The sequence below is a fragment of the Erythrobacter sp. AP23 genome (assembly GCF_001542855.1).
Taxonomy (GTDB): Bacteria; Pseudomonadota; Alphaproteobacteria; order Sphingomonadales; family Sphingomonadaceae; genus Qipengyuania.
Map to the genome: position 1 here is coordinate 223,280 of NZ_LNBY01000018.1, position 56,268 is coordinate 279,547.

Genomic DNA, 56,268 nt, shown 5'->3' on the forward strand with positions numbered 1-56,268 from the left:
TCGACATGGACACGCCCGGCGTCGAAGTCCGCCCGATCACCATGATCAGCGGGACCAGCCCGTTCTGCGAAACCTTTTTCACCGACGTGAAGGTCCCGAAGGAAAACCTCGTCGGCGAGGAAGGCCAGGGCTGGACCATCGGCAAGCGCCTTCTGCAGCACGAGCGCACCAACATCTCGGGCGGCGGCAGCCTCGCCCGACTCATGGGCCAGAGCCTTGGCGATATCGCCAAGAAGTACCAGCCGACGGGCGCCGACGGCGAACTCGCCGATGCGGTGCTGCGCGACAAGATCGCTGATTTCGAAATCCGCTGGAACAGCTTCCTGCTCACCGCGCGCCGCGCGATGGAAGAGAGCAAGGCAGCTGGCGGCGTCTCCGAAATCAGCTCTGTGCTCAAGAAGCTCGGCACCAAGCTGAGCCAGGAACGCAGCGAATTGCTGATCGAAATCCGCGGGTTGCAGGGCCTCGGCTGGGAAGGCGACGGCTTTTCGGACGGCGAGCTCGGGGCCGTGCGCGCGTGGCTCTTCGGAAAGGCCACGACGATCTATGGCGGCTCGACCGAAATCCAGAACAACATCATTGCCAAGCGCGTGCTCGGCATGCTCGACCACCAGTAAGAGAGGGGAGCAAGGACAATGGCCGTTCTCAACGAAGAACAGGAAATGCTGCGCGACATGGCGCGCGATTGGGCCGTCAACGAAAGCCCGGTCACCGAATTCCGCAAGGTCCGCGCCAGCGGCGAGCCCGAAGCCTTCAACCGCGACGCCTATGCGACGATGGCGCAGATGGGCTGGGCCGGGGTCATCATCCCCGAAGAGCATGGCGGGTCGGACTTCGGCTTCCTGTCCGCGGGCCTCGTCGTCGAGGAACTCGGCAAGACGCTCACCGCCAGCCCGCTGGTGATGAACACCGTCGCCGCCTCGGCGATCGTTCTTGGCGGCAGCGACGAGCAGAAGGCCAGGTGGCTGCCCAGGCTGGCGAGCGGCGAGGCCATCGCCACCCTCGCCGTCGACGAAGGGCCGAGCCACGATCCTGCGAAGATCGAGACCAGTGTGTCCGACGGCAAGCTGAGCGGCACCAAGGCCTTCGTCCATGAAGCGCATGGTGCGGACCTGTTCGTCGTCGCGGCGAAGGACGGGCTTTACCTGGTCGAGAAAGGCGACGGCGTCGCGCTCACCACCCGCAAGCTGACCGACCAGCGCAGCCATGCCGACGTCACCTTCGACGGCGCGGCGGCGGAGAAGCTCGCCAATGGCGGCGACAACCTGCTCGATGACGTGCTCGACCGCGCGCGCGTGCTCACCGCAGCCGAAATGCTCGGCATGGCGCAGCAAGTGTTCGACGACACGCTCGACTATCTGAAGCAGCGCGTGCAGTTCAACCAGGTGCTGGCGAGCTTCCAGGCGCTGCAACACCGCATGGCGGACCTCTTCGCCGATCTCGCCCAGATGCGCAGCGCGGTCGAGGCGGGCCTGCAAGCCGTCGATGCCGGCTTCGGCGTGGCGCGCGCGGCGACCATCGCCAAGGCGGAAGCCAACCGCGTTATGCACACCATGGCAAACGAGGGCATCCAGCTGCACGGCGGGATCGGCATGACCGATGAGTACGACGTCGGCTTCTATCTCAAGCGCGCCCGCGTGCTGGAGCAGAGCTTCGGTTCGTCGAGCTGGTTAAAGGACCGATTTTCCAAGCTTTCTGGCTACTAGAAACCTGCATGTAGTGACCTGCATGGCATTTTTGCCACATGCTTGTCGACAATGTGAAATAATCCGTCAATTCATCTACCAAGTCTTGAAATGAAACGCGCTTATCGGCATCGTTTCTAACATCGACTAGTGCCTAGGATGGGGCACATTCTTAGAGGAGAGGCACATGAAAAGATTTCCATCACGCCACCATTGCGCCCTTGGTGCATTGGCAGCGGCACTTGCCTTCACACCGACAGCCGCCTTCGCCCAGGATGTTGGCGAACCCGATGCGGATCTGGTTGAAGGGGCCGATGTCGAAGACCAAAACGTAATCATTGTTACCGCGCAAGGGCGATCGCAGGTCTTGGCGGATGTTCCAGTCGCCGTGTCAGCTGTTTCCGGAGAAACCCTCCAGAATTCGGGCGCCAGCGACATACGTGAGCTGAACCAGGTTGCACCGTCCCTGCTGGTGTCTTCCACCGGCAACGAAGCTAACGGTTCCGCGCGTATTCGCGGTATCGGCACGGTCGGCGACAACCCTGGTCTGGAAAGTTCGGTCGCGGTTTTTGTCGATGGAGTCTATCGCTCTCGTTCGGGAAGCGCCCTGAGTGAGCTCGGCCCTATCGACAGGGTCGAAATCCTTCGCGGTCCCCAAGGTACTCTGGGCGGGCGGAACTCATCGGCAGGCCTGATCAATATCTACACCGCACCGCCCGAGTTCGATTTCAGCGCATACGGGGCCTTCACTTATGGCAACTATGATGCGATCCGCGTCGAAGGTGGCATAAACGCTCCGCTTGGCGACACCGTAGCTGCGCGTGTGGACGGCGTGTATTTTGAGCGCGACGGCTTCTACAACGATATTACCAACGGCGGGACGATCAACAATCGCGATCGTTATCTGGTCCGCGGTCAGCTCCTGTTCGAACCCAATGACGACCTGTCCATTCGCCTTGTCGGGGATTATTCCAAAAAGGACGAAGCGTGCTGTGCCGCGACGTTCGTCCAGCCCGAGTTTGCTCCGCTTGCACGGATCAGCGCTGGATTTGATCCCTTTACGAGGCCATCGGATGGGGCCGCCCTGACGAGTACCGCAAATCCGATCGTTCCCGTGTTGCTTGCGCTTGGGCAGGATCCGCGTGCCCTCACCCAGGATACATTCAACCGCGACCTGTACCCTACGCCGGGCAGAAGCTATGAAGGCGAAACCGAAGACTACGGTATTTCGGCTGAGATCAATTGGGATTTCGGGAACGTCACGTTGACGTCTATCACGGGCTACCGTGAATATGCCAACAGCCAGGGATCTGACACCGATTACACTACTGTCGATATTCTCTACCGCGCTCCGACCGAGAATGCTCTTGCTCGAGACTTTGAAACATTCACTCAGGAACTGCGCCTTACCGGTGAGGCCTTCGATGGCAAACTCGATTGGTTGATCGGCGCGTATTACGCCAATGAAGAACTGCAGGTGCGTGACAATCTGCGGTTCGGCACCCAGTACGGCAATTTCGTAGCGTGCCGCATCGCTATCGCGATCAACCCGGCTTTGGTCAATCCGGGGGCTTCCAATTGCCTGGGTGCCAACGTGGCGGCATTGGACGGTACGCTGACCGGAAGCCCGGCATTCGGCGCTGCAACCCCGGCGATCCTCGCAGGTATCAACAACCTTGCAAGCATCAGCGATTTGGGAACGGTCAGCGAGGTCTACAATCAGACGAGTGAGAACTTCGCGTTCTTCACGCATAATATCTTTGCGATCACGGATACGCTCGATTTGACGCTGGGGCTTCGTTATACAAACGAAACCAAGGACTTCGACGCAACTTTCCGCAACGACAACACGGTTTGTCCGACAAACCGCAATCTGCTCGGAGGCTTTCTGGGTGTTCCGACTTTGGCACCTCTGGCCGGTGGTATCATCAGCCTTTCCTGCCAAGGCAATTCGACATCGGAGCTCGATGGAGTTTCTCTCGAAGACTCGCGCGAAGAAGAGGAGTTTACCGGCACGGCTATCCTGAGCTGGAAGCCAACTCCCGATCTGCTAGTCTACGGTTCGTATTCACGCGGCTACAAGGCGGGCGGTTTCAACCTCGACAGGTCTGCACTGTCAAATCCGCTTGCGTTCGATCCGGCCAATATCTCGGCAGCCGCGCTGCAGTTCGATGAAGAAACAGTCGATGCATATGAGATCGGCCTCAAATACTCGACACGCGAGTTCGGGGTTAGCATTGCAGGCTTCCGGCAAGAGTTCAGTAACTTCCAGTTGAACACGTTCAATGGGGCGTTCTACATTGTGCAGACGGTCAATAGTTGCGATAGCGATCTCGGCGGGGCCGACAGAGACGCAAGCGCGACAACCGGTGCATGCTCTTCCGATGAAGTTGCACCAGGTGTGATCGCTCAAGGTGTCGAGATCGAAACCTATCTACGGCCCGCTCGTGATTTGGATATTACCCTTGGCGTCACCTATTCTGATACGAGCTTTGAAGACAATCTTATCGGGGACGATACCGGGGCACCGCTCGACCCCGCACTACGCTTGCTGCCAGGCGACAACCTGTCGAATGCACCAGAGATCGTGGCAACATCGTCGCTTACGTGGACGCCGCCAATCGGCGACAGTGGGCTCGAAGGCCTGGTCTTCGTGAACGCTCGTATGGCTGGTGATTACAACACCGGCTCCGACCTGCTCTTCGGCAAGGAACAGGACAGCTTCGTCGTAGTGAACGGGCGTGTGGGTCTGACCAATATTGCGGATCGCTTCGCGATCGAGGGATGGGTCAATAATTTGTTTGACGTTGGGTATACGCAGGTGGCCTTCAACACGCCTTTCGTGGCTCCGCAACAAACGTTCTCCGCTTTTCTTGCGGAACCGCGGACTTACGGCATCACCGTGCGCGGCAAGTTTTAAACTTACTCGCTAATTGCAAGAGGGTTCGGCGCTTCGCTGTGTCGAGCCCTCTTTTTCGAACTTTTATTTGCTCACGACTAGGTGGCGTCCGAACAAAAGTTCCGTGTGCTCAATATCGTCGATGATGTGATAGGGAGAGGCCGGCAGCGGTGTTCGCTGCATGAATCCCTCTTCGCTGGGCTACCAGCCGCCGGCCCCACAAACAATCTTGCCTCGTCCTGCCATGCTGCCTTACGCTGCGCTCCAGGCCGCCCAGCAGGGCGACCCCAACCGCCGGAACTCTAACTTAACCGGTGGACCACCCTGATGGGGCAGATCAGGTGGAAGACTACAACCGAGAGAGACCGCCCTCATCCCTTGGCTACGCGACATCGGCGGCGTTCGCCGCCGAACTAGATAAGCAATGGCCTGCTTCGCCACGCCCTACGGGCTCCGCTGCGCAGCCCATTGCTTCAACCGCGCTCATACGCATCAACGCAGCTCGGCTCTAATCCCGGCTGGGGGGAAGATCAGGGGGTCACGTCACTCATTGGAAGGCGGCTATCGCGACGCAATTCGCTCTGAAAGTCGTGGGACTATTTTGCAGGTCTTCGAGGAACAGACCTGCTAATTTTCGCCCTGCAGTTAGTTCCATTAGGATAACGCTGTTAGCATACGTAGGCACCGCGGCCGCTAGCCAAAAGGTTGCCAGTAGGACCGTATACACGTGTTTCAGCGACCGAGATATTTTTACCGATCTTGATTATTTTGCCCGATGCTACGAGTGGTCCCGAGGTTGCCGGGCGGTGGTAGTCGACCCTCAGATCGGCGGTCGCCTTGGCCCCTGTACCTTGCGACAATAAGGTGTAGAGCCCGGTTAAATCGATCAGAGAGGCGAGCACGCCGCCATGCGCTGAACCGATTGCCGGGTTTGACACGATCTCGTCGCGCCAAGGCATCTCCAGTTCAAGCTGCTCGTTCGAGCATGACCGTAAAGTGAGGCCAAGCCACCGGTGAAACGGGGCAATCTGCAGGATCTCTTCGAGGCGCTTAGGATCGATCCTTGTCAGATTATCGGTCATGTAACGGCTCCCTGCGGACTGTGATTACGCTTGAGAAAATCGAGTATCGCTGCCGAAAAGGCATCGTTGGCATCGCCAACCACCATATGTGTTGCCTCTGCGATGTCGGTGTATTCAGCGTGTGGAACAAGTTCGAGCAATTGCGCGACCGCGTCTTCGGAAACCAGATCGCTCGATCCGCCGCGAATAATATGCAATGGCAGCGAAAGCCTGCTGGCTGCATCGTTCAGCGCATCAAACTGGCGTTCCTGATGAGCCGGATCGCTTCGCTTGGCTAGTGTGATGTTGCGGATAAAGGCCGGATCCCAATGCCAGTAGTAGCGGCCGTCTTCCTTCTCTCGCAGATAGCGCCGTAAGCCCTTGCCGGCTCCGCGCTTGCGGCGATGTGGCATGTAGCGCGCGATGACCTCTGCCGCTTCGTCCGGTGAAGAGAAACCGGTCTCCACGTGCTCCTCCATAAAGCCGACTACGCGCATAACGCCCCCCGTCTCCATACGCGGCGCGATGTCGACGAGAGTGAGCGACGCGAAGCGGCCCGGCGCAAGGTGTCCTTCGGCGATCAGTCCGGCCAACCCGCCAAGGGAGGCCCCGACGAGCGCTGGCTTGCGGTCCATTTTTGAAGCGATCGCAACGAGATCTGAAGCGAAGTCGCGCGTTTCGTAAGCGCCCTCGGCAGACCATTCGCTGTCGCCATGACCGCGCATATCAATTGCGATCGGACGAAATCCCGCATTGGCGAGATCGGCTGTGACACGTTTCCATGCGTGACGGGTCTGGCCGCCCCCATGCGCGAGCAAGACCGGTAAAGCATCGGCATTTCCGGTCGCTTCGGCTGCTATGGAGATGCCACCATCTCCCCCGATATGGAAAGTTTGCGACTGCATACCGCAACCTCATATTGTAAATCGATTTACAGTAAACGGCTTTATTTCCTGATCCGCTATGGTAGGTTGCCCTAGATGGCTGCCATGACGGGCTATGACGCGGATACAAAGGGGGGCAAGTTCCCTCACCGATACCGATCGGCTGTTCTTTCTTATGGAGGAAGTGACCCGGCGTTTGCGCAGGACCGCCGATTCTTCGGTTGAACAATTCGGGCTCACGCGGACGCAATGGAGTATATTGGCTTATCTTTCGGAGCCCAGGCATGACCCAGACAGAGCTGGCTCGGGAACTGAAGCTAGAGCGCGCTAGCATCGGCCAGACTATTGATCGCCTGGAAGAACTTGAGCTGGTGGAAAGACGCAGGCGCGAAGAACGACAGGCGCGTTTGGCGGGTTCATTTACGCCCTGCCGCAATCGAGCTACTTCCCAAGATGCGAGTAGAAGCTGATGCAATGTATGCTCGCTTGCTCGGGGGGATCCGTTTTGGGGAACTGGAGCGCTTACGCGGATCGCTGGCTAGGATGCATGACAATCTGGGCAGCGAGCCATAATCACTCGAAATCGAGCCCATGCCCCGCGTTCACGCCCGCGTTTGCCCTTCAGGGGGTCTGATGCTCAGATGAGGGACGCCGAGCGCATGCGATCATAACATCCCGGCAGTCGTGGCAGGCGAGGTGGCCGGAGCCCCCGCACTCACCCAGCGCCGTTCGGTTCCTTATCAGCTTGAGCGACCATCGGATTCAGTTTCTGCTGTAGCGTGAAATCAGCGAGTGTTTGCATGGCGGCACTGCTAGCGAATATGGTTGACGCTGAGCTTGAACACGCCAGGCATGCGCGAGCCTTCCAAGATAGCGCTATGGATAAGCATATGCCGAAAGATGAGATACGTGATTACGCCCCCAACGAAAAGGATGACATCCTTTATTTGCTAGAAGAGGTGAACAGGACCGCTCGGCGGACCTTCGACGCTCTGATCGTGGGGCTCGACCTCAATCAAACACAATGGCGGATCATCGCGTCCTTGTTGCGAGAACCTACGCTAACACAGACCGAGATTTCTCGCCTGCTCGAGCTTGAATCGGCGACGATAGGACAGGCTGTCGCAGTTTTGGTTGAAAAAGGTTTGATCGAGCGAGAGCGGGCGGCGCACGATCGAAGGGTTTGGAACCTCCACCTCACCGAGCAAGTAAGAACCATCTGGCCGGAACTGCGCGAAGCGGCTGATCGACTCCACGAAATTCTCTGGAAGGGAATGTCTGCGCCTCAAATCGACCTCCTGCGTACGATGCTTCGAAAAGTTGCGGAGAATCAGAAGCAGGCTGACACTTGCGAAGAAAGCCGATGAAGCATGATCTGGAAAACAGTGTCGGTGAACTGACGCGGCTAGCAGAACTCGGTCAGATTTTCGCCCGGCACGGTCTGAAAAATCTCGGAAGCTTGCTTGGCTTTATGCCGGTTTCGGAGAATGAGCCAGATACCGAGGACTTGCGTCCTGCATCGGTGGTGGCGCTGTTGCGCGATGTCGGCCCTGTCGGAATAAAGCTTGGCCAGCTCCTGGCGACCAGAAGCGATCTGTTTACACAACCCTGGATTTCCGCGTTCGGCACTCTCCACGACCAGGTGGAACCGCTGCCGTTCGATAAGATCGAACCGGTGATTGTATCGGCTTGGGGCAGCGACTGGGAACGTGAATTCGCCGCTTTCGAGAGAAACCCGATCGCCTCAGCCTCTATCGCGCAGACTTATGTCGCAACCCTGCTGGACGGAAGCGAGACTATCGTGAAAATCCGCCGACCCGGCATGGCGTCCAGGATCGAGGCGGACATGAGGCTGTTGACACGGCTCGCGGGCCTCGCCGAGCGTCGGTCAAGCGACATTGCTCGCTATCGACCCGTGGAATTCCTTCAGACATTCGCCAAGAATTTAGCGCGGGAGATGGACCTGGCGGCAGAAGCACGTGCCTGTGAAAGGATTGGCGGTTATCTGGAGATGCTTGGGGTGAAGACGCCCGCGATCCACTGGGAACTCACAGGCTTGACGATCAATGTGCAGGAAGCCCTGGGCGGAAAGCCCGCGTCGCGGCACCCGGCAACTGATCCGGCAGGGAATGCCCAGTTCGCGAAGCGCTATGCCGATGCAGTGCTACGGATGATCCTTCTCAATGGAGAGTTTCATGGCGACCCGCATCCCGGCAACGTCTTCTGGATGGAAGGGAACCAGGTAGGCTTCATCGATTTCGGCTCGGTCGGCTTTCTCAGCGGCGCGCGGCGTCAGGAAATCGTCCGACTGATTTTCGCTATCGCGAACGGACAGATAGACAAGGTGGCCGATCTGCTGCTCGACTGGGCAGGCAATCCACTCGTGGATCGCGCGCAATTGGTGATGGACCTGGATGAGCTGATCGCGGAATTTAGCGGCACAGCTCTTGCCGGGATAGAATTCGCGGCAATTTTCGATCGGGTTTTCGGATTGTTGCGCGATTATCGCCTCGTATTGCCGCCCGACCTCGCTATTTTGCTGCGCACCCTGCTGACCGCAGAGGGCTTCGTTCGCTCTTTGGCGCCGGACTACAATATCGCCGAAGAAACGAAGCCGATCGTGATGCAATTGTTTGCCGAGCGATTTTCGATCGGAGCCGCGCGGGATCATTTGGCCAAGGTCCGCAGTGGCCTGCTTGATTTCTCGGCATCGCTGCCCGAGCTAATCGATAACGTTGCCTCGGTCGCTCGATCAGGTACGATTCAGGTATCCATCGACCCAGCCAGTCTGAACCATCTGACGCGGGAAGAGGACCGCAGCACCCCCGTCAAGGGTCCGGTGGTGGCAGCGTTGATCATCTCTGCCGCATTGCTGGCCGACCAATCGTTGTTACTGGCAGGAATTGTTCTGGCTTTCGCGGGAATAGCACTCATTCCTAGATGGAACTGATAAGACCACACACAATGAACGCTTAGACCACGGCCGCCCGGCACCGATATTGGCTACATCAAGGGAGAAGAGTGGAAATGACCGAACAGAAACCTGCCGAAGCGGTGCCTGCCGCCACCATGCTGCTGACCTGCCCCATCAGGGTGGTCCACCGGTTAAGTTAGAGTTCCGGCGGTTGGGGTCGCCCTGCTGGGCGGCCTGGAGCGCAGCGTAAGGCAGCATGGCAGGACGAGGCAAGATCGTTTGTGGGGCCGGCGGCTGGTAGCCCAGCGAAGAGTGTGGCCGGACGGTGTTGTAGTGGATACGCCAGCGCTCGATCAGGATGATTGCCTCCTTCAGAGTGTAGAAGATCTCCCCGTTGAGAAGCTCATCCCTGAGCTTGCCGTTGAAGGATTCGTTGTAGCCATTCTCCCATGGTGATCCGGGTTCGATGTAGAGAGTCTTCACACCAATCCGCCAGAGCCAGTCGCGCACGGCATGAGAAGTGAACTCAGCGCCATTATCGCTACGGATGTGATCAGGCGGACCATGGCGTTGGAACAGCTCGGTCAGCACGGCCAGGACATCATCGCTCTTGAGCTTGCGCTGGACATGGATCGCCAGGCACTGGCGGCTGTACTCGTCGATCACGGTAAGCATGCGGAAGGCCTTGCCGTCATGGGTGCGATCCATGACGAAGTCGTAGCTCCACACATGGCCACTATATTGCGGACGCAGCCTCACGCATGATCCATCGTTGAACCACAGACGCCCGCGCTTTGGCTGTCTCTGCGGAACCTTGAGCCCTTCACGGCGCCAGATCCGCTCGACCCGCTTGGCGTTCACCAACCAACTTTCATTGCGCAGCAGCGCCGTGATCCGGCGATAGCCGTAGCGACCATATTGCTGGGCCAGCCGGATGATTGCAGCTGTCAGCGGCTTCTCGTCGGCTGGTGGTGCGGGCAGCTTGCGCTGGGTCGAGCGGTGCTGGGCAACGACCCGGCAGGCACGGCGCTGGCAGATATCCAATGCCTCCTGCACATGGTCGATGGCCAGCCGACGCCGTGAAGGGCTCAGTACTTTCCCTCGACAACCTCCTTCAGGATCAGCGCATCGAGCGTAAGATCAGACACCGCCTTCCTGAGCCGCTGGTTCTCCTTCTTGAGATCCTTCAATCGCCGAGCCTGGCTGACCTTCAGCCCACCGTACTCGCGTCGCCAGCGATAGTAACTCTGCTCCGAAATCCCCAGCGATCGGCTGATCTCCCCGATCTTCTCTCCGTGCGAGAGCCGAACTTCGGCCTCACGCAGTATCCCGATAATCTGTTCCGGCGTGTATCTCTTCCGTGCCATTCATCAGCCCCTTTCAAGCCGTAAATAGCCGAAATCCTAACTCTCAAAACGGACCACTTTTCGGGGGGAAGGTCACCTCTGGCCGATGGGAAGGACGCTGACAGGCTGGAAACCGCAGTTGGGCGGTTGGGGCTTGATCGAACTTAGAAACGCGCAATCGGTCGATCCGTTTTCCCTGGCCTCAGATGAACTCATTGAGGTTACCGACTGGGAACTACTTGATTTTGCAGTTCAAGTTGTCAAGCAATGGCTCCAAAGGAAGGGTTTCGAGATCATGTCCACTCACTCAAATCCCAACGTCGATCCGAACATCTGATTTGTCGGAGACAATGGACCCGAGTGGGTAATCGTACGAGCAGCGCGATATCCAGAAAAGGTGGCTCAGATCCCGAGCAACGTAGAGGCCATCGCTAAGCAATGCGAAGCTCTCAGTCACTTGGGGAATTTCGCATCTTTTGGCTTTGCGTTGGCGGAAAACGTTGAAAGGCCCATCTGGCGGGGACACGCTGCCGATGTCCAATTCGAAGGCATTAAGCCGATCTGATCCGGAAGCTCTCATTGCTCCACGCAGGTGTGCGATCTCTTGAAGAATCATGCGGCCATATTCGTGCTCGGCGGTCGCTTTTGGGGTGTAATATAGCCGCCGCTCTGCGCCAAAACACCAGACGTCCAGACCGGTAACGGCGTGGGCTGTAGACTGGAGTTCGTTCGACCTGAGGCCGGTCGGATTACGACTTCTTACCAGTCGTCGAAACTTTGAATTTTGCTCAGATTGGAAACCTCATTCAAGTGCGTTTCCAAGTGATGGCGTTCCTCATCCCAAACCGCAAACAGATGTTCTGCGCCAGAATTCTCAATGTTGTTTAATTCGAAATCGTACACATCGAGAAACAATTGCTCGTAGTACTTAAAGAGACGATTCTCCATGCTGGTGAATGTCACGTATAGCTGGGCATTCTTCGGCCATTTTTTTGACGTGGCTATCAACGCGAAGCTCAGCAAACCCTTTCCCGACATACACGCATAACATCGTGTAATTGCCATGGTCGTCGCAGGCGTCATAGTCTACCCACAGGTGATAGAGGCCTGTCTGACCACGGAGGAATTTAAGATAGAGCTTGTACGTTATGTTCCCAATACGAAGTTCGTCGTCGACCGGCAGTTCCGCACAAAATGCGCTCTCGTTCACCAACTCATGGGCAGAAATTGGCTGGCTTAGTTCTAAGAGCGCTATTTGATCGAACGCATCGTACTCTTGATTTTGACACGGGAAATCTTGTTCGATGCACTTTGTCATGATCGGCTCGACCTACTCAATATTGTATGTTCCTTAATAGGCGCCGGTGGCTTCCGAAATCAGCTCGGTTCTTGCAGCGACGAGCGCTCCCAATACTCGAGGGTATCGGGCCGACTGCTTCGATCCGGCGACCGCGCAAAGGATGCCTTTGACTGCCCCTGTCGATGGCACGTCCGCCTCCAACCAGTCAGCTCCAGACCAATAAGCGGTCACTTCAGGCGGTCCGAAATCCAGGCCTCCACTTCGTCTTCTGCCCATGCGACCGCATATCCACCCAGCTGCACGGGCTTCGGAAACTTGCCCTCGGCCATCCAGCGATAGATTGTCGAACGGCCAAGCCCGACGCGATGCTGAACTTCGGGCAGGCGAATGAGCCGCGTCACCCGCCGGGTTTCGGTCGCTCCTTTGTCTATCTCTTCACCCACGATGGCCTCCCTCGGCACCGGCAAAGACATCGCCAAGCAGCGCATCCTTGCGTTCGAGCTCGTCGATGTGGTCGGAGAGCAAGCGGGCGACGCGGTGCGCGGTCCCCTTGGCCCAGCGCGGCTTCACATCGTGAACCTGGTTGCCCAAGACACGCTCGAGCGCTGAAGGCAGTTCGCCGGAAAAGTCCTCGAAGAATTGCGCGAGGTCCGATTGCAGCCACGCAATCGCGTGATCGCCGCCGCTGACGAGGAACAGGAGCAGGTGTGCGTGCGGCGCGACGCCGCTCGCGGCAAGAATGCGCAAGGCTTCGCCGAGGCTGGCCGAGCGTTCGCCCGCAAGAACACGGCGCAGGGCATCCTTATGGATCTGCGCGTCGCGAGCGATGTCGCAGCGGGCACGGCCGCTGGCTTCGACGGCGGCCAAAAGCAGCCGGGCGAGGTCGGCGCGAACCTGTTGTTCGGCAAAGAGCGCCATGTTGGTCATCGACGAATCCTTATCTCCAGAGTGATCGACTCTCCGGCTAACCGCGAAGGAAGCCTGTAGGAAAACAAAAAGAACATTTAGAGAACATAGAGGAAGGAACGATCAGCTTCCTCCGACGATTCGCGCGAATTTCGGTCGCCTGCGCGCATATCGCGGCTCTCTTCGCTCAGATGCCGGCACAGTCAGCGCTGTTGCGCGATCAGCCTGCGCGAATCCCGTGCATCGCACCTCCCGATGTCGCTTTTTGCTTGGTCGAAAGCCCCAAAATCCAATTCCCGATTTCCTACAGCCCGGCTCCGGGGAGAGGAAAGAACATACAGCGAACGCATCGCTGGCTGATGTTCAATCCTCGGAGTTTCCATCCATGACCACCAAGACTGCCCTTCCGGTCCAGCAGCGCTCGCCCAACGGGGCTCGCGGCCGCGACTACATTCTTCCCGCCTGCGTGGCGCTGGCCTGCGCCGGTGCCGCCTTTGCCGGCGCCGACACCACCTTCGATCCCGCGTTGACCAAGTTCACCGACTTCCTCGAAGGTTCGGGCGGCAAGATCATCACTGTGCTCAGCCTTGCGGGCGGCCTGATCGGTCTCGCCTCCGGGCGTTTCTCGCTCGGCCAGGTCGCGGTGCCGGTCGGCGTCGGCATCGGTGTCGGCACCGGCGTTCCGATCGTCACCTCGGTCGTGACCGCGGTCATCTGATCAGCGGATCCGGTCACGACAGGAGGGCGGCATGGCCGACAGGTACCTCGTTCCACGGCGGCTCGACGACCCGGAGCTCATCGGCTTCTGGACCATCGACGAGTTTGCAGGGATCCTTATTCCCTTCGCCTGGGGCATTCTCTCGCAGCATATCTTCATCGGTATCGGCCTGGCCGCCGGGGCCTGGCTTGCCTTGCGGAAGGCAAAGGCACGCGGCGCCGGTTCGGCACTGGTGCATGCTGCGTACTGGTACCTGCCCGGGAGCTTTCTCGGGTTGAAGGCCACGCCGCCCTCCCACTGCCGCCTGTTGGCGGGCTGAGGGAGGCGAACCATGCGAGCAGAATTCGCGCACGAACAGGCGCAGACCTACCTGCGGCAACGCAACCGCTTTGCCGTGCTGGCAGGTGTCCTGGGCCTGACCACGCTGGTCAGCCTCGGCGCCGCGGTCACCCGCGACGAGCAGGTTGTGTTGGTGCCGATCACCTCAGAGCGGATCACCGTCTCGAGCGGCGGGATCGACGCGCCCTATCTCGAACTTGTCACCCGCGACACGGCACTGATGCTCCTCAACCGGGCGCCCGAAAGCCTCGATTACTGGATGACGAACATCCTGAAGCTCGCCGATCCCGCCGCGCACGGCCGCCTCAAGGCCGAGCTCGTCCAAATCGTCGAGGAACAGCGCGGCTCGGACATCAGCCAGGCCTTCGTGATCGCGGAAATGCACGTCGACCCCAAGGCCCTGACCTCGACCGTCACCGGCACGCTCAAGACCTTTGTCGGCGCGCAGGTGATCGCGAGCCAGCGCCGCTCCTTCCGTTTCCGCTGGTCGAAGCGTGGCCTCAGCCTTGCGCTCGCCGGCTTTGAGCAACTTCCCACCGACAAGGAGGAACCCGGCCAATGAGCCTTCTCCCATCTCCCCTCGCTGCTGCGCTTGCCGGAACCGGCCTTGCCTGTTTCGCGATCGGCGCGACAAGGCGCCCCGATCCCGGGCTCAAGCTGACCGGCCTCGCCGTGCTTGCCTTCGCGCTCGCGCCGGTCCCGGCGTATGCCGACCAATTCGTCGAAGCGGCCGACAACGCGACCATCGACTGCGAGCTCGCTCGCGGCGAACTCACCCGGATCGCGCTTATCGATGACGGCTTTGCCAATGTCTCGAAGATCGCGAGCGGTTTTCCCTACAATGATTTCCAGGTGACGCACGAGCCAGTGCGCGGAGACATCTATATCTCCGTGCCCCCGCAATTTGCCGCTGCCCGGGTCAGCTTCTTTGCGACCAGCAAGGCGGGCTACGTCTACAAGTTCGCCTGCCGTCTCGGCGGCGAGGAAGCGACCCAGCTCTTCATCACCAATCCCGCGCTCGCTAAAGCCGCGGCCACCGAATGGGAGACCGAGACCGGTCCCGAGGACGCCGCGATCCGCCTGATCGAGGCGATGGCGAGCGATGCCGTCCTGCCCGGATTCACTGCCCGCGCCGAACTGTCGGCTCCGCGCCGTACCGGCGGGATCGAGGTCCAGCTGGTCGCCGAATACCAGGGCGATGAACTTACCGGACAGCGCTTCCTCGTGCGCAACCTCGGCCAGGAAAGCCTTGCGCTTGGCTCCGAGCGCGAAGGTGCCGCAGGCGCGCTCGCTTTTGCCTATGGCCGCGATGCACTCGCTCCCGGTGAAGCGACCAGTGCCTTCCTAGTCTTTGCCAAGGGAGGACTCGACTGATGGCCGAGGCACCACAGAAGGACGCCGGAAAGAGGCCTCTGCCGGGCTCGCCGGAAGCGCGAGAAAGCGGACGGCGCAACCTCAATTCGCAGATCGCACAGCGCCAGAAGATGCTGCTCGCCGGGATCGGGGCCATCGCGCTCATCGGCGGCGGCATGTTCATTTTCGGCGGCGACGGCGACGAGGCTGGCACCGATGCCAATGGTGCGGCGACAATCGACACCGGCGGCCTCGTCAATCGCAACCTCTCGCAGCGCGAGTTCGTCGCGAGCTACGGTAACCGGCTCGATGCACAGGGCCGCGCGATCAAGGATCTCCAGCAGGCCCAGCTGCCGCGCCCCGAGATCGAACAGGAGCTCGAAGCCCTGCGCAGCGAGAACGCGCAGATGCGCTCCGACGGCCAGGCGGCGATCGACGCGATCTCGGCCGAGAATGCCAATCTGCGATCACAGCTGAGCGAAGCTGCGAAGGCACCTGCCGCCGCGCCGCCACTGCCACCGCCACCTGCCTATGGACCCGGCGTCGGCACCGGCGGAGCTGTCCAGCCACCGCAAGGAGCGCCGGAAACGCAAGGCGGACAGCTCAGCCTGATGAGCTTCAGCGCGGAGACGGGCAAGGACGGCAAGCCGCGTGCGGCAGAGACTGCGCCAGCCTTGTTGCTCGAAGCGAGCCGCGATTACCTTCCGCCCAACAGCTACGCACCGGCAACGGTCATCGTGGGTGTCGATGCCTCGACCGGCGTTGCCAGCCAGAGCGATCCGCTTCCCGTGGTGCTCCGGATCACCGGTCCGGCCCGCTCGGTGATGCGCGGCAACAAACTGCTCACCACCGATATCACCGGCTGCCTCGTCAATGGCGCGGCGCGCGGCGATCTCTCGGCGGAGAAGGTCTACGTCAAGCTGGTGCGCATGACCTGCGCGCAACCCGGTGGGCGCTTCGCGGTGAGCGAGGTCAAGGGGTTCATCTCCTTCGCCGGAAAGTCGGGCGTGCGCGGCCGCGTGGTCAGCCGCGAAGGCAGCCTTGTCAGCCAGGCGCTGCTCGCCGGGATTGTGGGCGGCTTCGGCCGCGGATTTTCCGCCAACGCCAACGGCATTTTTACCGGCCAGGTCGGCGCCAACGGTCAGCGCGAGGCGCTGTCGCCGACCGACATCCTCGCCGGTGGCTTTGGCCAGGGTGCCGGCGAAGCCGCCGACACCGTCAGCCGATACCTCATCGAACGCGCCGAACAATACCAACCCGTCGTCGAGATGCCGACCGGCATCGAGGTCGAGATCGTCTTTCTCGACGGCGTCCACGTCAGGAGCCCCTCCAAATGAACTACAATGACTCGCCGCCAAGCCTGAAGGCGCGCGCCGCCCACCTTGCCCTTGCCCTCTCGAGCGCCGCCGCCGTGCTGACGCTCGGCGTCTCTGCCGTCACTGCGATGCCTGCGAGCGCCGCGGGCATGGCGAGCGATGTCGCGCAGGCGCTGAAACTGCGGCTGCCCAAGACCCCGATCGATGCGATCAGCTGCGACACGCTCGGGCCCTGGTGCGAAGTCGTCTCGGGTGACACGCTGTTCTACATCGACGAGACCGCCCGCTACCTGTTCGTAGGCCGTCTCTACGACATGGAAGAACGGCGCGACGTCACTGCCGCCCGCCTGCTCGAACTCAATCCCGATCTGCTCGCGGCCGGTGCGGCGCGCGTAGCCAGTGACGCGCCGGCGGGACGCGACGAAACGCCTGTCCAGGCGGCCGCCAACCATGTCGACCTCTCGTCGCTTCCGGCTGCCGGCGCGATCCACTGGGGCAACCTCAAGGGCGAACGCCTGGTCGTCTTCTCGGATTTCCAGTGCGGGTATTGCCAGCGCCTGACCGCCGAACTCGCCAAGGCCAAGGTTCATGTCGAAGAGCGACCGATCTCGATCTTCGGCGCGGCAAGCCGCAAGATTTCCGAGGCGGTGCTGTGCGCTAAGGATCCGGCAAAGGCACTCCATGCGGCCTATTCCGGCCAGGCTCTGGCGACTGATAAGACCTGCAAGGAGGCCAAGGCACTCGATGCCAACGAAGCCTTCGCGAAGGCCAACGGGTTTGCCGGAACTCCGGTCATCGTGCGCGCCCGCGATGGGGCGGTGCTTCATGGCTACCGCGATGCCGCGGCGATCCGCCGCTTCGTCGCCGAAGGCAAGGGAGTGGCGCAATGAGCCGGCTTCCAATCCTTCGCGCCATGGTGCTCGCTGCGCCGCTCCTCCTGGCCAGTGGCTGCGCCAGCCTCGGCGGCAACGTCAAAGGCAGCTTTGCCTGCCGGGCTCCGGAAGGGACCTGCGCGCCGACTTCCGCGATCGATGCCGGGGCGACCGGCATTGAAAAGGCTGACACGGTTGACGCGCATCGGACGGTGACCCCGACCGGCGAAGCGGTTCGTCGCCTGCTGGTCGTGCTGACAGGCTACCGTGACGCGGCGGGCCGCGACCATGAGGCGCGCGTCGTTCACCTGACGCTGCCCGAACAGGCAGGGACAGGCTGGCGCACGCCGCAGGGCCGCCGCGAAGTCCTGCGCTCGCTGGCATCGACTATTGCCGCGACGCGCGAGAGCAACCCCGCAACCGATTTCCAACCGCCAAAAATCCAAGAGGCAGACACATTGCCGGAACAGCTGTTCATCCCCTCGCAGCCCGTTCCGGCGATGCCCGGCGCTGACGCGCCGGAACCCGGGGGACCTGGCTCGTTTTCCCCTCCCCGCGAGCCGGTCCCCCAACCTGACATGACCGAAGGAGAGAGCCAGTGACGCTATCCCTTGCTGCCGCGCGCGACGCACTCTCGCGGGGCCTGTTTGCCGACACGGCTCGGCCCGAAAAGCCGCGGGCGCATTTCGGGCTCGATATGCTCTCGGACTGGCTGCCCTACCGGGTCTATGACGAGGGGGCGAAGCTCTACCGCAACGCCCGCTCCAAAGGCTTCGTGCTCGAAGTCACCCCGCTGATCGGGGCCGACGAACGGACCGGCGAGATCCTCGGTCAGTTCTTCTCCGAAGGCCTGCCGCAGGGCGCCTGCCTCCAGGTCCTGAACTTCGCATCTCCGCGGATCGGCAGCGTGGTCGGCCCCTGGTTCGCTCCGCGCTACGAGCAGGGCGGGATCTACGAGGCCATCGCCAGAGCGCGCACCAGGCGCCTTTACGATCTCGTCTGGAGCTCGGGCTCGGCGCATGCGCCGTTCCATGCTCGCAACGTCCGGCTGATCGTCTCGCTCGGCGTGCCGGTGCCCGGAAGCGTGACCGACGCGGAACTTTCGGAATGCCGCGAAGGGCTGATGGGCATGCTCCACTCGCTCGGACTGCACGCGCAGGAGCTGCGTCCGGGCGGCCTCTTGGCGCTGATCGACGAGCTCACCTCGCCGACTACCGCGCACGAGACCGATATCCATGCGTGGAACCCGCACGATACGCTTCAGTCCCAAGCGATCCGCCGCGACATCGAGCTCGAGGTCGGCGACGATCGCCTGATCCTCAGGACCGAGCGCTTTCGCGAGACGGGCCGCGACGAGGAGGGCAATCCTGAAGTCGGCGAATGCTATCCCGACCATTTCGATGTGCGGCACTATGCCGTGCGCTCTACCCCTGAGCGCTGGGCACCTTGGGAATGCGCGCGGCTCATCGGCGACATGTTCACCGACAAGCTGCGTTTCCCCTGTCCGACGGCAACCATGCTGTGCCTGGTCTACCCCGACCAGGAAGCTGCTTCGGCGCGCGCGGGCTTCAAGTTCATGCGCACGACCAGTCTCAGCCAGACCAAGAGCGCGCGTTTCTTGCCCAAGCTTGCCGAACAGTCGGCCGAGTGGCGCCACGTCCAGGCCGAACTCCAGGCTGGCAAGAAGCTCGTGAAGCTGTTCTACGGGCTCACCAGCATCTCGCCGCTCGGCCAGGGCGACGCGCATGAACGCATCATCAAGGCGATCTACAAGGCGGCGGGCTGGGACCTTGCCGACGAGCGCTTCCTCCAGCTCCAAGGCCTCGTCGCTGCCTTTCCCCTGTGCCTCGCCGATGGCCTCGCCGACGACATGGCGCGGTTGAAGCGTCTCAAGACCATGCTCTCGACGACAGCGGCACATATCGCGCCGATGCAGGGCGAATATCTCGGCGGCGTAATCCCGCACCTCCTGCTCGTTGGCCGCCGCGGCCAGCCCTTCTGGTGGTCGCCATTCGAGAACGGTGCCGGCAACCACAATATCGCGATCTGCGGCAAGTCGGGTTCGGGCAAGTCGGTGCTGCTGCAGGAACTCTGCGCCGCCCTGCGCGGCGCCGGTGCCAAGGTCGTGGTGATCGACGACGGCCGCAGCTTCGAGCATTCGGTCAAACTGCAGGGCGGACGCTTCGTTGAGTTCACGCTCGCCTCGGGCTTTTCCCTGAACCCCTTCTCGATGGTCGACGATGCCCGCGCACACGAAGACGAGGACTACCGCCTCGACTGCTTCGCCATGATCAAGGCAATCATTGGCCAGATGGCGCGTCCCGGCACCGCGCCGAGCGATACCGAGCGCGGGCTCATCGATCGGGCCGTGACCGCGACCTGGGAGGCACTCGGCAGCGGCGCATCGGTCGACGATGTCGCGCATGCGCTCCATGGATCGGAAAGCGAGGCGGGCCGCGATCTCGCCACCGCGATCGCGCCCTTCTGCCGCGGCGGCAGCTACGGCGGGTTCTTTGCAGGCAAGGCGAGCTTCGCGCTCGACGATGATTTTACCGTCTTCGAGATGAGCGATCTCGCAAGCCGCGAGGAACTGCGCAGCGTCGTCCTTTCGGCGATCATGTTCATGACCAGCCAGGCGATGACCCGCTCGTCGCGAGCAACCAAGAAGCTGCTGCTGATCGACGAGGCCTGGGCCATGCTCAAGGGCGGGTCGATGGGCGAGTTCGTCGAAACCTATGCCCGCACTGCCCGCAAGTACGGCGGCGCGCTCGCCACCGCGACCCAGTCCCTCAATGATTATTACAAGTCCGACGGCGCGCGCGCCGCGCTCGAGAATAGCGACTGGATGCTGGTACTTCAGCAGAAGGCCGAGACGATCGCCGATTTCAGGGCGAACGCGCGGCTCGACATGGACGACCGCACCGAGACGCTGATCCGCAGCCTCAAGCGTTCGGGGACCGAGTACAGCGAGGTCTTCATCAAAGGCCCCGAGACCGAGGCGGTCGGTCGGCTCGTGCTCGATCCCTTCTCGGCGACGATCTACTCCTCCGATCCCGACACCTATGCGGCGATCCAGGACTGCGAGCGGCGCGGGCACAGCCTCGCCGATGCCATCCGGATCGTGGCGGGAGGCGGACAATGATGGTCTCGCATCTCGTCGACCGGACCCCTCCGGCCAATCTCCGCAGCCTGCTGCCGTTCCTGCAAGGGAGCTGTTTCGTCCTCATCGAGACCGCGCGCTTTGCCGCGACTTCACTGCTGATCGTGCTGGGATTGCCGCTCGCGCTGTTCCTGTTCGTTGCGGGCTGGGACCTTGGCGGCCTCTTCACCCAGCTCGCCAATCTGTCGGACCGATATCTCGAAGCCGACGGGCTGCGCCGCAGCCTGTTCAGCCAGGACCTCAAGGGCTGCTTCCTCGCCCTCGCTGGCGCTGTGACGCTGTTTCGCATGCCCCGCTTCCTGAGGCGGCTTGCGGCCGATCTCGACAACCATCCGGCCCGGGAGGCTAAACGTGACTGAGACGCGCAGACTACCATCCTTCAATCGCCCGCTGTTGCTGAGAATTCTCGGCGTGCTCGCGCTCGTGGTCGCATTACTCTGGGCAGCCTGGGTCAGCCGCGAACTGTCGGAGCCGCGCCAGCAGATCGTCACCGTCCGGCTTGCCGAGACCATCGCCGCATTCGTCGATGCCGAAGCGCGCGCAGAGCAGGATCCCGAAGCCAGCCAGGCGCGCGTGCTCGCCTTCCTTCAGGCGTCCGAGCGCGCTGTTGCGGAAATGGGGGCCGATGGCCGCGTGGTGCTGGTCGGCGAAGCAGTGCTCGCGGGCGATGCCCCCGATGCTACCGATGAACTGCGCGTGCGGATCGCTCGCCAGCTTGGGCAGGGAGGCGGCCAGTGACGCGCTTTGCCTCTCGTTTTGTCCGCACGCTCAAACGACCGCTCGTCCTGACCGGTCTGGTGCTGCTGCCACTTGGATGGGGCGCGGTCGACGCCTTCGCGAAAGACCATGCCTTCCTCATCAATGCCAGCCCGAGCCTGCCCAACTGGGCCTTCTGGCTCGACAAGCATGCGCGGATCGAGCGCGGCAGCCTGATCTTCTTCGAGCCGCCGGCGAGCAGACTCGTCGAAGCGCATTTCGGAGAAGGCGCGCAGCTCTTCGGCAAGCGGGTGTTGGGCGTGCCGGGCGATGTCGTGAGCCACCGTGGCCACGAGGTCTTCATCAACGGCCGCAAGATCGCCGCGCGGCTCGATGAGACCCGTCTCGGCATTGCGCTTCACAAGGGCCCCGAAGGCCCGATCCCCGACGGCTGCTTCTACACCGGGACCAGCCATCAGCGCGGCCTCGACAGCCGCTACGCCGAGATCGGCTTCGTCTGCCGCGGCCAGATCCTGGGCAGCGGGAGGGCGATCCTGTGAGCAAGCTCATCCTCCCTGCAGCGCTACTTGCAGTCCTGCTCTGCCCTGCCGAGGTGCTGGCGCGCGACTATGGCCAGCGCGGCACGGTGTTTCCCGTGATCGAGCGCGACCTCCTCGAGCAGATTCATTCGCGCCTGACCCAGATGGAACGTTCGGGGGAGACCGCGCGGCTCAATGAAGACCTGAAGCGCCGCACGATCGCGCGCGTGAACCGGCCCGACCCCGTCGCCGGAATCGTCCGGGCCAGCGAAGCCCGTCGCTGGCAATTTGATCCGACGATCACGCTCGCTGCCGATATCCGCGGGGCAAAAGGCGAGCTGATCCATGCCGCTGGCACGAGGGTCAATCCGCTCGACAGCGTGCAGCTACGCGCCGAACTTCTCTTCCTCGACGGCGACGATCCCGACCAGCTCGCCTGGGCGCTCAAGCAGGCCGCCAATGCCAAGCTGATCCTGGTGAAGGGTGCGCCGCTCGAGCTGATGAAGGCCCGCCAGCGCCGCTTCTATTTCGACCAGGGCGGCAAGCTCACGGAAAGGTTCGGGATCAGATCGGTGCCCGCACGCGTGCGCCAGCAGGGCCGCCTGCTCGAGATCAGCGAAATCGCGCTGCCACCGAAAAGGAGGACGGCCCAATGACGCACTTAAGAAAGCTGGCGCTCATGCTGGCCGCCATTCTTGGTCTCGCCACTGCAACGCCCGCGATGGCCGATGCCGGTCCGGGACGCTGCACCGGAAGCTTTGTCAACCCGATCACCGACATCTGCTGGTCGTGCCTGTTCCCGATCTCGATCGGCGGGCTGGACATCTGGCCCTCGAGCCGGCCCGATCCCGATAACCCCGACCTGCCGGTGTGCCTGTGCGGTCTGAGGCCCGGAATTGCGATGGGCTTCTGGGAGCCCGTGCGGCTTGCCGATGTCAGCATGAAGCCGTGGTGCTTCGTGAACCTCGGCGGCATGAAGCTCGATCCCGGCTTCGATATCGGCTTCCGCTCGATCTCGGGTCCATCAGCAGTGGGCGGCGCGAGCCAGTATTATTCGAGCTGGCACGTCCACTGGTATGCCTATCCGCTGATCTACTGGATGGAGATCGTCGCCGATTTTCTGTGCCTGGAATCGGGCTCGATCGACATCCTCTACATCTCCGAGATCGATCCGCTGTGGCAGGATTCCGAGCTCACCGCGATCATCAACCCCGAGGCCGTGCTCTTCGCCAACCCGCTGGCGCTCGCTGCCTGTGCGGCCGACTGCGTCGCCTCGACCGCGAAGCTGCCGATCGACGAGATGTTCTGGTGCGCGGGCTGCCAGGGGTCGATGTACCCGATGAACGGCAATGTCTCGGCCAGCATAGGCCACGTCCAGGCCTCGCGCCTCGTGCTTTCGCGCTTTGCCTACAAGCTCCACCGCGAACTCGTCTCGTGGGGGACGATGGGGTCCAAGGGCCTGTGCGGCAAATATTTGATGCCGGTGATGCGCAAGCAACAATACCGCTTCCAGGCCACCAACCCCAACCCGGCGACTTCGGGCCGTTACGCCTGCCCGCCCATCGGCGCCTCCACCACCTTTCAATCGGCCGGACAGGTCATTCCCGCCATCGGCGAAGACATGGGATACCTCGTCTGGCGCAAGCGGAACTGCTGCGCGCTATGAACAAGCACCTCCTCCTTTTGCCCGTCGGCCTTGCCGTCACTCTCGGTGGCCTCGCTCTCGCCCAGAGCGCGCCCGAAGGCATCGACCTTGAAGCGATCCGCGAGCGTGCGGCCGAACACGCCGACGATGCGCAGGCGCTCAGCACCAATGTCCGCCAACGCGCCGAGGCGCTGACCGAGGACGCACAGGCTATCCAGGCGCAAGCGCAGGCCAATCGCGCAGCCTATGCGGACAGCATCAAGGCAACCGAGACCGACGCCGTCCTCGACTTCGACGCCATGATCGCAGGGCAAGCCGCCGCAGAGAAGGCGTCGCTCGGGGGAACCCCGCGCTTCATTGCCTTTGCCAGCCTGTCGATGCCGCCCGAAGCGCTGAAAGCACTGGTCCACGACATGACCAGGGCGGGAGGCGTCACCGTGCTGCGCGGCTTCCCGCAAGGTAACAGCGAGGCATTCAAGAAGCGGCTCGCCGCCATCTGGAGCACCCGAGACGCGGCCGGTTCGCTCGGCATCGATCCAAGGCTGTTCCGCGCCTTCAACATCGAAGCTGCACCGAGCTTCATTATGCTGAGCACCGAGTTCAGTCCCTGCGACGGGTTCGATTGCACCAGCGAGGTGCCGCCGCACGACCGCATCGCCGGCAACATTAGCGTGGGCGAAGTCCTCGAGACCTTTGCCTCGGGCAAGGGTCCGGGCGCCGAACTTGCCCGCCTCCATCTGCGCCAGCTCTCCAGGGAGGAACGGCCATGACCGCCAAAACCCTCGCCCATCTCCTTGTGGCACTCGTCACCCTCACAAGCGCGGCTTCCATTCAGGCTCAGACCCGCGATGCGGCAAGGGCTGACGGGAAGTACTTTGCCACCGAGCTGCTGGGCGAAGCGCGCGAGGCAGCAACGACCAATCCCGACGCAGCACGCGTTCCCAATTTCGATCCGCAAGCGACGCGCGATCTGCAGGATCTTGCGCGCGATCCCGACCAGATCGAGACCCGCGCCCGCAGCGCCGCTACGACCAGCACGCCGATGCGGACGATCCGCGACAGCATGGCCAATCGCGCACGGTTCGAGCCGAACGAGATCGAGGACGTGATCGCGCGCAGCCTCGCCATCAACGAGACGCCGCTCGACTACACCAGCGGCATGGCAATTTCGGGCAGCCAGGGATCCTGCGTTCCGCTGCCGCCCGGTTCGGGCGCGGCGGGCACATATACCGCGACCTGCAATACGGGCACACGGATCGATCAGTCGGTTGGCCAATGCGCGGTACCACTCGTCGTCAGGGTCAGCCAGCAACCGCAGTATCATTACCTTTGCAGCCCATTGGGCAGCTTCAACCTATCAGGTGAGCCGGACTGCGAAGAGTTTTCGGGCGCTCTTTGCCGGGTGACCGGGCACCGCGATGGTCCTTGCTTGCAGTGGGGTTGGTCCGGTGGTCGCAAGTGGTGCACCGAGCCGGGCGATCCGCTTACCGAGCTGACCTGCGACGAACAGGTCGCAGGTCAGACGCCCTACCGCATTGCCAACGCTACCACCGTTACCACGACCCCGGACGAAAGCCAGTGCACAGGTTTTGCGGACAATAGCGATTGCACGCTGGACGCAGAGATCTGCACCGATACCGATCCGCAGACCCGCGTGGTCGATGGCGTCTCTGTCACAAAGCCCTGCTGGGAATGGCAGAGGAGCTACACCTGCATCGCGCGCGAAGCGGCGACCGATTGCTCCGACATCGAAAGCCAGGGCAGCTGTCGCTTTGTTCGCGAGGAATGCCTCACCGACGAAGACCCCTGCGAGACCTGGGAGCGCATCTACGAGTGCCCGCTTCCCGGGACCGACAGCTCCACCCAGTATGTCTGCGACGGCGATGTCTATTGCATCGACGGCAGCTGCGAGACGATCCAGCGCACCGCGAACGACGAGTTCAAGGATGCCGTCACCGCGCTCCATGCGATGGACGAGGCCCGCGGGCAGTTCGATCCCGAGACGCTGACGCTGTTCCGCGGCACGCGCAACACCTGCTCGTCCAAGGTCTTCGGCGTGCTCAACTGCTGCAAGGGCAAGGGTTTCCCGCTCATCCCCGGCATCAGCCTGCTGGTCGCGCTCGGCTGCAACCGCGAGGAAGTTCTGCTCCACGAACGCGATGCGCAGGGGCTGTGCGCCTACGTGGGGACCTATTGTTCGGACAAGTTCCTCGGCGTCTGCCTGACCAAGAAGAAGGTCTACTGCTGCTTCGAGAGCAAGCTCTCGCGGATCCTGCAGGAACAGGGTCGCCGCCAGCTGCGCAAGCCCTGGGACAAGCCCAAGGAAGAGCAGTGCGAGGGGTTCACGCTCGACGAGTTCGCCCGGCTCGACCTCAGCCAGATGGATTTCAGCGAAGTCTATGCCGAGTTCACCGAGGCTGCACGGCTCCCCGACGAGCTCGAGACCAGCATCCTCATCCAGCAGAAAATCGAAGATTATTACGCAAGGAGTGGCCAATGACGCGCCGCCAATCACTGCCGATGCTGGCCCTCCCAGCACTGGCCATGATTCTCGCTGCACTGCTCCCCGTTCGGGCAGCCGCCCAGGAAGCGCGCCAGGCAAAGCCAGCTGCTTCGGCAGACAGCCTCTACTGCGAGCAGCGCAGGCTCGGCTACTGGTTCTATTGCGTAAAGCCGGTGCCGGCAGACGAGCCGCAGATGGCGCAGCCACCAGCCCAGGTGACCGCCACGCAGGAGCTGGACGCGGTCACGGGGGAACTGCGCGAACTCAAGGCGCGCGCGATCCTCTATCCGACGCCGGAAAACGTCACCGCCTATATCCGCTTCCAGCGTGCCCAGCTCGACCGGGCTTCGCTGTTCTCCGATGTCTGGCAACGCGCGATTTGGCAGGATCCCGAGCTCGACTACACGCTCGAACGACCGGTCGGCGCACTCGCCAAGAAGCAATGGCAGGACGCGCGCGCTGCCGACCGCGACGCGGTGATGGCCAGGCTCTCCGAACGCTATGGACTGTTCTACTTCTTCGCCCAGACCTGCGGCGCCTGCGAAGTGATGAGCCCGATCGTGCGCTCGGTGGCGGACCGCTGGCATATCACGGTCCGGGCGATCTCGACCGATGGCGGGCCGTCCAGGCACTTCCCCGACTACAAGGTCGAAAGCGGCCAGCGGCCCCGCATGGGGCTCGAACCCGGCATCACCCCGGCGCTCGTGCTTTGGGACAGCGTGGCCAGGCGCCCGATCCCGATCGGATACGGCGTGCTCTCGGCCGACGAGCTGCAGGACCGCATCTACCTCCTCACCTCGAAGGAAGCCGGACATGATTACTAGCATCCGCAATGCGGCGCTCACCATAGCTGCCGCCAGCATGGTCGCGTCCCCCGTCGCCGCAAACGTCGGCGACAGCATGGACCGCTTCATGGACGACATGGGCGCTGCGGCCAATGTCACCGGGCCGAGCGCATTCGAAGGACAGTCGGCGGGCTATTACAGCCTCGGCAATGTCTGGACGCGCTTCCCGCAGAAGACGACCAGCATCGCCAACCTCCAGCTGCCGCGTGCCCGCGCAGGTTGCGGCGGCATCGATATCTTCGCCGGGTCCTTCTCCTTCATCAACGCGAGCGAGATGGTCGCGCTGTTGAAGGCCGTCGCGAACAATGCGGTGGGGTTCGCCTTCAGCCTCGCGATCGATACCGTCTGCCCCGAGTGCTCAAAGATCATGCAGGAGTTCAGCCAGAAGGCGCAGCTCATGAACAATCTCTCGATCAACTCCTGCGAGATGGCGCAGGGGCTGGTCGGCGGCGTCTGGCCCAAGGGCGATCTCGCCGACAAGGCGATCTGCGAAGCGATCGGCAATTCCGAAGGTATCTTCACCGACTATGCTGCCGCCAAACACGGTTGCGGCACCAGGGGTCAGCGCGCCTCGACCAATGAGAGCGCCGGCGCCGACTATGCCGACGTCAATCCCGGTGTACCGCGCAATTACACCTGGCATGTCCTCAAGCAGAGCGCCTTCTTCAACCCTGGTGGCACCTTCGACCGCGACCTCGCCGAGTATGCGATGACGCTCATCGGCACGGTGATCTACGTGCCGCCCCGCGATGACGAACCAGGCAAGTTCGTGCCTTTCGCAGGCGATGCCTCCTCGACGCTGGTGACCGCGCTGCTCGACGGGACGCAAGGCCAGTCGGTGCGGGTGTTCCAGTGTGACGAGCCCGACCAGTGCCTCAACCCCACTTTCCAGCAGATGAGCCTCACGAGCGCGAAGGCCATCCGGTCCCGCGTTGCCCAGCTCATCGGCAGCATGGTCGAGGCCATCCGCAGCGACACAGCGATCGGCGACGAGGAGAAGGAGCTGCTCCAGGTGGCATCGGTGCCGCTCTACAAGATCCTCACCGTGCAGGCGGCCTATGGACGCGGGATGGCAACCGACGACCGCGACACGCTGGCCGAGATCGCCAGCATCGATCTTCTCTATGCCATCCTCGAACGCATCACAGCCGAGGCCGGACGCTCGATGGCGAGCTTCATTGCGGCCGATGAAGCGAAACTCGCGATCTGGCGCGCTCAGGTCGCGGAAGTCCGGTCAAGCCTCGCCCAGAGGCAAGCGACCGGACAGGCGCGGGTCTCCGCGATCATGCAGATCATCGAGAAGACCGCGATGATCGAGAACATGCTCGCCGCCTCGATGTCGCCATCGATGGCCGCCGCGCTCGACTGGTCGCGCGGGATGCAGTCCCGCTCCATCGTTCCATAAGGGTGAGGCAGCATGGTCGAGATTTTCACGGTCGGCGGCGGCGAGTATATCGTCAATGTCCTCAATGCCGTTGCCGCCTGGACCGGAGCGGGCGGCTACAAGAGCCTGATTCAGGTCGCGCTGGTGATGGGCATGGTGCTCGCGGTCATCGTGGTCGCGTTCAACCAGGACTGGCGCGCATGGCTCAACTGGTTCCTCGGTGCGACGCTCATCTACATGTGTCTGATGGTGCCGCGCATGGACGTCCATGTGACAGACCGGGTCAATCCAAGCCTTGCACCGGCAACGGTGGCCAATGTTCCGCTCGGGCTCGCCCTGATGGCAAGTTTCACCAGCCAGGCGGGGGACTATCTGACCCGCTCGGCCGAGCTCGTCTTCGGCTTGCCGGACGACCTCAACTACTCGAAGAACGGCATGATCTATGGCGCGCGGCTGCTTGAATCGACGCGGAGCTTGCGCATTTCCGATCCGGAGTTTGCTGCGAACTTCGACGAGCATGTCAGGCAATGCGTGTTCTACGATCTGCTGCTCGGCCGCTACTCGATGAAGGAGCTGTCCGAGAGCGATGATATCTGGGCGACGATCGCACCCGGCAGCGCGGCGCGCGCGCAGAAATTCCTGACCCGGCAGGCCGACGACAGCGTGACGGCCTCGATCATCACCTGCCGCGAAGCCTACACCGCGCTTTCGGGGCAATGGGCGAGCCTCATTGACGAGATGACGCTTGTCGCGGGACGCCAACTCTATCCGCGCCAGACCGAAGCGCTCGCCAAGGCCAAGCTCATGGCCGACCTCCCGATTGCCTATCAGTATCTTACCGGCATCTCGCGCAGCGCGAGCGACATTTTCCGCCAGGTGTTGACGATCAATGCCATGAACCAGGCCATGCACGGCTTTGCAGGGGCGAGCGGCACCGGCAGTATTGACGTCTTCGCGCAGACCCGGGCCGATATTCAGACCGAGCGGACCTATTCTTCGATCGCGCACAACGCGATGAAATGGGTCCCAATCCTCAATGTCGTACTGACGGTGGTGTTCTACGCGCTGTTCCCTGTCCTGTTTCCGCTGTTCCTGATGCCGCGGACCGGACCCATTGCATTGAGAGGTTACGTCACCGGCTTCTTCTATCTTGCGGCGTGGGGACCGCTCTTCGTCATCCTGCACATGATCCTGATGTTCAAAGGCGCGGGCGATGTCGCCGCCGCTGGCGGCAGCACGGGCCTCAGCCTCGCGACCTTTGCTGGCATGAGCGACGTCAACAGCGATATCGGCATCTTGGCAGGCTATCTTGTCGCCTCGATCCCGTTCCTTGCCGGCGGCGTGGCGCGTGGTGCGCTGGCGATTTCGGGCCAGGCAACGAGCTATCTCAACCCGAGCCAGAATGCAGCCGAGGAAGCCTCGCGCGAAGCGAGCACCGGCAACGTCTCACTCGGCAACTCGAGCATCGACAATTCGACAGTGTTTTCCCGCCAGTTTGCGCAGGGCAATCTTGCCCCCAACATTGCCTATGGCGCGGCACAGACGCGGGGATTCAGCGACAGCGGCACGCAGACGACCAGCTTCCCCGATGGCGAGTTCGCTGCAGTCCCGAATTCAAGCTATCCGTTCACGCCGACGCTCGGGCAGGACTTCACGGGCCGCCTAGGAACGATGGCGAGCCAGAGCCGGACGCAGAGCGAGACCTATGCCAACCTCGCCCAGCAATCGACGAGCTCTGCGCTCACCCGGTTCAGCGAGATCCGCAACGCCTACAGCCAGGGTCAGAGCTCCGATACTGTCAGCGGCGTTGGTACGAACGACAGCATCGGCACGGCATTCAGCGAAGTCGACAATGCCTCGAGGACGCTCCAGCAGCAGTTCGGCCTGTCCCGGCGCGCGTCAGACGACATTACTATTTCTTGGTTCCTCAACGGCGAAGCAGGAGCCGGAGCAAAGGCCGAAGGTGGAGTACTAAACGCGCAGGCGGGCGTCCGCGGTGGCCGAAATCAGTCGTGGACCGACAGCGATATCGGGATCGCCTCGGAAGATCGCGGCAGGATAATGGGTACGCTGCGGCAGCTTTCGGATAGCCGCAACTGGTCGAACACGCGTGAAGGCTTCCTGCGCGAGACGAGTTCGAGTTCGGTATCGCAGGTGTCAACCAGCTCGTCGGGTCTCAGCCGATCGCTGACCGAAGCCGAAAGCTACACACGAGAGGCGCGTCGGGCCGAAGAGGTGGCCAGCCGCCTCGAGAACCAGGCCAGTTGGTACGAGGCCAATAGTGCCGCAGGCACGCTAAACCTGAGCCAGGCTTATCGCGAATGGGGCATGGCCGAGATCGAAGCCAATCGCGACTATTACGGGCCGGTGCGCTTCGACGACATCGAGTTCCAGATGAGCGCGCGCGGCCAACAACTGCAATCGCGGTTTGTCGAGAGCTATGCTGATCGCCTACAAGACGACATCGAAGCCGACCTTTCGCTGCCGGACTTCGCTCCTGTCAGCCGCCCCGGGATCGGAAGTGCTGGGCAGGTACGCGCAAGAGGAGCCGTGGGCTCTGCGGGTGGTCCCTCAATGCCCGATGCTCCTGATCGGTCTGACATCACGGATGAGGTCGAGCGGGTGCGCCGACAGGGTCGTGGCAGGATCGGAACCGTGCGAACTTATCTTGATCGCCAAACGGAAGGCGCCACGGGCGCGAGTGAGGAAGCTGCAGACGACGTCAAAGAATGGGGCAATAGATAGCTACAGCACGAAATCCTGCAGGATGACGAACACCGCAAATGCGACGACGACCAGCCCAAGTAGCCAGAGTCCGCGTCGTTCCCAAGGATCTGCTAGAGCCTTCTTCCAGCTGTATTCCATGCGCCGATTTTCGGAGATGGCACGGTCGATCTCTCGCAGGCCCTTCCAGTCCGTCTGGTCGTTTTGCTCCTTCTCGTCATCCATTTCCATCACTCCGACCTAAATAAAGTAGCAAATTTGATGCATTATCGGGCATAAGCCAATTTACGTCTCGATATTGACACATTAAATATCATCACGTAAAGACGCAAAATCGCTACACAAAGCTCCATAACGGAGATAATGTCTCGATAATGCCACATTATGATTCACCAGATCTGCGTCCGCTCTCGGTGCTGCTATCCGACCTCGGGAAGCAGATCGAAGCATATCGCATATCACGCAATCTCAAGCAGGCCGAGCTTGCGGAAATGGCAGGTATCTCGCGTTCAACGCTCGCCCGCCTGGAAGCCGGTAATGGCGGGACCATCGATAGCCTCGCCAGGATAATGCGTGCGCTCGACATTGAAGACCGCCTGCTGGATGTCATGCCGGACGCCAAGCTGAGACCGCTCGATCCCCGGTCCGACACCGGCAAGGCGCGGCAAAGGGTGCGCAAGTCTTCTGAAGGTGAGGCTGGCGAGGAATGGAGCTGGGGTGACGAGGCCCCATGACGCGTGCGGTAGTCAATCTCTGGGGTCGTCAGATCGGCGCCGTCCTGTGGGATGAAGATCGCGATGTCGGGGTTTTCGAATACACTCCGGAATTCAGTCGCAGCGGCATCGAAGTCGCTCCGCTCACAATGCCATTACGAAGCGGCGTCTACGATTTTCCCGCGCTGAATTACGAGACCTTTAAAGGGCTACCGGGCATGCTGGCAGACAGCCTGCCCGACAAGTTTGGTAACGCGCTGATCAATCGCTGGCTTGCCGAGCAAGGCCGCACAGCCGACAGCTTCGATCCGGTCGAGCGCCTTTGTTATACCGGTCGCCGAGGCATGGGTGCGCTCGAATTCGAGCCCGCTACCGGTGAGCGCCGTGAACAGGGTCGGCCGGTCGATATCGCTCCGCTTGTCGAACTCGCCAACAGGGTCATTGCCGCGCGTGAAGAACTGGCCGGTGTGCTCAAGGGTGAAGATGATCATCGCGCACTTCAAGAGATCTTGCGCGTCGGCACCTCTGCTGGTGGCGCCCGGGCCAAGGCCGTCCTCGCCTGGAATGAGGAGACCGGAGAATTCCATTCAGGGCAGCTGACTGCAGGGCCCAGGTATACGCAATGGCTCGTCAAGTTCGACGGCGTGTCGGGCAGTGCCGACAAGGAGCTAGCCGATCCGATGGGCTTCGGCCGACTTGAATACGCTTGCTATCTGCTAGCCCGAGAGGCCGGCATCGACATGGCTCGTTCTCGTCTGCATGAAGAAGGCGGCCGGGCGCATTTCATGACACAGCGTTTCGACCGCACGCCTGATGGCAAGAAGCTTCACATGCAGTCGCTTTGCGCAATGCGCCATTTCGATTTCAACCTCGCTCGCGCATACAGCTACGAGCAGGCGATCGAGACCATCCGCATGCTCGGTCTCGGCCGCGAAGCGATTAAGGAGCAGGTGCGCCGCGCGCTGCTCAATATCTTCATCCGCAACCAGGACGACCACACCAAGAACATCGCATTCCTCATGGATAGCTCGGGTCGCTGGAGCCTCTCGCCCGCATTCGATGTCGTCTATGCCTACAATCCTGACGGGGACTGGACCAACGAACACCAGATGTCTCTGGCCGGAAAGACTGACGGCTTCGAGCTTGATGACTTGCTAGCGTTCGGCAAGTTCGCTGACCTGAAGGCAGGTGAGATCAGAAACATGATTGCCGAAATCAGATCCGCAATCAGCCTTTGGGACAGATTTACGGACTTGGCGGGTCTTTCGAAACGACTCTCTGCGCGTGCGAAAGCCGGATTCCGAGCCGAACTATAATGAAAATTGCACACTGAAAGTGATCCGAGACCAGGACTCACGCCAGTCCTTGCGGCTAAACTACTGTGCGGTGTCATCGCGGCTTCCAAGGTGATAAACTTGGGATCATCTCCGTCAGTTCGATTACACATCGTGGCATACCGACTAGACTTTGGAGAAGCTGTAGGTTGATTTTCAAAACGGCCACCGCAATTGGCATGCAAAATTGAATCTTTGGGAGTGCTGTCTCTAGGTTGGCCAGAAAACAGCGCTTGTTAGCTCCACGTACTCCTGACGATCGAAGTCCGCTGGTTCGACGTTCTGAAATATATTCAGAAATGCCTCCGCCTCGACGCTTTCTGGTTCAATGTATTGAGAGATCGCCCCAGTACAGCGAGAGCATGCCGCTGACAGGATCGGGATCAAATTGGCAAACATACGGTCCACTTCGTAGCTGTGAGCAAGACACCAATCCTCGAAGCGGTCCGCAGCAATGGCTTCACGCCCCGCAGCAACAGAATCCGCGTACTTGGCTGATTGCAAATCTAGAATTGCGCGGATGTCAGACCAGCTGACATAGTGTTCAGCGAAACTTCCACCATCTTCGCTTTCACCTGCTTCGAAATTGATCAGCAGATAGTCTCTGGGATGCTCTTCGGCTCTAGCCCGTCGATAAACGCTTCGAAGCCCGTTGGCTTGGTTATGGTGTCGAGCGTTTCTCAGTCGCAAGACAAATGCGCACAAGGGGTCATCGTAGAAATTGAAAGCTTCCGGCGCTTCCAATTTCACTGCGTCATAAAGGCCATGGAATGCATTCAGAATCCCATCGATTGCGTGGTCTAGATTGCCGACGGCTTCTGGTGCATCGATCAGAAAAAGTTGGCGAAAGCGAAGATGCTGTTCGGCAAAAACTCGAAACGCTTGGGCTAGAGTTTCGAAGCGATCTGAGATCATAGAATGGTGCTACTTAAAGGGTGTGATGGCTGGATCGGAGCCGCCGAACGTGAATTCGATCCAATCATCGTTATCGTCCTCGCCGCCAGGAATCACCTCAATCTTTGTCGGAAGCCTCCCGTTCGCGAACGGCAGTTTGAATGGATTGCCACGTTGAAGTTCTGACATACGATCCACACTGATTTGGCCAGTGAGAACCTCCATAATCATGCGAGAGCTCAATCTGACATTATCGCCTGACATTTTGCAGCCTCCATGGTGCCCCCATCCATAATCTGCTTCGATCGCCCTTCGTGCAGCATTGACTGGCATGTCTCGGGGATAAGGGAAGTTTCGCATCATCGAACGAAAGGTCGTGTCGAGATCGCCAGCAATCTTTAATGCGTCTTGCGTGCGCAGCATTGCAAACATTTGCCGGTCGTAGCCCTCGGCGGGATGCCAGCCACGTCTCTCCTCACGAACGCTAATCGCCAAAACGAAGTCTACCGAGCTGTTCTGCCGCAAGAAATCGCGTGTCAGAGTATCCATGAGATCGATGCGATTGCCGAAGCCACCATCGGCCATAGTGGCGCAATCCGCATCGCAGATGATTATCCCGGTTAAGGCATCCACCCCCTTCAACTGCGGAACCTTCGATCTCAGCGCCTTATAATAGGGGTTCCGATTTTTGATGCTTGGGCGGTCATATGAGGCATAGCCGCCGCTACTGTAGGGGCTCTTGGCCGGATCAATACTGACTGAAATTTCAGTTTCCTCGTCCACAATGTCTACGCGGATCGGACACTGCCCAGAGCGGTGCTGTTGCCTTATCTCAGGCTCGATGGCTGTCTTGAAGTATTGGCGCAGGCTTGACCGATTGGGCATCTGCAAGGTCGTTTGCTCGCCTCGATCCTTTCGCTCTCGACTCGATCCTATTCGGATATCCACTCCGCCTATTGGCATTCCGAGCTTGGTTTTCAGACTTTCAACCAGATTGCTCAGATCTTCATATGGATTTTTCTTGTCGAGCCCCGCGTCGGATACGGTAGTCACGTCTGCTACAAACGATATGCCTAGGCCTGCGTACTCGATATCGGGATTTTTGCCGTTCACCTGCTCCGCTTCAACAGCTACCGACCCGACTTGATTGAGGCCGTGTACAACCATGAGTTCATAAACGGCTGCCAGCCTATCGCGATTTGGCTGATTTAATCGGCGCACTAAGTCCGCATGCCACTCGCTCGGAGTGCAGGGCCGGATTGCGTCCAAACGTGCTTGAATGCTTCGACGACTAAAGAGCAAGATGGCCGCCTTTAGTCATTGATGCTGGTCACTTCTTTGAGCTGGCGATCCATTCCGTCAATGGCTCCAGATCGTGTGCCCAGAAGATGGTCAGGCCGCGTTCCTGCGCATCCAACAAATTGTGCAACTTGTAGACGCCGCTGAGGACCGCACTTGGCACAACCTGCCGCAGGCCAAAGTCCGTTTTCCAGCTCGTAGCTTTCACCGCAGCATCATTGTTCAACCGCTTGACCGAGTTGGTTGATGAGTTTGACACCTTACACTCTATGGGCATCACGCGATGGTCCCAAAGTCGCACGATGATATCGCCTTTGCGGTTGCCGAGCACACTTTCGCCGCAGAATTGTCCTGGCTCGGGTGCCAGGGCGATCGTAGTGATCTTTCGCGGTTCCACCTCTTCGAAACCGAGCTTCAAGAGTGAATCCTTCACCGCGCCTTCCTGACGATCTTTGCCAGATGTCCGACGCTTTGTCTGAGCTCGACTCGCAGCCATCAACGCCGCCGAGGCAAGCACGGCTGCATTGCGCTCAGCCTCGGTCGGTTCACGATCTTCAACGACCCAAGCGAAGCGCCGACGGTCAAGCACCTGGCGGACTACAGCTATTACGCGCTGGACCAGTGCCGGTGTGGCCGCAAGATGTCCTTTCGTGAGCGATTGTGCATCCGAAAGGGTCTTCAGATCGTCCTGAGAAATCGGAGGACCTGCGAGATACCTGAACGCCTCAAGCAAATTTGGATCGCCCAAAACATCGAGCGCCGTATCCTCAAGACGAGAAAGGTCGACGGTGGTCTCGAGTATCTCCTCGATATGCCCCTGATACTCGTCAAAAGCGTCGAGATAGTCTTCCAGAGGTTCTTCGAGACGTTCGGTGCAAAAGGCCGCGATTGCCTTTTCTCTTTCGACCTCTAATTCTTCGTCGCTCCAAAGCGGCCGATCAATCACAGGCATACTCCGCTTGTGAGCAACTCCGGGCTCGGCACAATCACCCGTTCCATTTCACGAGGCTCAAATTTGGTTAGACCACCCGCGTAAGTCCGTCCCGACTTTTGCGAGATGTTGTGCTGCAGATAGGAGACCAAGGCGCGCTTCAACTTTTCGTTCATCGGGTCACGAGGATACAACCCATGAGCGATATTGATATGCCTTGCTCCGGCTTTGTTTAGGGCAAAGCCAGGAGGGCGTCGGGCCATATATGTCGATATGATCGGGGCCGCTTCGCGAAGCCCAATTGACCACCAAGCCTTTCTATTGCGTGCGACATACCCGCTATGTGCACCCATCGATTTTGCTACCTTCAGGAAGCTTTCAACGCGCTTGCGGTCTGAGACAGAAAGTTCATCTAGGTCGGTTGGCAGATCGATGGCTTGCCTGAGCAAGTCGGGATCTTTCAACAAGCCGCCGGAATTGAAGACCTCGCGAGCGCGCGTGATGGTTGGGAAAAGCACCGAGTCAGGCAAACCAGCACTATGCTCTCCGGCGATCCATACGCCGTTTGCCCCGGTAACAGTGCCGCGATGAACCCGGCACAGTTCTCCTAGCTCGACGTATCCCTCGGGTGGACGTTCCGCTACCCGCGTCAGATGTGACCACCGCTTCTCGGTAGCGAGACGGTCTCGCCTAATGCGTCGACCACTTCCGAGTTTACCCAGACTTGCGAGGTCATCTACTCTCTGAAAGCTAACAGTCTTGGGTTCCGCACCAATTTCGAAGGTTGTGATCGCTGCGGTCGTGGCAGCATCGGGAAATGGCTGCGCGGTCGGTTCGATTACGGTAATGTTCTTCCCGCCGAGTTCGCCGAGCATCAGCGACCGAACGAGCGAGCCGTAGTTCACGTCAAGCCACTCGGAAGCTGTAACGAATGCCCCTACGTCCTTCTTCTCGGCTTCAAGTGCTGTCGCGAGGAAAAAGTACACGTGGAGCCCAGCGAGTTTGCTCGCCGGCAGTTTCAATTCTGCCGCTCTTTGCGCGAGCCAATCCTTCCACACAGCATCGATCTGATGATGCCTGACGTATGGTGGATTACCGATGTACAGTGTCTGTCCAGCAGTCCTCTCGGTGAAATTTCGGAAGTCACCGAGTATGATCTTTGCCCGCTTTGCATACCCATTCACACACAGATTGGCACGGGCCATCAGGGTTGCGACCGGGTCCACATCAATGCCGACAAGCTGAGCATTTGGGAACGCTCGCCCGGCGGCTGAGAGGAAGCGGCCTGAGCCAACCCCTGGGTCGACAACGCGCGATGGACTTGAGTTATTCGCGGCCCACTGCACCATCGACTGAACAATGCCCTCAGGAGTGTACGTCGCCCCATCAGACCGGCGTGTCTCCGCAGATCGGATTGACGAGAACCCTTCTCCTAAAGGGTCATTTCCGCTGAGAATTGAATCACGCAGCAGAGCCACTCTCTTTGCGGAAACTCGCTGCTTGGCAGAGCTTGCAGCGAGCCTCTTTTCAGCCTCCGATAACCCATGCCCGACATCGAGCGCGCCGAGTTGCAAGGCTGCCGAAATCAGTTCCTTCTCTGACGCGAAGAGAATGGGGAGATCAGTCATCGGACCGCCTCCCGATTTGCGCTTTGGCTCATCGACGTGGTTCCAACAAATTGGAACGGCTGCACCTCAATTTCTCTGTTTTTCTTGCGAGCTTCGGCGATGTCAAATGCAGTCTGCATCTGCATCATCGCTTCCAATGGAAATCCGAATGCCTTCTCCAACCGAACTGCCATCTCTGGAGACAAATGAACTCGTTGGTTGATGAGTTTGGATAGCGAAGGACGCGCGACGCCTAGAGCCTTTGCTGCCTCCGTGACGGATATCCCACGCTCGTCAATCAACTTGATTTTCAAGAACCGACCAGGGTGCCCGGGATGCTCCGTTCTAAACTGTGTCGCAGTACCCATTTGGTATCCCCTTTGCAGTCTATTGCCCTGTAACGCTACGGGTTACAAGTGTACCTTTGTTCTTTTTTTGTTCCACTGTCAATTGGAGCTGAAAGCAGCCTCACGAGCGTCGAGCTAGATAATTCTCTACCTTCTCGACTGTTCGGCGGCGCGGCCTGCGGCCAGCTCGTAGGTCAAGCACGAAGCGCGGATCGCCAACCGCGCGACGACCGAACCGTGTCGCCGAAATGTGCGATTCCTTCAGATGTCGTTCAATGCGATCCAGCAATTTCATGGCCTTCCTCGACTCACTCAACACTTGTGTTCCTGTTTTGTTCTTAGTAGGAAGGTTCCATCGAGTCTAGGAGATTTCCTTCTCTCCTGAGACCGCTAGAAGGAACGACACATGGAACATGTCAGAGAGGAGCTCGATCGCCTGATCCAGCAGCGACGGCTCGGATATTCCTCGATCTCGCGGATGATCGGAAGAAACTCGTCCTACATTCAGCAATTCATCAAGCGTGGATCGCCGCGCAAACTGGATGACGATGACCGGCGCACGCTTGCCAGCTTCTTCGGGGTCGACGAGCAAGTGCTTGGCGGACCGCCCGCACCCATGCGTGACGGGTTGATCGAAATACCCGTGCTCAATGTCGATGCATCGGCGGGCTTTGGAGCGATTGCCGAAAGCGAGACCGCCCATACCCGCTTCGGTTTCGACGAACGCTGGCTTGGCCGGTTGACCCGGGCGAAGAGCGCCAGCCTTTCGATCATCCACGTCTTGGGCGACTCCATGGAGCCGACACTCAGCGATGGCGACGAGGTGCTGGTCGATGCATCGGACCAAGGCTCGCGGCTGCGCGACGGTATCTACGTCCTGCGCGCCGACGATGCGCTGGTGGTCAAGCGCGTGACGCTCAAGCCCGGTGGCCGCAATATCACCATCAGCAGCGATAATTCGGCCTATCCGAGCTGGGACGATGTCGACCGGTCCGAGATCCAAGTGGTCGGACGGGTCATCTGGTTTGGGCGGGCGGTATAGAAAGCTCTCGTCGGCTCAGATCCCGATTTCGAAATGCTTTACCCTTTCCTTCGTGAGTTCGGGCTTGTCACTTGCAGGCGAAGGGCTGCGGACATCCTCGTCTTGCGAAAGGCCCTTGGCCGCTGCCGCCTTGAGCCTTTGCGTTACTTCAAGGGCCGACGCTTTCTCGCCGCTGTTGGACTTGATGGCCCGGCCGAGTTTCTCGGCATTATCTGCAATCAGCGTAAGGCCGTCGCGAAGCCGGGTGACCGTGACCAGGAAAGTCTGCCGATTGGCGAGATTGCGTTCGCGGCTGTCCATCACTGCGATCCCGCGATCCGAAGTAAGTCCCTGCGCCATATGCGCATTGAGGGCGTAGGCGAGGTCCATGCATTTGAGCATGGGGTCGCCGCGGTTCAGGCGGAGCTCCTTGCCCACTGATGTCTCGACCAAGACGCCCTTTGTGTCGATGGCCACGATCCTCGCCTGGTCGGCGTTGAACAGCCCGCGCTTGTGGTCGTTGTCGGTCCAACGGATTTTGTCACCTTCAATGATGGACAGCGATTTGCGCTCGAAGAGCGACAGCCGGCTATCGTCTGCGCCCGGCCGCAAGCGCGCGGGATTGAACTTGCGAAGCCGTCCTTTCCTGTCCTCAAGCACGAGCTGCTTCCGCGCATGGTCAATGGTCTTGACGGTGTAGTCACCCTTGGAGAGTTTCTGGGTGCTGTCGCGCGAGCGGAAGTTAAGGACCATGCCTGGTTGGTAAGTGCGAAGATAGCGCAGCTCCTCGTGTGTCACATTCACCCGCGAATGAACGGTCAGCCGGCCCGATCGTGGGCCGAGCTCGCCGTTGGCCTTGAGTCCGCACTGCACAGCCTCGTTGACCGCAGAACGTAAGGCCCGTCCCGAAGCGTAGATCGACGTCCGATCCCGATCCGCCGGGCTGAGCGAAAGCCACTTTTCGGCAGCAACAATCGCGCTGTCCCCACGAGCTTCGATGGTTGAAGGAGCAAGAGCCTGGAGCGCATCGTCGATGCGTCCCTCCTGCGCTGCGGCCTGGGCTCGCCGCAGTATGGGATCGCGGCCGCGTAAATTCACATCCATGTTGGCGCGCTCGATCCCGGCCTGCTGGACGAGGTCGAAGGGCTTACCGGCATCGACGGCGGCTAGCTGTCGCTTGTCGCCGACGAGAACCAGGCGCTGGACTTCTGCAAGGTTCGCCAGCCGTACCAGCTTGGCCTTGTCCTCGTTCGACACCATCGACGCCTCATCGAGCACCAGGACATGGTCTCCGAGAGCGCTCCGAGCCTCACGCAGCAACGTGGCATTTCCCGGCTCGTGCAGAAGCCTGCCCCATTGCGCGAGAAAGCGGGCGATGGTCATCGAACGGATGCCGGTGTCGCGCTCGAGCATCTGGACGAGCGTGTTCTGCACGGCGAGCCCCAGTACCTGCTTGCCTTCCTCGCGAAGCAGCTGGGCAACAGGCTTCATCACGCTGCTTTTGCCCGCCCCGGCTATGCCCTGGATCGCTACGGTCCGGTCACGCGACGAAAGGACAAGGCCAGCCGCATTCTCCTGTCCTTCGTTGAGCGAAATTCCGTGGTTGAGCGCAGCAACAGCCTGAACCCGCTCTGCAGCGTCCGCCCGATCCAGGATGGGCAACACCGCACCTCGTCCCTGGTCGACATTCGCAATAATGGTGCTTTCAAGGTCAAGCGCCTCCCGGCTCGCCAGCCAGCCTTTGTGCTCGCCTTTGCCGGATTCGAGTGCGCCGCTTCTGATCAATGCGTTCACACGGGTTTCGATGTGGTCCACCGTCGTCGGCAGCCCAAAATCGAGCGCCGCCTTCAGCAATCCCTCACGGGGAAAGGCTGCCTCGCGCTGCGAGAGATGGCGCACCGCGGAAGCAACGGCCTGCGCTGCCGCGATGGTCGGTGCATCTTGCTTGAGGACATGGGCAGGGATCAGTGGATCCGCCGGATTGCCCTTGATCCGCTGCGCGAACTCTCTCAGCTTCGCAATTCCACGCTGCAGAAGGTTCCCTTCTTTCGAGCTGGGAATGTCCTTTGTTGCAGCGCGCATCTGCGACGCATCGATCAAGCCGGTAAGGTCAATCCCGACTTCCTGGGATTTCTGCCGCCACCCATCGAGAAGGCCTTCCCGGTCCCTAACGGGCGCCTTGCTTTTCCTTGTATCGAGCACAGCAATGTCGCGGGTTTTCGGAGTATTCTCCCCCAGCTGGCGTACCGCGTCGAGGACTTCTTCGCGCCGCGTCGAAAAGGCCATAACTTGCTGGCGGGCAATGCCCGCTGCTTCGAAGTTGCCATGCTTTCCAACCGGCCCAGCCTCGTAGCCCATTTTCTCGACTGCCAGACGAAAGCGAGCCATGGTCATCGAGTTGAGCAGCGTGTTGAACGACCAAAGTTTGTCGTTGCGAAGCGCGCGCCACTTTCCGTCGCTGCCTTGCGTGACATTCGCCACGACCGCGTGAAAATGCAGGTTTGGCTCCTGGTTGCGGTTGGTGTCGTGCTGGAAAAGACCAATCGTCAGGTTATCTGTCGCGACCTTCCCGTAACCAGCCTGACTGCCCATCCGGGTCTGCGCCGCGTTCTTTTCTGCCCAGCGCAAGGTCTCGATGACGGCCTCACGATAAGCATCGATAATCCGCTGGTCGCCGCCCACCAGCGCGAGCAGCGACCAGCTTTTCGGGAGTGAAAATGTGAGGTCGGTTCCCGGCCTGTGGGCCTGGCCCGCGTTGCCGACCTGGATACCGCCGGGAAGCTCTCCCCGCAGCAAGGCATCGAATTGCTCGGCGCTGACGCGGCCCTCAAGGCCAAGTCGTTCCGCTCCCTTCCCGACCCAGGTTCCGGAACGATCGGCATCGGCGCCGGTGTAGTAATTGTCTGCCGCGAAATAGCTCGCAGCAGCCGAAGGGGAGCGCACATTGGCGACGGAAAGCATCCAGTTTGGTCCTCGTCACGGCTCCCCTCGCGGCCGGGTAATCCCTCCCTATTTGCCTTTCACATGTCGGGCTCGAACTCGCCGAAATCCTTTTCCGGAGGATCTGCGACCGCACCTTCACGCAGGTCTTTCTCGACCGGTATGAGAGGCTGGCGCCCGTTGGCAGCTGAACGGCCTCGTTGCGTCGAACCAGCCTTGCCACCTGTGTCATCGCCGGCGGTTCCGGGTTCGGACGGATGCTGTTCCGCGCCCATTGCTGGTGCATCCTCACCGGTTTGCACTGCGGCGAGAGGTAGCGTTGGACCTGCATCCAGATGCGTATCGGAACGGGTTTCGGCACCGAGCTCACCAGTAGCGCGTCCTGCATTCAGCTTTTCAAGCGGCACAGGCTCCTGCCGATCCTGCGGTTCATCGGCGACACGGCGCTGCCCCTCCAAGTCGAGTTTGAGCTGCTTTGTATCGACAGGTTTACCGGCACCGTCGTCGTTCGAGGCGGGATGCTCATCAATCGGTTTCGAACCCGGTCTTGCTTGAAGCGCCGTTGCCGCAGGACCCTGGTCAGGCTTAATGAGCGGTTTCTCGCGGGCGATGAATCCCTCGGCAATACGGCCACGCGTGCGCGGAATGAGCGATACCGGCGCAGCGGGGAATCCGTCGGGAAATTTGATGTAGGCCGACAACCTCGGAAGGTTCATAAACTGGTCGGGCAGGAGCAATGGCTCGATCTGCCGCCTCGGCGTCAGGCTGACCGCATCGCGCGCATTGTTGTACCCGTAGCTATAGCCTTCTTCCATGTCGCGCACCTGCCGGTGGCCGATGAAATCGGAGCACCAGGTCGCTGTCTCTCGATCGGCCGTCGCTAGGATGAGCTTCGTTCGCGCAAGCGAGGAAAGTGTCATGGCCATGTTCTCGCCGTAGACTTCCTTGAGCTTGGCAAACGCATGCACCCCGGTGACGATCGCACCGCCGAAGTTGCGCGCCGTTTGCAACCCCTTTTCAAGCGCCGGTAGTCGGTGAAGGGCACCGAGCTCGTCGATCAGGAACCACATCCGCAGGTCATGTGTGCGCTCGAGCGTCATCAGCGTATTCATCGCCGTGTCGAGCCACAGCGTCAGCAACTGCGAGGAGATGCTCATGTCGACATAGCGGGCAGAAAGGAACAGGATCGAGCCCGCCTGGTAGTCGCCTTTGACCCAGTCGCGGACCGAAAAGCGCGGTCCGGATGAGGGCAAAAGCTTGAGCACTTTCGCATTCGCATTGAACACAGCGCGGATCGATTCCGCCATGCGGGCCGCTTCCGGAGCGGTCAGCGGATCGGCCATGGTACCGCGCATCAGCTTATGCACCTCGGACAGATCAGCGGTCATCAGCCGCCGTGCCAACGCCTCATTGGTTGCAGTGCCGGTACGGGCAAGATGAAGACACATCTCGACAAACAGCATGCGCGCCGCAAGCACCCAGAACTGTTCTGAACCACCCCCGTCATGGGGCACGAGCGCTTCAGCGGCAGCATGAAACTCAGCTTCCGTCGTGCAGTCGTTGAACACGCTCCAAAGCGGGCACCGCACATCGACAGGATTGAGAATGATGTCGCGTGCAGGATCGTAGAAGGCCTCAATGAATGCCCCTGTGAGGTCGAAAATGACCGCGCGCTGGCCGCGTTCACGCGCTTCGGCAACAAGTTCGGTGAGCGCCACGGTCTTGCCGGTTCCGGTCGTACCGATGAGCATGGCGTGGCTCTGCTCGAGCCGCCACGGCCAGCTTACACCGGCGAGATGTGCGGGTTGGTAATGGCCTGCTTCGGCCAGCGCCGACGAGCTCGCAAGCCGCCACTTCCAGCCAAACTTGCGGCCCAGTTCTTCGGCCCTGAATGCCTTGTTGTGACGCTCGATTTCTTCTTCGAGTTCGTCGAGCGAAACAAGCATTGCGCCGCGCTCGTGCTTGCGCTCCTTTGACCGACCGCCAAAGCGCTCGGCGAACCACCAGAAGAACACGAAGGCCGGGATCAGCAGTACTGCCGAAACCAGCAATCCCTGCTTCACTGCCGTACGAAACGCCTCGACCGCCTCGCGCATCGGCGGGAACTCGCGAACGATGCCGAACGGGAGGCCGACCCTTTCGCCGTCAAGCAGTTCAAGGTTGACCAGCTTGGCCGGATCGAACTCCATGAAGGCATAGAGACTGGCGTAGATATGCATCCAGACCAGGTAGATCTGGTGATCACTCAGAGCCGACCGCACCTCCCAATAGCAGGTGCCGACCGCTACCAGGCCGGTGACAATCAAGGGGCCCTTCAGGCCGGCTGCAAACATGAAACCAAAGTGGCCGAGCAACTGGCTCCCGCGGGTGAAATTCAGGAGATTATGCTTCATGGGATTGGCCTCCCATGTTTGCGTTGACGAGGAGGCCAAGACGCTCGAGGCGTCGCCGGTATGCCTCGTGAGTACGGTCGCGCAAACTCGCGTCAGGGTGGCTGGCCAGAAGCGCATCGAGCGCCACCGAAATGAAGATTGCCTGGCGCGCGGGATCGAGCCCTGCGGGCCTGTCCTTCGCCTCGTTATCGCGCTGCCACGCTGCGACGATGAGGTCACGAATAAAGACGCTGACACTGACGCCATGGTCCGCGGCACACTGGCGAACCCAGTTACCCACGGAGAGAGATACGAATGTCTGAAGCCGATCTTGTCGGGTCATGAAACAGGTTCCTTGTCGGGCCGACGGAACCTGGCTCACCTTGCGGAAGGTGGCAATGAGAATAAATCGTGAACAACTCGCAGTCAATCGAAAGATTCGGACTATATTTCAAGGTGATAGATGGATGTGAGTTGTCAGCGGATCAGCGCAAAGCCGCTCTACTCGCAGACGGGTTGATTTCGCCCAAAACCACATTCTTTAGCAATAACAGAAAGATTAATCCCGAAATCGCGGGGTAGGGTGTGCTCCTTTGTTCCCAAGTGCGCGAGGTGGTCCAGGCAATGAGGGGGATTCATCAAGGACGACTTTTCCCGATCTCCATGTTGGAGCGCGAGCAACCAAGCCTGGCAGCTCACAGCATGCAGATAGAAAGCAGTTGGACGCCTCCAGCCGAAGACAGCACCTGCGAAAGAGGCAGCGGCCAAGGGCGCGTGGGAAGCAAAGCAAGCGGGACCTGTCGCGTGCCCAAGCTTCCCGCCGCCCGACCCGGTGCCGGTTCGCAAGTGCGCGCGGGGCCCAAGAACAAATTACGCCGCACCCTCAGGAGCGCATCGCAAGATGCGCGGGACAGAGTGCGTCCACAGCCCCGCTCCACTTATCGGGCGGCGCCGCATTGCGGTGGGCGGCCGTCAGAGCAACCGACCGAACCGGTTTCTTGTGCTTCGATGGACTACCCGGCGAACAAGAAAAAAGGGCAGGAACCGCTTCCGGTTCCCGCCCTGTCGGAAGTCTCAAAACTCGTCGAGCATGCCGCCGTGGACCGTGTGGACCACCCGCGCTGCGAGATGCACTGGCAATATGTTGTAGTCACCCTCGTCGAGGGCAAAGTACCCGAGTTCGTCATCCTCGATAACGTGCTGATCGAAGAAGCTGTGCAGCGCTCTCTTCTCGGCTGTCTCCAGAGCCTCGAAATAGCTCCGTGACGGAAGGGCGCAATGCATCGAATAAGCCATGATAATCCTCCTGATTTCTGTCGTGAGACGACAGGAGGTGCGCGCGATGGTCTTGTGCATCCCGGGTCAGGGATCGCCCGGATGGGCGACCGCGATAGCGGCGGTGGGGGTAACGATTTTGTTCGCCGCCGGATGCAATCCGGTGGCGGGCAAAATGGTGGGGCCCCGCCGTCCTTGAGGCGGGAGGCGCAAGGCCATCATGCTGGGAGAACCGTGAGCAAGGACCCACCACCTCCGCCCAATATCAAACATCTGCTGCGTGCGAATTGTCTTTCCTACACCCCGATGACGCGGGCATGAAACCAACCGGGGAGCAGATCCGAGGGGGACAAAAGGACAAGTAACATGCCCCGAAACAGGAGCGCGATAGCAGCCCTGCAAAAGCTCGAAGCAGACCGCGAGGCGCTCGACGCCAGACAACGCGAACTTGAAGTGCAGGCGGCCAGAGAACTCGGCGAAATCATCCTGGGAAGTGGTCTCGAAAGCTTCTCGAAGAGGGGCCTGAGGAAGGTTGCCGAAGAACTCGGGAAACTCGGCGAGGATGCCGCGATCGAGAAACTGACGGGGCGCGGTGCAACACGTGCTTCGAATGCAGCGCCGGGAACCCAGTAACCCCAGAGGAAGAGGCCCTGCCGCTTGCGGCAGAGCCTCTTCGTAAGGGGACGATCGGGATCGATGTCAGTCGATATCGGGAGCGTCGGTGTTGTCGTTGTCGTCGCTCGAACCACTACCGCGGGAGAGGAAGTCGACCTTGTCGGCGAGGATCTCGGTGCCGTAGCGCGTGACCCCGTCCTTGTCCTCCCACTGGGTGTAGTGGATGCGGCCCTGCACGCTGACCAACTGGCCCTTGGAGCAGTACTGCCCGACGGTCTTGGCGAGGCCGTTGAAACAGGTCACCCGGTGGAACTCACTTTCCTTGGCGGTATAGCCGTTCTCGTCCTTGTAGGTCTTGCCGTCCTTGTCGCGTGCGGGGCGATCGGTGACGACGGTGATCCCGGTGACGTTGGTGCCTCCCTTGGTCTCGCGGGTGTCGGGATCGCGGGCGATGCGGCCGGTGAGGATTGCGATATTGGTCATGATAGTAGTCCTTCAGTTCCTCAAACCGGAGACCATCTCCGGCTTGCGAACTTGCCAAAGAAGCAGGGCATGGGAGGACTGCACCGCAGGAGCGAAGCTCCAAGGGGAACCTGTTCATGACGGGTGGTGCGGGCAGGCGCGCGAAGCGCGACCACACGGCCGGAAAGGAACGGGTTGCTGTACTCAGCTGACCTGATTCAGGACTGTTCGCGAAGAAAGCCGGATGGGTATCGGGTGCGGGTCTGAAGGTGCCAAGACCCTACTGCAATCAGCCTGCTCCATCGCCTTCCGATGCCGCCAGTAGATCCATGAAGTTGCGGGCTGCTTCCCGGTCTTCCTCGTTCTCGAACGCCACATCGAGATCGGGGGCGGACCCGAACATGTGTAGGAACGACCACAATGCAAAGCGCTTGCCCCGATCCTTCTCAAGGCCGAGATCGACCCGGCAATGTTCAATGCCGGCTGCAAAGGTGTCTGGGGCAACCCCGGAAAGGTCGCTGGTGGCAAAGTAGCGCTGTAGCAGAACGTCAAGTTGCATGACCGGTTCATATTCGGGTCGGCGCTGAATGCACATCCAGGCAATTCAGATGAAGATGATGAAGGGCCCCTCAGGACCCAGGAGAAGTGCCCAAGAGGCCGCGACGATCGACCACGGTGATCCGGCGCGTCTTAGCATCGATCACCAGTCGTTCGGTGACGCCATTGCCCGGAAAGGCGACGACATAACGCGGATTGAGCGAGAGCATCTGCTCGTTGCGCTTGAACCCGGCGCGGGCACCAAGCCGACGATCGAGCGAATAGGTCAGCTGCTGGACTTCGCGGCGTTCGGCCCAGCTGGCGGCCAGGCGATCGGCACCCTTGCCGTCGCCGCCATGGACCAGGAAGAGATCGGGAACCACGTCGCGAACCTTGTCCAGCGTCGCCCAGATATTGTCGGCATAAACGCGCGCGTCCTCGGCGCTTTCGAAGCTCTGGCGACCACCGGCGAAAACCACCGGAGTGCCTTCCGGGATCAGGGCATTACGCCGGTTCTCGGCGCGTGCGCGGAGGAAATCGCGGGCATCGATCACGGCCGAGGTAAGGTTTCGCGAATGGCTCGTGCGCGAGCCGGAAACGGGCTTCCACGAGGAACCGGTCTCGTCGCGGTAAAGTGCTGCCGCAGCCTCGCGCATCTGCTCGAAGGCCAGCATGCTGGCTTCGGCGGCCTGCGCGCGCTCGACCTGCTCTTCAAGATTGCTCGAATGCACTTCGGAGCCATCGGCGGATGCAAGGAGGACCCGGATCTCGTCGCTGGCCTGGTCAAGTTGAGCCGACTTGCGGCTGGCGGCGCGGTGGAAAAGGTTGACCATACCCCAGGCAATATCCTCGGCATCTGCTTCCAGGGCAGTGTCGGAAAACATCGCAAAAAGGTCGGACCAGACTGCGCCAAGCGTCTGTTCGATCGCATCCTCGCAGGGAAAGTCGGTCTCGTTGAATGGGGCCGGCCTGATGCTGAGGCCTGAGAGATCGAGGCCGCTCAACTGGTCGATGAAGCTGTCGTACATGAGGTGTCTCCTGATCGCGGGGACAAGGCGAGGAGGCACCATTGCCTCGGTCCTGTCCGCCGGAGCCCGATCAGGGCCGGGACAAGGGGCGAGACGCACCGCGAAGCGGGAAACCTGCGGCCCTAGGCTGGCGCGGGTAACACGGGCCGACGGGCCGCAGGTTGCGGCGCGCCCCGACCGGCCCAAGGGCCTCTCCCGGCGGACTGGGATGAGGCAGGATCAGGACCCGGTGTCGCACTTCGATCGGGAGCGCTCGAAGATCGCTTCGCCATTCGAGAACCGCCCGACCAGGCGCAGATCCCCGAACAGGTCGATGAACCTATCCGACACCTGGGTAAGCCAGTGCCGTGCCCTCGCCGTTCGTGGGTTGTAGAAATCCGCCTCCCAGTACCGGGCATCGTCACGCTCGGCGAGCCAGATCGCGGCAAGGCCGCAATAGGTCGATATGCCGCAATCGGCGAAGGCGTTGCGCAAGAGGATTCTGTCCTCGCGGCCGCGCCATCCATCGAAACGCTCGAAAGAAGGAAAGGTCGCCTTCGTGTTATCGATGACCTCGTCGACGAGGCACTCGTAGACCCAGTCGACATCGTCGCCTTCGCCCTCATCAAGCAGGCGAAAGGCCACCACGGAGCCGGTCGGATAACTGACGGAACGTCCCATCTCACTGCTCCTCAGGCGGCGTCAGCAAGGTCGATATCGTCCTCGCTCTCGCCGAATTGGTGACCCCCAAGATCAAGCAACAGGCTGGCCGCTTCCTCGGCCTTGGCCGCAGCGGTCAGGATCGCGCGCTCGTCCGATTTGAGGATCTTGAGCCAGGACGCGATGTAGCTGGCGTGATGGTCGAGGTGGGTGACCGGAAGACCCAGTTCGGCCCCGAGAATGGCCGAGGACAGCTCGGCGATCAGTTCCTCGGCAGCATAGGCATCGCTCCCGAAGCGGTTCTTGAGATCGCGGTCGAGCCGCGAAGAATGCCCCGTCCAGTGCGACAGCTCGTGTGCAAGCGTCGCGTAGTAGTGGTCATAGGCTTCGAAGAGTTCGGCTGGCGGCATGGTGACCCGGTCACGCTGCGGCTCGTAATAGGCCTGGGCTCCAGAATGCCGCAGGTCAGCGCCGATCTCGGCGAAAAAGGTATCAAGCCGCTCTTCGCGTCCTTTGGGCTCCAGCGCGGCAATGAGTGGCTTGGGATGATAGAACTCGGGGAGGCCGTCGCACTGGTCGGCATTGAACACGGCATAAGCTTTGAGGACGCGCCGGTACTCGGTGTCAGCTTCGCCTTCGGTGTTCTCGACCTCCTTGGTGTAGTTCTTGTAGAAGATCGCGATGGTCGATTTCTCGCCTTTGCGGACCTGTCCGCCGAGCGCCTGACACTGGCGGTAAGTCATCCAATAGGGCGAGACGTAGCCGTTGCCATCGGCCACCATCCACAACCAGAAGGTATTCATGCCGCGATAGGGCGTTCCGCAGGAGCGCAACGGCCGCGAGACGGGCACACCGCGCCAAGGCTTGACCCAGGGCTTTGTGCCTTGCTCGAGTTTTTCGATAATGGCGGCGGTAATGCGCTGGGCTGGCGAAGTCGAAGTAGTGCGGCGGGACTTGGTCATGGGAGCTCTCCTGATCGCCGGGACGGGCATGCCCCGGCTCAGGAAAGGCAAAGCTCCCTCCTCTCTCTTTTACATGTGGCGGCTACCGCAGGCGCGAGCTTCATCTCACGCGCTATTTGTTCAATAGACACTTCCAGAGGTGTCGAGCGCGGAGGATAGCCCAAACCTTTTCTCAGGAGGCGACTTTCGAAGATCAAGGCATGCATCGCGGTTGCCACCGGACAGACCTCAGAACTCCTCGTTCGCTAGTTTTTCGCCTGGATCTCTGGCCAATGCTCGCTCACCAAGGAGACCACGAGCTGCTCACCTCTTAAAGAAAGGCGATCGATCCATTCATCATCCATCGCCGAAAAATTGGTTCCATAACCAGCAACTGTGTCGCCGGATATAAAGTCATCTGGTTTGTTCGAGAGTCGCGCGTCGTCTTGTCCGAGATACGGCATTATGAAGCCACCGATCCTTCCGGCTCGTTGCAGATCGAAGAGCCGAGTGGTGGATGCGTTCTGAGCCCTCGCAAAAATGCTTTCAAAAACTGCTGCCATGCGTGCTGGCATTAACGACGAGGGCTCGCCAACATCCAGCGAGTAGCCCGCACGACATGCGATCAATTTGTAAACCGGATCAACCTCCAAGCTTATGGAGTGATCGCGGTCCGGCCAAAACGGCATCAAGCCGAGATTGTCGTAGACTCCTCCGTCAGTGAGTGAGATCCGATCAGAGCGCTTTGTTCCGTTGCGCTCGAACTCAACGGTGGTATCAAGCGCTGGCAGTGCCAACGGGTATGCTGCTGATGCTGCGACTGCATCTGCCAGGCTTGTATCTTCGGAGGTCGCTGAACCGTATCGCCAGCAATGCAACTTTTCTCTTGTAAAGTAGAACGCAGCCTTTGCGCGCAACTCACAGGCGACTATGATCAACCTGGGTCGATCACCACGCAATTCGGACAGGCGCTTCGAACCAAAGACTTTGTCGAAAACTCGCCTCAAAATTGTCGTTCGACTTGCTCTGCGGTGGAGGATCGTCCGGTATGGCCAGCGATCGCGGCGTGGACTCACTGGCAATAGTGAAATCATCAGCTTCGTCGGCAAAGCGGCCAATCGATCAAGGGATATGAGCAAGACGGTGAAGAGCGCCTTCAGCCCTTCCAAACTAAAGACCGCTTCGTAGGCTGCCGGCCAGACAAAACCTTGTCGCAACTGAATAGCCCCTAGTTTTCTAGACGCCCTCGGTGCTCATCATCTGCTGCCGTTCGAACTCTACGGGTGACAGCATCCCGTTTCTCACATGCTTGCGTATCGGGTTGTAGAACATCTCGATGTAATCGAACACATCCTGTCTGGCCTCGTCTCGTGAGCGATAGGTCCGCCGCCGGACGCGTTCGCGTTTGAGCAGGTTGAAGAAGCTCTCGACCACTGCGTTGTCATGGCAGTTGCCACGGCGGCTCATCGAGTGCTCCAGATTGTGGGCCTTCAGGAAGGACGTCCAGTCCATGCTGGTGAACTGCGATCCCTGATCCGAGTGGATCAGAACCTTCCCTTTTGGCTTCCTGCGCCACACCGCCATCAGCAATGCCTGCAGGACCAGGTCGGTGGTCTGGCGGTTCTGCATCGACCAGCCCACTACGCGGCGGGAGTAAAGGTCGATCACCACCGCCAGATAGGCAAAGCCTTCCTGTGTTCTTATGTAGGTGATGTCGGTCACCCATGTCTTGTCCGGTGCCGCGACATCGAACTGGCGGGCCAGCGTGTTGTCGACCACCCTAGATGGCTTGCCGCCATAGCTGCCCGGCCTGCGCTTGTAGCCGATCTTCGCTTTAATACCCGCCAGACGACTGGCGAGACGCGCCACCCGGTTCGGGCAGCAGGTCTCGCCCTGATCGAGCAGGTCGTCGTGCAGTTTGCGGTAGCCATAGACCTTGCCGCTGTCTTCCCACGCCTGCCGGATCATCGCAGTCTGGCGAACATCTTCCTTCGCCCGTCTGCTCAGCGGGTTCTTCAACCAGGCGTAGAAGCCGCTGGGCTGGATGCGAAGACACCGGCACATCGCGCGCACCGGGAACAGCGTGCGATGCTCGGCCACGAACGCGTATCTCACTTTGCATCCCTGGCGAAATACGCGGTGGCTTTTTTTAGGATGTCGCGCTCCTCGGTCACCCGCTGCAGCTCGCGCTTCAGTTGCCGGATCTCGGCGTCCTTTGATCCATCTTCGGGCCGCTTTGCGAACTGTCTCTTCCATGCATACAGCGAATGCTGGCTCACGCCGAGTCGCTCGGAAACCTCCGCCACCCGGTAGCCCCGCTCGGTGATCTGGGCCACCGCATCGCGCTTGAACTCATCGCTGAAATTAGCCTTCCCCATCGTCGCCTCCTGTCCTCAAAATTAGGAAAGAAAGCGTCCACAAATCTAGGGGCTATTCACACCCCGTTAGGCGACATCCATGCGAGGTTTGGGTTTATCGATGACATCATCATGCCTCATGCGCACGTAACGAATGAGCGGCGGATTGCATCAGATGCCGAGAGCTATCCCGAGCAGTTGACGGAATATGAAACGACACCGAAAGCCGAACACCTTCTTTCCCCGGAATTCGTTGAGGCGTGGCAAGAGCAGTTCGGCGCAGGTTTTGACGAAACCCGAGCGCTCGTAGATGCGATTGAAGACATTGGCATCAAGGCGGAGTCCGCTGTTCAGCAGCTCAAGAAAAGTGAACTTCTAGCGATCGGTGACGGGGCTTGGCCAATTACCTCCTCTTCCGTCGCGAGCCTCTTAGACGCACTTATCCACTTGCCGCGTTCCACATGGCGGGAAACGCCTGACGGGTTCGAGGATCGCGACCGGCATCCTTGGCGCTTCCGCCGACAGCTTTCGCTACTACGGCGCCCATTGATCCAGCTTGATGAGGATAGCGATCCAACGCTCATATTTGCTCCTGGCCAGATGCGCGACAGTTTCAAATATATGCTTGGAAATCTGCTTCGCGGTGAGTTCCCGCAAACTCAGCTTTCGCCGAAAATGAAGCGTTGGGCTGGCAAGGCTGCCGACAAGAAAGGACACGATTTCACGCTGAAAGTAGCGGAGCGCTTGAGAGAACTCGGATGGTGCACCGAGACCGAGGTGACAATCCCCAAGATCTTGGGCGAGCGCCAAGACAGGAACTACGGCGACGTCGATGTTCTAGCATGGGATTCGAACAGCCGCCGGGTATTGATCGTTGAGTGCAAGGATGTGCATTTTCGGAAGACCTACGGCGAAGTGGCGGAGCAACTCGCTGATTTCCGGGGCGTCATCCGTGAGAATGGAAAGCCCGATTATCTGCGTAAACACCTTGATCGCGTCGAAATTCTTCGCGGCAATATCGACGCTGTGGCGAGGTTCACCAAGGTCGCCGATTTGACCGACGTCGAGAGCCACCTAGTTTTTGCGGACCCGGTTCCATTGGAGTTCGCACTTGCACAGATGTCCGAGCAGGTTCGTATCTCACATTTTGATCGCCTAGGCACGGCGCTGGTCTGGGAAGCACCATAACTTCGAACTGTTCGAGAACACGAGCGAAACGGCAGTTTCGTGTTCCAGGCAGTAGGAGATCGTCCCTAGTTCCGTTCAGCCGCGCACATTAGATTGGCGCACCTAATGATCACATTCTTGGGATCAAGCCCCACAATACACGGGTAAGGCCCCCACGAAATTCGAGTAGTTGGAACTGTCATCCTTACAGCGCTAGTGCGACTTCTGAACCCCCAAGGCCTCCAAGACGTGAGGAGAAATAACATCAGGATCATACGGGAGGCGCAACGACGGCTTTTTATCCTCAACCTGGAACTGTGTGCCAAAGATTTGCGGCTGATTTGTCGCCAGCAAAAAGCGATCGAGGGAAGCTGCCGCAATCCAGCGTGCGGACGGTTCACCGCGTGCCAGTGCGACCATCGCCAAAGCGTGTGCTTGTAAATAATCCGATGGCTCTTCGCCGTGTTGAAAGATGAATGCAGCGAAATAAAAGTCCCTTCCTGATTTCAATTGACCTTCCCGCAGCAAACTCTTTGCTCGATTCCGCCTTTCTCGATCCCGGAGTGCCAGCAAATGCAGCCCTTGGTCATCTAACGAGGCAGCGTCGCTTCTTTCGCGCTGGTCTTCGTCAAAGATCGACGCGATTTCGCGGTTACTTGGGCGAAATCTAAGGTGACTATAGCGGGCGTTTGAGTCCCAATCTTCAAATGCGCATTTTCCCTCACTCGGAGCCCTCAGCATGGTGAAAGGCTCAAAGGGTAGCAGTTTAAATGAAAATTCCCCCTTGGTTTGATCTACGGGACTTAACTCGATGATGTCGGGGTTGTCAGGGTCACCGGGATCTTCAAACGCAATTGCGAGAGTACCTTCCTGTTCCTCAATCCAAAGAGATCTTCGCGAGACGGCGGGGCCGGACACCTGCCAAAAATCTTCTCCGTCCGTCAGATATTCAGACGGTGCAAGAAGAGAGGCACTCCACGCTTCCTCCTTGGTCAAATCAATTCGGAAAATTGCCTGACTTTCTGCACAAACGTACCATGAACCTTGTAGACCCGCCAAGCTGCTGGCGTCTGTCCGCCCCGCATGCAAAGCACCCGCCCCTAGGAGGCAAAGAGATATCGGCACAGTTCTAAACATTCTCAGGAATGCGCCACTTCGTAGGACCTGATCATATCCCATTACAAAGCACTCCAGATAGCTAAGCAGAAAGCGCGGGGACCTGCTCACCAATATCGGTCACAAAGCCCAAATCAGGGCTAGGGAAAAACTTAAACTGCTCAATGTACTTTTGGTATTCCGGGTCACTCAGCACATCGGGAAACAGGTTTTGGGCGCTGGACGCATCCCAGTCGCTTAGGGTTCCCCAAGCCAGAAAGTGGCAAAACGCGTCGGTGATAGGAACCTCTGGGCATTTATTCTCCAAGAAAAGGAATTGTCCGCTCTCGTTCACTTCCAAGAAGACAACTTCATCGTCAGGCGTTATGATAAAATCAAACGCCCCATACGTTAGGTTAAGCTCCTTCATTAGCTGCAAGCACTTCTCGAATAAGGACGGTGATAGCTCATAGGGATAGCACTTTACGCCACTCAAACCAGACATTCTCCAGTCTACGATTGCCTTTTCATGTCCCTGGGATTCGATCGCTATGCCGAATTGTTTCTCCCCGAAGATAGTTACCCTCGCCTCATACTTCTTTTCTATATATTGTTGGAAGATAGCCGGCTGAAGTCTTACAGCTTCGTCAGTGCGCGAGGAACGTGGCGGGAAAATTGCCGAATAGGCGTGCCAACTCGATTGCTCTCCCTTCCAAGTGTGAGGAAGAAGCGATTTGCAAATGAGCCGTCCTCGAGCTTTCTCACGGAAGCGCTCCACCTGTTCAGGTGAGTTGGTGATTAGGGTCTGTGGGATTTGCAAGCCGAGTTGTGCCGCAATAATCAGTTGCAGATGCTTACTGTTTCCAATCATCTTAGCTGGAAAATCGTTGACCATCAGACTCCCGGCATTCTTGCACATAACATCAATCATCGACAGAATTGATTTCCGGTGAGCTTTGTGAATTTGCTCTATATATGGCCGATCATCTTCGTGGATTTCAAACTCCTTGACGGAGTCTCCCGCCGTCCGTCGGAGCCAGACGGTATCATAGACGACATCAGGACCCAGGATCGTTTGGCTCTCGGTTGAGAATGACCACCCGTCGCCCACGTAAGTGGTTTGCTCATCGTAATAGGGAATGAGGCTTGGCATAAAGAATTCGACCTGAACACCCCTCCTCTCCAGCAAAAATGCCATTACGTAGGCCGTGTGATCTTGGGGCTCTGCGACGATAAGCACACGTGGGGATCGAAAATTGGTCATTCTAAAGCTCCGAGATACCTCTCTCCAATGCTGTGAATTGGCAGCAGAGTTCGATGAGATCTAACATGAATTGGAGAAATTCCTCCCATCTTCCGTCTTGGGCCATGCCGCGGAATGCCGGCGTGAAAGAGTTTCCATAATGATAAATCATGGGGCCTAGCGGAAGAAAGGGTGCTGAAATCACTCCTCGATTTGCAAGATTTCCATGAAAAATTGCGCGCGCCACACGTCCATTGCCTTCTTTTAAAGGATGAAAAATTACGAAGACCGCGTATAGAATTACCGCCTCCAACAACGGAGGAAAGGATCGACGCGCTCGGACATTCTTCAATTCCGGATGC

At 60.0% G+C, this 56,268-nt stretch carries 56 protein-coding genes and 1 pseudogene (2 of these 57 only partly in view); 31 read left to right on the plus strand and 26 right to left on the minus strand.

The window, feature by feature from the left end; all coding sequences use genetic code 11:
• From ASS64_RS14030 to ASS64_RS16470, 4 genes and pseudogenes are all read left to right on the plus strand, one after another.
• Nucleotides 1-617: the 3' portion of an acyl-CoA dehydrogenase family protein gene (locus tag ASS64_RS14030; RefSeq protein WP_006834192.1), read on the plus strand. 595 nt of this gene lie to the left of the window's left edge; 617 of the gene's 1,212 nt are visible here — the last part of the coding sequence; its start codon lies beyond the left edge, outside the window; its stop codon occupies nucleotides 615-617.
• 18 nt (nucleotides 618-635) lie between these two features.
• Entirely contained in the window at nucleotides 636-1,706 is a 1,071-nt protein-coding gene (locus ASS64_RS14035; protein WP_067463589.1) for an acyl-CoA dehydrogenase family protein, read from the plus strand.
• Nucleotides 1,707-1,872: 166 nt separating this feature from the next.
• Nucleotides 1,873-4,605, plus strand: a complete 2,733-nt coding sequence (locus tag ASS64_RS14040; RefSeq protein WP_034922553.1) for a TonB-dependent receptor — start codon at nucleotides 1,873-1,875, stop codon at nucleotides 4,603-4,605.
• Between the two features lie 320 nt (nucleotides 4,606-4,925).
• Nucleotides 4,926-5,096 (plus strand): annotated as a pseudogene (locus tag ASS64_RS16470) (IS3 family transposase); the annotation flags it as partial.
• Nucleotides 5,097-5,252: 156 nt separating this feature from the next.
• Here ASS64_RS16470 and ASS64_RS14045 read toward each other — a convergent pair.
• Nucleotides 5,253-5,666, minus strand: a complete 414-nt coding sequence (locus ASS64_RS14045; RefSeq protein WP_006834195.1) for a hotdog fold thioesterase — start codon at nucleotides 5,664-5,666, stop codon at nucleotides 5,253-5,255.
• A complete protein-coding gene (locus tag ASS64_RS14050; protein WP_011415890.1) occupies nucleotides 5,663-6,550 on the minus strand; it encodes an alpha/beta fold hydrolase in 888 nt (295 codons plus the stop codon). The genes ASS64_RS14045 and ASS64_RS14050 overlap by 4 nt, the downstream gene beginning before the upstream one ends.
• Before the next feature lie 263 nt (nucleotides 6,551-6,813).
• Here ASS64_RS14050 and ASS64_RS16985 point away from each other — a divergent pair, with 263 nt between their 5' ends.
• From ASS64_RS16985 to ASS64_RS14060, 3 genes are all read left to right on the plus strand, one after another.
• Nucleotides 6,814-6,999 carry a MarR family transcriptional regulator gene (locus ASS64_RS16985; RefSeq protein WP_228135198.1) on the plus strand — a complete coding sequence of 62 codons (186 nt, stop codon included), beginning with the start codon at nucleotides 6,814-6,816 and terminating at the stop codon, nucleotides 6,997-6,999.
• A 330-nt stretch (nucleotides 7,000-7,329) separates the two neighbouring features.
• Complete coding sequence (locus ASS64_RS14055) at nucleotides 7,330-7,896, plus strand: MarR family winged helix-turn-helix transcriptional regulator (RefSeq protein ID WP_006834198.1); 567 nt, start codon at nucleotides 7,330-7,332, stop codon at nucleotides 7,894-7,896.
• Nucleotides 7,893-9,479, plus strand: a complete 1,587-nt coding sequence (locus tag ASS64_RS14060; protein ID WP_006834199.1) for an AarF/ABC1/UbiB kinase family protein — start codon at nucleotides 7,893-7,895, stop codon at nucleotides 9,477-9,479. Before ASS64_RS14055 ends, ASS64_RS14060 begins: the two co-directional genes overlap by 4 nt.
• A gap of 138 nt (nucleotides 9,480-9,617) precedes the next feature.
• Here ASS64_RS14060 and ASS64_RS14065 read toward each other — a convergent pair.
• A protein-coding gene (locus ASS64_RS14065) for an IS3 family transposase (RefSeq protein ID WP_369765956.1) occupies nucleotides 9,618-10,810 on the minus strand; the annotation gives its coding sequence in 2 pieces (ribosomal slippage) (nucleotides 9,618-10,561 and nucleotides 10,561-10,810; 1,194 coding nt in all).
• 85 nt (nucleotides 10,811-10,895) lie between these two features.
• Between ASS64_RS14065 and ASS64_RS14075 the strand changes: the two genes are divergently transcribed.
• Nucleotides 10,896-11,126, plus strand: a complete 231-nt coding sequence (locus ASS64_RS14075; RefSeq protein ID WP_067695809.1) for a hypothetical protein — start codon at nucleotides 10,896-10,898, stop codon at nucleotides 11,124-11,126.
• A 591-nt stretch (nucleotides 11,127-11,717) separates the two neighbouring features.
• Here the strand turns inward: ASS64_RS14075 and ASS64_RS16870 are convergent.
• The 3 genes from ASS64_RS16870 to ASS64_RS14090 all read right to left on the minus strand — a co-directional run bounded on the left by ASS64_RS16870 (nucleotide 11,718) and on the right by ASS64_RS14090 (nucleotide 13,016).
• Nucleotides 11,718-12,107, minus strand: coding sequence for a hypothetical protein (locus tag ASS64_RS16870; protein WP_196793211.1), 390 nt, complete (start codon nucleotides 12,105-12,107; stop codon nucleotides 11,718-11,720).
• Between the two features lie 209 nt (nucleotides 12,108-12,316).
• A complete protein-coding gene (locus ASS64_RS14085; protein WP_006834205.1) occupies nucleotides 12,317-12,532 on the minus strand; it encodes an AlpA family transcriptional regulator in 216 nt (71 codons plus the stop codon).
• Complete coding sequence (locus tag ASS64_RS14090; RefSeq protein ID WP_006834206.1) at nucleotides 12,525-13,016, minus strand: hypothetical protein; 492 nt, start codon at nucleotides 13,014-13,016, stop codon at nucleotides 12,525-12,527. The genes ASS64_RS14085 and ASS64_RS14090 overlap by 8 nt, the downstream gene beginning before the upstream one ends.
• Before the next feature lie 364 nt (nucleotides 13,017-13,380).
• Between ASS64_RS14090 and ASS64_RS14095 the strand changes: the two genes are divergently transcribed.
• Genes ASS64_RS14095 through ASS64_RS14180 form a run of 18 tightly spaced genes read left to right on the plus strand, consistent with a single transcriptional unit; the run spans nucleotide 13,381 to nucleotide 31,110 of the window.
• Entirely contained in the window at nucleotides 13,381-13,713 is a 333-nt protein-coding gene (locus ASS64_RS14095) for a hypothetical protein (RefSeq protein ID WP_006834207.1), read from the plus strand.
• A gap of 31 nt (nucleotides 13,714-13,744) precedes the next feature.
• Nucleotides 13,745-14,032, plus strand: a complete 288-nt coding sequence (gene traL / locus ASS64_RS14100; RefSeq protein WP_006834208.1) for a type IV conjugative transfer system protein TraL — start codon at nucleotides 13,745-13,747, stop codon at nucleotides 14,030-14,032.
• 12 nt (nucleotides 14,033-14,044) lie between these two features.
• Nucleotides 14,045-14,614 (plus strand): type IV conjugative transfer system protein TraE, encoded by a 570-nt coding sequence (locus tag ASS64_RS14105; protein WP_067695812.1) that lies wholly within the window; start codon nucleotides 14,045-14,047, stop codon nucleotides 14,612-14,614.
• Complete coding sequence (locus ASS64_RS14110; protein WP_006834210.1) at nucleotides 14,611-15,426, plus strand: type-F conjugative transfer system secretin TraK; 816 nt, start codon at nucleotides 14,611-14,613, stop codon at nucleotides 15,424-15,426. The genes ASS64_RS14105 and ASS64_RS14110 overlap by 4 nt, the downstream gene beginning before the upstream one ends.
• Nucleotides 15,426-16,742, plus strand: coding sequence for a TraB/VirB10 family protein (locus ASS64_RS14115; RefSeq protein ID WP_006834211.1), 1,317 nt, complete (start codon nucleotides 15,426-15,428; stop codon nucleotides 16,740-16,742). Before ASS64_RS14110 ends, ASS64_RS14115 begins: the two co-directional genes overlap by 1 nt.
• The gene (locus tag ASS64_RS14120) at nucleotides 16,739-17,611 is read left to right on the plus strand and encodes a DsbC family protein (protein WP_050599561.1); all 873 of its coding nucleotides are present in this window, start codon (nucleotides 16,739-16,741) and stop codon (nucleotides 17,609-17,611) included. The genes ASS64_RS14115 and ASS64_RS14120 overlap by 4 nt, the downstream gene beginning before the upstream one ends.
• Entirely contained in the window at nucleotides 17,608-18,195 is a 588-nt protein-coding gene (locus tag ASS64_RS14125; RefSeq protein WP_050599560.1) for a hypothetical protein, read from the plus strand. Before ASS64_RS14120 ends, ASS64_RS14125 begins: the two co-directional genes overlap by 4 nt.
• Nucleotides 18,192-20,735 (plus strand): type IV secretion system protein TraC, encoded by a 2,544-nt coding sequence (traC, locus tag ASS64_RS14130; RefSeq protein WP_066284723.1) that lies wholly within the window; start codon nucleotides 18,192-18,194, stop codon nucleotides 20,733-20,735. Before ASS64_RS14125 ends, traC begins: the two co-directional genes overlap by 4 nt.
• Nucleotides 20,732-21,112 carry a hypothetical protein gene (locus tag ASS64_RS14135; protein ID WP_050599558.1) on the plus strand — a complete coding sequence of 127 codons (381 nt, stop codon included), beginning with the start codon at nucleotides 20,732-20,734 and terminating at the stop codon, nucleotides 21,110-21,112. Before traC ends, ASS64_RS14135 begins: the two co-directional genes overlap by 4 nt.
• On the plus strand, nucleotides 21,105-21,491 hold the full coding sequence (locus ASS64_RS14140) for a type-F conjugative transfer system protein TrbI (RefSeq protein WP_228135197.1): 387 nt from the start codon (nucleotides 21,105-21,107) through the stop codon (nucleotides 21,489-21,491). Before ASS64_RS14135 ends, ASS64_RS14140 begins: the two co-directional genes overlap by 8 nt.
• Entirely contained in the window at nucleotides 21,488-22,009 is a 522-nt protein-coding gene (locus tag ASS64_RS14145; RefSeq protein WP_050599556.1) for a S26 family signal peptidase, read from the plus strand. Before ASS64_RS14140 ends, ASS64_RS14145 begins: the two co-directional genes overlap by 4 nt.
• The gene (gene traW / locus ASS64_RS14150; protein ID WP_082835680.1) at nucleotides 22,006-22,644 is read left to right on the plus strand and encodes a type-F conjugative transfer system protein TraW; all 639 of its coding nucleotides are present in this window, start codon (nucleotides 22,006-22,008) and stop codon (nucleotides 22,642-22,644) included. The genes ASS64_RS14145 and traW overlap by 4 nt, the downstream gene beginning before the upstream one ends.
• Nucleotides 22,641-23,654 (plus strand): conjugal transfer pilus assembly protein TraU, encoded by a 1,014-nt coding sequence (traU, locus tag ASS64_RS14155; RefSeq protein ID WP_050599555.1) that lies wholly within the window; start codon nucleotides 22,641-22,643, stop codon nucleotides 23,652-23,654. Before traW ends, traU begins: the two co-directional genes overlap by 4 nt.
• Nucleotides 23,651-24,403, plus strand: a complete 753-nt coding sequence (gene trbC, locus ASS64_RS14160; RefSeq protein WP_050599554.1) for a type-F conjugative transfer system pilin assembly protein TrbC — start codon at nucleotides 23,651-23,653, stop codon at nucleotides 24,401-24,403. The genes traU and trbC overlap by 4 nt, the downstream gene beginning before the upstream one ends.
• A complete protein-coding gene (locus ASS64_RS14165; protein WP_067695815.1) occupies nucleotides 24,400-26,133 on the plus strand; it encodes a conjugal transfer protein TraN in 1,734 nt (577 codons plus the stop codon). Before trbC ends, ASS64_RS14165 begins: the two co-directional genes overlap by 4 nt.
• Nucleotides 26,130-26,960, plus strand: a complete 831-nt coding sequence (locus ASS64_RS14170) for a conjugal transfer protein TraF (protein ID WP_230833605.1) — start codon at nucleotides 26,130-26,132, stop codon at nucleotides 26,958-26,960. Before ASS64_RS14165 ends, ASS64_RS14170 begins: the two co-directional genes overlap by 4 nt.
• Entirely contained in the window at nucleotides 26,950-28,386 is a 1,437-nt protein-coding gene (locus ASS64_RS14175; protein ID WP_067695818.1) for a conjugal transfer protein TraH, read from the plus strand. The genes ASS64_RS14170 and ASS64_RS14175 overlap by 11 nt, the downstream gene beginning before the upstream one ends.
• 12 nt (nucleotides 28,387-28,398) lie before the next feature.
• A complete protein-coding gene (locus tag ASS64_RS14180) occupies nucleotides 28,399-31,110 on the plus strand; it encodes a conjugal transfer protein TraG N-terminal domain-containing protein (RefSeq protein ID WP_067695821.1) in 2,712 nt (903 codons plus the stop codon).
• Here ASS64_RS14180 and ASS64_RS14185 read toward each other — a convergent pair whose 3' ends face one another.
• Complete coding sequence (locus tag ASS64_RS14185; RefSeq protein ID WP_320181559.1) at nucleotides 31,111-31,314, minus strand: hypothetical protein; 204 nt, start codon at nucleotides 31,312-31,314, stop codon at nucleotides 31,111-31,113.
• Nucleotides 31,315-31,463: 149 nt separating this feature from the next.
• Between ASS64_RS14185 and ASS64_RS14190 the strand changes: the two genes are divergently transcribed.
• A complete protein-coding gene (locus tag ASS64_RS14190) occupies nucleotides 31,464-31,823 on the plus strand; it encodes a helix-turn-helix domain-containing protein (RefSeq protein WP_067695826.1) in 360 nt (119 codons plus the stop codon).
• Nucleotides 31,820-33,118, plus strand: a complete 1,299-nt coding sequence (locus tag ASS64_RS14195; protein WP_067695830.1) for a type II toxin-antitoxin system HipA family toxin — start codon at nucleotides 31,820-31,822, stop codon at nucleotides 33,116-33,118. The genes ASS64_RS14190 and ASS64_RS14195 overlap by 4 nt, the downstream gene beginning before the upstream one ends.
• A 228-nt stretch (nucleotides 33,119-33,346) precedes the next feature.
• Here the strand turns inward: ASS64_RS14195 and ASS64_RS16740 are convergent, their stop codons facing one another.
• From ASS64_RS16740 to ASS64_RS14225, 5 genes are all read right to left on the minus strand, one after another.
• A complete protein-coding gene (locus ASS64_RS16740) occupies nucleotides 33,347-34,051 on the minus strand; it encodes a hypothetical protein (RefSeq protein ID WP_157075203.1) in 705 nt (234 codons plus the stop codon).
• 9 nt (nucleotides 34,052-34,060) lie between these two features.
• Complete coding sequence (locus ASS64_RS14210) at nucleotides 34,061-35,197, minus strand: hypothetical protein (protein ID WP_067695838.1); 1,137 nt, start codon at nucleotides 35,195-35,197, stop codon at nucleotides 34,061-34,063.
• Between the two features lie 163 nt (nucleotides 35,198-35,360).
• Nucleotides 35,361-36,281 carry a XamI family restriction endonuclease gene (locus ASS64_RS14215; RefSeq protein ID WP_067695841.1) on the minus strand — a complete coding sequence of 307 codons (921 nt, stop codon included), beginning with the start codon at nucleotides 36,279-36,281 and terminating at the stop codon, nucleotides 35,361-35,363.
• Entirely contained in the window at nucleotides 36,272-37,888 is a 1,617-nt protein-coding gene (locus ASS64_RS14220; protein ID WP_067695844.1) for an N-6 DNA methylase, read from the minus strand. The genes ASS64_RS14215 and ASS64_RS14220 overlap by 10 nt, the downstream gene beginning before the upstream one ends.
• Nucleotides 37,885-38,235, minus strand: coding sequence for a HigA family addiction module antitoxin (locus ASS64_RS14225; RefSeq protein ID WP_067695847.1), 351 nt, complete (start codon nucleotides 38,233-38,235; stop codon nucleotides 37,885-37,887). The genes ASS64_RS14220 and ASS64_RS14225 overlap by 4 nt, the downstream gene beginning before the upstream one ends.
• Before the next feature lie 385 nt (nucleotides 38,236-38,620).
• Between ASS64_RS14225 and ASS64_RS14230 the strand changes: the two genes are divergently transcribed.
• Nucleotides 38,621-39,256, plus strand: a complete 636-nt coding sequence (locus ASS64_RS14230) for a S24 family peptidase (RefSeq protein ID WP_067695850.1) — start codon at nucleotides 38,621-38,623, stop codon at nucleotides 39,254-39,256.
• A 15-nt stretch (nucleotides 39,257-39,271) separates the two neighbouring features.
• Here the strand turns inward: ASS64_RS14230 and mobF are convergent, their stop codons facing one another.
• The 4 genes from mobF to ASS64_RS14250 all read right to left on the minus strand — a co-directional run bounded on the left by mobF (nucleotide 39,272) and on the right by ASS64_RS14250 (nucleotide 45,843).
• Entirely contained in the window at nucleotides 39,272-42,196 is a 2,925-nt protein-coding gene (mobF, locus tag ASS64_RS14235; protein ID WP_067695853.1) for a MobF family relaxase, read from the minus strand.
• A gap of 59 nt (nucleotides 42,197-42,255) precedes the next feature.
• Nucleotides 42,256-44,568: a type IV secretion system DNA-binding domain-containing protein gene (locus ASS64_RS14240; protein ID WP_067695856.1), complete on the minus strand. Its 2,313-nt coding sequence runs from the start codon at nucleotides 44,566-44,568 to the stop codon at nucleotides 42,256-42,258.
• On the minus strand, nucleotides 44,558-44,890 hold the full coding sequence (locus ASS64_RS16480; RefSeq protein WP_083508388.1) for a hypothetical protein: 333 nt from the start codon (nucleotides 44,888-44,890) through the stop codon (nucleotides 44,558-44,560). Before ASS64_RS16480 ends, ASS64_RS14240 begins: the two co-directional genes overlap by 11 nt.
• A 731-nt stretch (nucleotides 44,891-45,621) precedes the next feature.
• Nucleotides 45,622-45,843 carry a hypothetical protein gene (locus ASS64_RS14250; RefSeq protein WP_067696232.1) on the minus strand — a complete coding sequence of 74 codons (222 nt, stop codon included), beginning with the start codon at nucleotides 45,841-45,843 and terminating at the stop codon, nucleotides 45,622-45,624.
• Nucleotides 45,844-46,188: 345 nt separating this feature from the next.
• Between ASS64_RS14250 and ASS64_RS14255 the strand changes: the two genes are divergently transcribed.
• Nucleotides 46,189-46,455: a DUF6437 family protein gene (locus tag ASS64_RS14255; protein WP_067695862.1), complete on the plus strand. Its 267-nt coding sequence runs from the start codon at nucleotides 46,189-46,191 to the stop codon at nucleotides 46,453-46,455.
• A 66-nt stretch (nucleotides 46,456-46,521) separates the two neighbouring features.
• On the opposite strand, the gene ASS64_RS14260 is transcribed toward ASS64_RS14255, so the two are convergent.
• From ASS64_RS14260 to ASS64_RS14290, 7 genes are all read right to left on the minus strand, one after another.
• Nucleotides 46,522-46,920, minus strand: coding sequence for a single-stranded DNA-binding protein (locus ASS64_RS14260; protein ID WP_067695865.1), 399 nt, complete (start codon nucleotides 46,918-46,920; stop codon nucleotides 46,522-46,524).
• A 268-nt stretch (nucleotides 46,921-47,188) separates the two neighbouring features.
• Complete coding sequence (locus tag ASS64_RS14265) at nucleotides 47,189-47,458, minus strand: hypothetical protein (protein ID WP_067695868.1); 270 nt, start codon at nucleotides 47,456-47,458, stop codon at nucleotides 47,189-47,191.
• A 70-nt stretch (nucleotides 47,459-47,528) separates the two neighbouring features.
• Complete coding sequence (locus ASS64_RS14270) at nucleotides 47,529-48,464, minus strand: DUF2493 domain-containing protein (RefSeq protein WP_067695871.1); 936 nt, start codon at nucleotides 48,462-48,464, stop codon at nucleotides 47,529-47,531.
• A 219-nt stretch (nucleotides 48,465-48,683) separates the two neighbouring features.
• A complete protein-coding gene (locus ASS64_RS14275) occupies nucleotides 48,684-49,124 on the minus strand; it encodes a hypothetical protein (RefSeq protein ID WP_011413780.1) in 441 nt (146 codons plus the stop codon).
• An 11-nt stretch (nucleotides 49,125-49,135) separates the two neighbouring features.
• Nucleotides 49,136-50,065: an ArdC family protein gene (locus tag ASS64_RS14280; protein WP_067695873.1), complete on the minus strand. Its 930-nt coding sequence runs from the start codon at nucleotides 50,063-50,065 to the stop codon at nucleotides 49,136-49,138.
• Nucleotides 50,066-50,310: 245 nt separating this feature from the next.
• Nucleotides 50,311-51,261 (minus strand): patatin-like phospholipase family protein, encoded by a 951-nt coding sequence (locus tag ASS64_RS16485; RefSeq protein WP_157075204.1) that lies wholly within the window; start codon nucleotides 51,259-51,261, stop codon nucleotides 50,311-50,313.
• Nucleotides 51,262-51,280: 19 nt separating this feature from the next.
• Nucleotides 51,281-52,422, minus strand: a protein-coding gene (locus tag ASS64_RS14290) for an IS3 family transposase (protein ID WP_157075205.1) whose coding sequence is annotated in 2 segments (ribosomal slippage) — nucleotides 51,281-52,185 and nucleotides 52,185-52,422 — 1,143 coding nt in all. Because the reading frame shifts where the segments join, the coding sequence is not laid out codon by codon here.
• Nucleotides 52,423-52,533: 111 nt separating this feature from the next.
• Between ASS64_RS14290 and ASS64_RS14300 the strand changes: the two genes are divergently transcribed.
• Nucleotides 52,534-53,589, plus strand: coding sequence for a hypothetical protein (locus ASS64_RS14300; protein ID WP_067695885.1), 1,056 nt, complete (start codon nucleotides 52,534-52,536; stop codon nucleotides 53,587-53,589).
• Nucleotides 53,590-53,781: 192 nt separating this feature from the next.
• Here ASS64_RS14300 and ASS64_RS14305 read toward each other — a convergent pair whose 3' ends face one another.
• The 3 genes from ASS64_RS14305 to ASS64_RS16490 all read right to left on the minus strand — a co-directional run.
• Nucleotides 53,782-54,564 carry a hypothetical protein gene (locus ASS64_RS14305; protein ID WP_067695888.1) on the minus strand — a complete coding sequence of 261 codons (783 nt, stop codon included), beginning with the start codon at nucleotides 54,562-54,564 and terminating at the stop codon, nucleotides 53,782-53,784.
• A 202-nt stretch (nucleotides 54,565-54,766) separates the two neighbouring features.
• The gene (locus tag ASS64_RS14310) at nucleotides 54,767-55,861 is read right to left on the minus strand and encodes a hypothetical protein (RefSeq protein ID WP_198147725.1); all 1,095 of its coding nucleotides are present in this window, start codon (nucleotides 55,859-55,861) and stop codon (nucleotides 54,767-54,769) included.
• 67 nt (nucleotides 55,862-55,928) lie between these two features.
• Nucleotides 55,929-56,268, minus strand: the final stretch of a protein-coding gene (locus ASS64_RS16490) for a Fic family protein (RefSeq protein ID WP_083508390.1). Its footprint extends 458 nt past the window's final position; the window shows 340 of its 798 coding nt (coding positions 459-798); the start codon falls outside the window, past its right edge; the stop codon is at nucleotides 55,929-55,931.

Bases quoted from the DNA above. Each gene is read 5' to 3' on its own strand.
- ASS64_RS14195 (WP_067695830.1), top strand. From the start codon at position 31,820: ATGACGCGTGCGGTAGTCAATCTCTGGGGTCGTCAGATCGGCGCCGTC.
- ASS64_RS14135 (WP_050599558.1), top strand. From the start codon at position 20,732: ATGATGGTCTCGCATCTCGTCGACCGGACCCCTCCGGCCAATCTCCGC.
- ASS64_RS14125 (WP_050599560.1), top strand. From the start codon at position 17,608: ATGAGCCGGCTTCCAATCCTTCGCGCCATGGTGCTCGCTGCGCCGCTC.
- ASS64_RS14050 (WP_011415890.1), bottom strand. From the start codon at position 6,550: ATGCAGTCGCAAACTTTCCATATCGGGGGAGATGGTGGCATCTCCATA.
- ASS64_RS14270 (WP_067695871.1), bottom strand. From the start codon at position 48,464: ATGTACGACAGCTTCATCGACCAGTTGAGCGGCCTCGATCTCTCAGGC.
- ASS64_RS14045 (WP_006834195.1), bottom strand. From the start codon at position 5,666: ATGACCGATAATCTGACAAGGATCGATCCTAAGCGCCTCGAAGAGATC.
- ASS64_RS14060 (WP_006834199.1), top strand. From the start codon at position 7,893: ATGAAGCATGATCTGGAAAACAGTGTCGGTGAACTGACGCGGCTAGCA.
- ASS64_RS14220 (WP_067695844.1), bottom strand. From the start codon at position 37,888: ATGACTGATCTCCCCATTCTCTTCGCGTCAGAGAAGGAACTGATTTCG.
- ASS64_RS14110 (WP_006834210.1), top strand. From the start codon at position 14,611: ATGAGCCTTCTCCCATCTCCCCTCGCTGCTGCGCTTGCCGGAACCGGC.
- ASS64_RS14230 (WP_067695850.1), top strand. From the start codon at position 38,621: ATGGAACATGTCAGAGAGGAGCTCGATCGCCTGATCCAGCAGCGACGG.
- ASS64_RS14255 (WP_067695862.1), top strand. From the start codon at position 46,189: ATGCCCCGAAACAGGAGCGCGATAGCAGCCCTGCAAAAGCTCGAAGCA.
- ASS64_RS14055 (WP_006834198.1), top strand. From the start codon at position 7,330: ATGGCGGCACTGCTAGCGAATATGGTTGACGCTGAGCTTGAACACGCC.
- ASS64_RS14180 (WP_067695821.1), top strand. From the start codon at position 28,399: ATGGTCGAGATTTTCACGGTCGGCGGCGGCGAGTATATCGTCAATGTC.
- ASS64_RS14105 (WP_067695812.1), top strand. From the start codon at position 14,045: ATGCGAGCAGAATTCGCGCACGAACAGGCGCAGACCTACCTGCGGCAA.
- ASS64_RS14250 (WP_067696232.1), bottom strand. From the start codon at position 45,843: ATGGCTTATTCGATGCATTGCGCCCTTCCGTCACGGAGCTATTTCGAG.
- ASS64_RS16480 (WP_083508388.1), bottom strand. From the start codon at position 44,890: ATGACCCGACAAGATCGGCTTCAGACATTCGTATCTCTCTCCGTGGGT.
- ASS64_RS16985 (WP_228135198.1), top strand. From the start codon at position 6,814: ATGACCCAGACAGAGCTGGCTCGGGAACTGAAGCTAGAGCGCGCTAGC.
- ASS64_RS14035 (WP_067463589.1), top strand. From the start codon at position 636: ATGGCCGTTCTCAACGAAGAACAGGAAATGCTGCGCGACATGGCGCGC.
- ASS64_RS16870 (WP_196793211.1), bottom strand. From the start codon at position 12,107: ATGACAAAGTGCATCGAACAAGATTTCCCGTGTCAAAATCAAGAGTAC.
- ASS64_RS14310 (WP_198147725.1), bottom strand. From the start codon at position 55,861: ATGGCATTTTTGCTGGAGAGGAGGGGTGTTCAGGTCGAATTCTTTATG.
- ASS64_RS14120 (WP_050599561.1), top strand. From the start codon at position 16,739: ATGAACTACAATGACTCGCCGCCAAGCCTGAAGGCGCGCGCCGCCCAC.
- ASS64_RS14280 (WP_067695873.1), bottom strand. From the start codon at position 50,065: ATGACCAAGTCCCGCCGCACTACTTCGACTTCGCCAGCCCAGCGCATT.
- ASS64_RS14265 (WP_067695868.1), bottom strand. From the start codon at position 47,458: ATGCAACTTGACGTTCTGCTACAGCGCTACTTTGCCACCAGCGACCTT.
- ASS64_RS14210 (WP_067695838.1), bottom strand. From the start codon at position 35,197: ATGGTTGTACACGGCCTCAATCAAGTCGGGTCGGTAGCTGTTGAAGCG.
- trbC (WP_050599554.1), top strand. From the start codon at position 23,651: ATGAACAAGCACCTCCTCCTTTTGCCCGTCGGCCTTGCCGTCACTCTC.
- ASS64_RS14115 (WP_006834211.1), top strand. From the start codon at position 15,426: ATGGCCGAGGCACCACAGAAGGACGCCGGAAAGAGGCCTCTGCCGGGC.
- ASS64_RS14075 (WP_067695809.1), top strand. From the start codon at position 10,896: ATGGGAAGGACGCTGACAGGCTGGAAACCGCAGTTGGGCGGTTGGGGC.
- ASS64_RS14240 (WP_067695856.1), bottom strand. From the start codon at position 44,568: ATGAAGCATAATCTCCTGAATTTCACCCGCGGGAGCCAGTTGCTCGGC.
- ASS64_RS14095 (WP_006834207.1), top strand. From the start codon at position 13,381: ATGACCACCAAGACTGCCCTTCCGGTCCAGCAGCGCTCGCCCAACGGG.
- ASS64_RS14175 (WP_067695818.1), top strand. From the start codon at position 26,950: ATGATTACTAGCATCCGCAATGCGGCGCTCACCATAGCTGCCGCCAGC.
- ASS64_RS14170 (WP_230833605.1), top strand. From the start codon at position 26,130: ATGACGCGCCGCCAATCACTGCCGATGCTGGCCCTCCCAGCACTGGCC.
- ASS64_RS14225 (WP_067695847.1), bottom strand. From the start codon at position 38,235: ATGGGTACTGCGACACAGTTTAGAACGGAGCATCCCGGGCACCCTGGT.
- ASS64_RS14300 (WP_067695885.1), top strand. From the start codon at position 52,534: ATGCCTCATGCGCACGTAACGAATGAGCGGCGGATTGCATCAGATGCC.
- mobF (WP_067695853.1), bottom strand. From the start codon at position 42,196: ATGCTTTCCGTCGCCAATGTGCGCTCCCCTTCGGCTGCTGCGAGCTAT.
- ASS64_RS14165 (WP_067695815.1), top strand. From the start codon at position 24,400: ATGACCGCCAAAACCCTCGCCCATCTCCTTGTGGCACTCGTCACCCTC.
- ASS64_RS14185 (WP_320181559.1), bottom strand. From the start codon at position 31,314: ATGGATGACGAGAAGGAGCAAAACGACCAGACGGACTGGAAGGGCCTG.
- ASS64_RS16740 (WP_157075203.1), bottom strand. From the start codon at position 34,051: ATGATCTCAGATCGCTTCGAAACTCTAGCCCAAGCGTTTCGAGTTTTT.
- ASS64_RS14215 (WP_067695841.1), bottom strand. From the start codon at position 36,281: ATGCCTGTGATTGATCGGCCGCTTTGGAGCGACGAAGAATTAGAGGTC.
- ASS64_RS14260 (WP_067695865.1), bottom strand. From the start codon at position 46,920: ATGACCAATATCGCAATCCTCACCGGCCGCATCGCCCGCGATCCCGAC.
- ASS64_RS14040 (WP_034922553.1), top strand. From the start codon at position 1,873: ATGAAAAGATTTCCATCACGCCACCATTGCGCCCTTGGTGCATTGGCA.
- ASS64_RS14275 (WP_011413780.1), bottom strand. From the start codon at position 49,124: ATGGGACGTTCCGTCAGTTATCCGACCGGCTCCGTGGTGGCCTTTCGC.
- ASS64_RS14090 (WP_006834206.1), bottom strand. From the start codon at position 13,016: ATGACCAACATGGCGCTCTTTGCCGAACAACAGGTTCGCGCCGACCTC.
- traL (WP_006834208.1), top strand. From the start codon at position 13,745: ATGGCCGACAGGTACCTCGTTCCACGGCGGCTCGACGACCCGGAGCTC.
- ASS64_RS14190 (WP_067695826.1), top strand. From the start codon at position 31,464: ATGCCACATTATGATTCACCAGATCTGCGTCCGCTCTCGGTGCTGCTA.
- traU (WP_050599555.1), top strand. From the start codon at position 22,641: ATGACGCACTTAAGAAAGCTGGCGCTCATGCTGGCCGCCATTCTTGGT.